Source organism: Nitrococcus mobilis Nb-231, from assembly GCF_000153205.1.
Lineage (GTDB): Bacteria > Pseudomonadota > Gammaproteobacteria > Nitrococcales > Nitrococcaceae > Nitrococcus > Nitrococcus mobilis.
Map to the genome: position 1 here is coordinate 535187 of NZ_CH672427.1, position 57671 is coordinate 592857.

Sequence of the window (57671 nt, forward strand, 5' to 3'; positions counted from 1 at the left end):
GTGCCGGGATTGTTGTAGAGCATGATCGGGATGCCGATGGCATCGCCCACGGCGCGGTAGTGCCCGACGATCTCGTCGGTCTGGAGCTTCCAGTAGGATACCGGCAGCACCATCACGGCGTCTGCGCCGAGTGCTTCGGCGGATCGTGCGCGGCGGACGGTGCCGGCGGTGGTCAGATCGGAGACGCTGACGATGGTCGGCACCCGCTTGTCGACCTGATCGACACTAGACTTGGCCACCTGTTGCCACTCGTCCTCGTTCAGGTAGGCGCCCTCGCCGGTGCTGCCCAGTGGGGCGATGGCGTGCACGCCATCGTCGATCAGCCGATCGATGGAACGCGCCAGTGCGTTGAGGTCGAGGCCATCATCGGTGCCGAAGGGTGTAATCGTGTAGCCGATGATGCCGTGTATTGCGTGTCCGGACATGGGGAATTCCTTAGTTAGATGAAAGATGGGTTTCGCAAGAGCGGGGCTAGCTCAGGCAATCGTGATGCCGTGCCAATGTCCGGCGGGTGTAATAGTTAAAGGCCGCGCCATGGCGTTTCGGTGTGGAGATCCAGTCGTGGGCCTCGCGCCCCAGCTTCTCCGGGATCGGCTTGATTTCGCCGGCCGACATGGCCAGCAGTTGCAGCTTGGCCGCGCGCTCGATCAGCATCGCGAGCACGCAGGCCTCCTCGATCGAGGCGCCGGCAATGAGCTGACCGTGATGCGAGAGCAGAATCGCCTTCTTATCGCCCAAGGCGCCGGAGATGATCTCGCCCTCCTCGTTGCCGACCGGCACACCGGGCCACTCCTTGAGAAACGCGCAGTCCTCGAACAGCGGGCACATATCCATGTGTGAGACCTCCAGCGGTATTTCCAGCATAGATAGCGCCGCGATATGCGGCGGATGCGTGTGGATGATGCAGTTCACGTCTTCGCGGGTCCGGTAGACCCAGCTATGAAAGCGGTTGGCCGGGTTGGGCATGCCCGTGCCTTCCAGCACGTTCAGATCCTCGTCCACCAGCAGCAGGTTGCCGGCGCTGATCTCATCGAAGCCCAAGCCCAGACGCTGGGTGTAATAAGTGCCCGACTGCTCGCCGCGGGAGGTGATCTGTCCGGCCAGACCGGAGTCGTGGCCGCCTTCGAACAGGATGCGGCAGGTCAGGGCCAGTTTTTGAGGGTCGGTCCAAGTGTTGTCGCCCAAGGACGACTTCATCTGCGATTCGGCCCGCTTGACGAGCTCCTCTTTGGATGCGGTCATGCTAATCATGGCGATATACTCCTTGTCGTTAGGCAGCGGCAAAGCGGTTGTGGGTCAACGGCGGTGCGACGTCATCGGCGTGACACTTGTTACTGTATATGACACCATGTGTCATATACAAGCCCTGTACTTGGAAGGCAAGACACGTTCAGATGTCCATGCGTTTAAAGCTGTTACGGAAAAAGCTCGGCTTCACGCTGGAGGCTCTCGCCCAACAGACCGGGCTGACCAAGAGCTATCTATCCAAGGTGGAGCGCGGACTGAATACGCCTTCCATTGCAGTGGCCTTGAAGGTCGCCGAGGCACTCAACGTGCAGGTCGAGGAGTTGTTCTCCGATGGGGACGAGGCAAGCGATGGCTATAGCTTGGTCCGCGCCAATGAGCGCGGGTCGCTGGCTAGCGGCGACGACGGCTTGGCCTATGCCTCCTTGGCCAACCGTATCGGCTCTCGCCGTGTGCTGCCTTTCATTCTTTATCCCAAGTCCGATTTCAACCAATCGGCATTCAAAGAGCACATGGGCGAGGAATTCATCTTCGTACACCGAGGTCGGATTGAAGTGGACTTCGGCTCGGAACGGCTGAGACTAGACTGCGGGGATGCGCTGCATTTCAACGCGCACATGCCGCATCGGATTCGGTCAGTGGGAGTAGACCAAGCCGAACTTCTGGTGGTAGTGGGTAGCGATGAATAGTGTGAATCCAATTCATGAAACTTCCGGGCAGATAAGTCAATTACTTGAGTTCCGCATTCGCTAGAGCCATGCTGTATTGCACACGCTACGGAGCGGGCTAAGCGTGGCCCGCTGATTTTATTGCGAGCTCTCAAACGACAATCGGAGGTCGCCATGAGCAGCACGACAGCGACAAGTAGCAAGGACCTATTCAGGCAGTTGACTGTTCTGAATACCGAACTGTGGAAAGTTTGGCTCGAAGGTCCACCGCGTATGCTGCAGAGCTCTTCCACGCTCGATCAAACTTATCACAGCCAAATCAACGGGTTTCGGCAAGCCATCGAGGAGACGCTGCAACTTGAACAGCGCTGGGTGGGCGAAATTCGGGATCATTGCCCACGCGTGGGACTTGGCGGCGAAATGTCGCGAATGTCGACGGCGCTTATGGAAGCCGGCATCAACACCCGGTCGCGGCTCTGGAAGGTTTGGTTCGACAACGCTGAACGGCTCGATATCGGGCGCCTCGGAAACCTGACTGAATCCATGCAAACGCCGCAACAACTCTTTACCGCCTGGCAGCAGGTCGCCGATGAGCTGCTCGAGGCTCAACGGCAAGTGGACCAGGAGCTCGATAGCGCGAGCAAAGCCGCGCCGAAAACCCCTGCCGAGGCCGCTACCGGCAAACCGCGGCGCGGTTCCAGCAAGCCGGGCTCGCAGGAGGCGGCGGCTTCGTCAGGTGCCTAACGCATTTACCGGATCGGTGGCTGGCACCGGTGCTAGCCGCGGAGATCGAGTCGCAACAAGAGGAAGGAAAAGACGAAAGCCAGCTCTTTGAGCGCCTGATACCGCCCATGAGTGCCGCTATGGCCCACCTCCATATCGGTTTTCAGAAGAAGCAGACCGCCGGTGGCGCGGCGGCGCAGCCGCGCCACCCACTTGGCGGGTTCCCAGTAGGGAACGCGGGGATCGTTCCAGCCGGCGATGACGAGCATATCCGGATAACGCTGCCGGCGTATATTCTCGTACGGCGCATAATCCCGAATGGTCTCGTAGTACCGCCGTTCTGCGGGGTTACCCCACTCATCGTATTCGATCACGGTGAGCGGCAGAGAAGGGTCCGCCATCGTATTGAGAACATCGACGAAGGGCACCTCGGCCACGGCAGCCCGGAATAAATCCGGGCGACTGTTGACGGCCGCGCCGATGAGCAGACCGCCGGCACTGCCACCCATTACGGCGAGGCGTGCGGCACGCGTGTATTGTGTGTCGATCAGCAGCTGCGCACAGGCAATAAAATCCGCAAAGCTGTTGGGTTTGCGCAGCAACTTGCCAGCGTTTTTCCAATGCTCGCCGAGCTCGCCGCCACCGCGGACGTGAGCAATCGCATAGATGAAACCGCGCTCCAGCAGACTGATGCGGCTACTCGAAAACGTCGGCTCGGTGCAGATGCCGTAGCTGCCATAGCCATAGAGAAGGCAGCGGGCCGAGCCATCGAGCGGTGTATCACGATGGCGAACGATCGAGATCGGCACGGGCACGCCATCGGCTGAGCGGGCCCACAGACGCTCGCTGCGATAGTGCGCCGGCTCGTACCCGCACGGGATCTCGCGTTGCTTGAGCAAGTGCAGCCTGGCTTGTGCCATATCGTAGTCATACACCCGCGGGGGCGTGACCAACGAGCTGTACAGCAAGCGCAGGCGGTCGGTTGTGAAGGTTGGGTTGTCACCGAAATCCACGGTGTAGAGTCGTTCGCCGAAGGCAACCGCAGACCAGTCATTGGTTACGAGGTCACAGATCCAAACCCGGGCTACGCCGGCCTCGCGGGTCAGCAGCGCAAGATGGTGCTCGAATACCTCGAAGTCCTCGAGCTTTACGCGGTCGCGATGGCCGACGAACGTTTGCCATGAGGATTCCTCGGCGAAGCGCTCCGCGGGCACTCGCAGGAGCTCGAAGTTGACGGCGGACCGATTGGTCAGGACGAAGAATTCACCGGCCCGGTGCTCAAGCGAGTATTCGACGCCCTCCTCCCGCCGCCAAAAGCGACTCGGACTGGCCTGCGTATCGTCGGCATCCAGCAGATACGCCTCGCTGGTAATGTTACTGACCAAATTGATTAGCAGGTAACGCCGATCCTTGGTCTTATCCACGCTGACGAAGTAGGCGGCATCCTCCTCGCGCAGCACCTCGACATCGTTAGCCGGGGGTTCCCCTAGGCGGTGGCGCATGACGCGCCAGGGACGTTGCGTATCGTCGAGTAGCGTGTAGATCAGCGTCTGGCTGTCGTTGTACCAGGCCACGGCATCGGAAGTCTGTACAATCGCCTCCTCCAGCGTCTGCCCTTCGACTAGATCACGGACACGCAATGTGTAACGTTCGCTGCCGTCGAGGTCTTCCGAGTAGGCCAGGTAGCGATGATCCGGGCTGATCTGCGTGCTGCCCAAGGCAAAATACTCCCGCTCGGCGGCCAGCCGATTGAGGTCCAGGATAACCTCCTCGGCCCCACCCGATGTTGCGGCGTCGTGGCGACGGCAGAGCAACGGATACTCAGCACCGGCGCAGGTTCGCGTGTAATACCGATACGCATCGAGGCGCACCGGTACCGTTTCGTCATCTTCGCGGATCCGGCTTACGAATTCCTCGTAGAGGCGTTCGCCGATTCCACGAGCTGGCTCCATGATGGCGGCCGTATATCGGTTCTCCGCTTCCAGATAGGCAACGACCTGCGGGTCAGCACGGTCGCGCAGCCAGGCGAACTCGTCGGTTCGAGTCTCACCGTGAGCGGTTACAGCGCTCGCCCGCTGCAGGGCGAGTGGCGGCTTGGGCCGTGGCTCGTTTGTGCTCATAATCCCCTATTGATGGTTATTGGACCGGGAGCCCAGCGGTAGGCTCGGCCGCGCTACGGCCGGTCAAGTGTTTTCCCAATTAACGGATGCCATTGCTTACCAGGCTATTCTAGGGAAGAATCTAATATCAGTCCGAAGGAAGGGGCGTTGCGGCTTGACCGTAGCTGCCAAGGGTTGGGGAACCCGAGGTAAAGGGATGAACAGGGAACGTCGTAGATACCAAAGACACTCGGTGTATTGGGATGCCACCCTTTCCGGTGGTGGTTTTACCGCGGAACCGATCACCATACGCGATTTCTGCGCCGGCGGTCTGTTCTTGACCGCGCAGTCCGGCGTATCCGACAGGAAACGATTCTCTGCCGACCACTTGCACGCCGGCGAACGCGTGGCGGTGCGCTTTACTCACCCAGTGGACGGCACGGAACGCGAGGTCACGGGATCGATCGTGCGGGAGAGTTCGGCCGGGCTCGGGCTGGCGTTCAGCGCGCCACAACGGGAGTTGGTTACCGCCTTTCATGCCATCGCCACTGATCAATCGCCGGCGAGCGAGCCGCAAGCCTCGAGCGAGCGTACCATAAGTCGGCTCGCACGCGAGGCTCTGCAGCTCTACCGAGAACAAGCGCAAGGTTTTTTCAGCACGGCCCTCCCCGAGTTCGTCAACCACGCCGGCGACCAGCTTTTCGAGCGGGCCAGCAACGCGTCCAGCAATGACGAGCAGCATGCCTACTACAGCGGCTTTCGTTATCTGCGTGATGCCCGAGCCGATCTGCCGCAGCAGTTCGCCGATGAGCTGATGCGGCGCATGACGGAGCTTACCGACGCGAGATTTACTCGCGCATCGAAGCGGATGCCCGAGGTGGTAGACGAGCTGGCCCTGGTGGACGAGCGCGAATTCGAAGACTGGCTCAATCGCTCCGATGCAATCAACCGTGCCGAGACGCGTTTTGCAATCCCGCTCGTGGCACTCAACCGGCGCTTGTCCTATATCGTAGGCCACCGCTTGGACGAGCTCAGCAATCCACTGGCCCCGGCCGTCGTCTGCGAAATCCTCTCGACTGTACTGGATTTATCCAAATTCGAGCGAAAACCCGCTCGAACGCTCCATGAAGCCTTCAGCCAGACGGTAACGATGCGGCTCGGCACTCTCTACGAGGGGCTGAACGCCCGCTTCCACGAGCGCGGCATTCTGCCCGGCATCGAAAACGAACGCCCGGAAATCCGGGTATCGAGCCCGCCACAAGCGGGCGAGCAAGCGGCAACGCAACCCGAGCTCGATCCCGACTCGCAAGCTTGCACGGAAGCCGCATCGGACAGCGAGACCATGCCCGCGCCGCAAGGTCAGCCGCAGCAGGGGTCAGCCGCGCCGATTATCGGCTCATCACCATCACCACCACCATCAGCATCACCATCACGGACACTGCCGGCCGCGCGCGAGCTCCTCGCGGCGCGCAATCGCCTGCTCCACCGTGGGCCCTCCCGCTTCGCAACCGCGGGAGTGAGCACCATACCGGCGCCTGGCGCGCCAACGTTTGCTGCCAGCGAAGTGCTAGGAGCTGTCGATCACCTCCATGCCAACTCCGAAGAAGCACCGAACGTCACCACAGACGTGAGCCTCATGGAACGGGTGATGGGGCGGTTGCACGCTGATGGTGCTGGGGCGGCTGAAAAGCAACTCGCACCCGAGACGCACGGCACGGTCGAGTTGCTCGACAATTGGTTCGGTTCGCTGCGGGATGATCCGTTGAACACCCGCTTCCTGCGCGACTGGAGTGGGCGCTTGGCGATCCTGGCCTTACGCGCCCAGCTCGAAAAAGGCGGGTTTTTGCAAGAGAATCCCCAGCCAATCCATCATTTGCTCAATCAGTTGGATCGCTCCGGCGTAGCTCTGGCGGTTCTGCGCGGGGCTGAGCAGGATCGCCTGCAGCGCAAGCTCGAGCAGCTGCTGCAACGCGCGCTGAGCGAATCGCGCGAGCAACCGGAGGTCGTGCGCGAAATCGCCGATGAAATCGCCACTTTGGTCGAACGCCCCCTTAGCACACGTGCGGTCAATATGCAGAAAGTGCTCCAGCAGTGCGAGGGCACGCAGAAGTTGGAGCGTGCCAAGCGCTTGGTGAACCAGGAGATCGACAAGCGCGTCGCCGAGCACATGATCCCGAAGCTGCTACTCGGGTTTATCGATCAAGGGTGGCGTAACCTGCTCGTGCTGGTGAACCTGCGCTCGGGGGTCGACAGCGATCAATGGCGGCGCGGGCTCGCCGTTTTGGACCGGCTCATCGCTGGGCTCGGTATCGCGGCCGTGAGAGCGCGGCCGATTGCTGAACCGGAGAAAGTGGCCAGCTACATCGAGCGACAGTTGACCGCCTTTGGCCGTTATACCCCCGAGCTGCAGTCCATTGTCGGCGAGATCCGCGATTACCTGCTCGCGGTCAGGGCACAGGGCCGGGCCCCACGGCCGTTGCCTATGGTCAAGGCCAGGCGATCGAACGCCAATGAACTCGCGCTGACCGCCAAAATTAAACCTTACTGGCTCGGCCAGGCCAAACTGCTCGGTGTGGGTGATTGGGTGTTTTTCGCCGGCAAGGATGGCACTCCCGAACCTTTGCGCCTGCAATGGATCAGCGAAGAGCGGACCCGGTTCGTGTTCGTCAACCGCAGTGGGATCAAGGCCAAAGACATCACCTTGGCAGAGCTGGCGCAATTGTTGGAGGTGGCCTCCGCAGGGCTCACCGAAGATATGGACATGCCGCTGACCGAACGCCAGTGGCAAAAGAAGCTCCAAGATCTGCACGATGAGTTGGTTCGCTTCGCCACCCATGACCCGCTGACCGGTTGTCTCAACCGAAAGGCCCTGCAGAAAGCGTTGGAGCAGTTGCCAAGCGGGCGCGAGGCCCACAATCAGTGGCATGCCCTACTCTACTTCGCTTTGGATGGTTTCAAGGTGATCAACAGCACCCTGGGGCATGAGGGTGGCGATGAGCTGTTGCAGCAGGTCGCCGACCAGCTGCGGGAAAGTATCGCCGGGCGCGGTTGCGTCGCCCGCATGGGCGGTGATGAGTTCGCGGTGTTGGCCGAACATTGTAGCGCGAATGAGGCACGGGTACTCGCCGAGCAACAACGCCTTGCTCTTTACGAGCGGCGCTTTGTCCGTGACGACGAGAGCCTGACCGTTTCAGCGAGCGTCGGGGTCGTACCTTTCACGCTCGAGAGCCGCAGCCCCAAGGGATTGCTCAAGGACGCCGATGAGGCCTGCCTCGCTGCCAAGAATGCCGGCGGCAACCACTTACACATGCTTACCCCAGACGACCGCGAGCTCAAACAGCTGCGCAGCAGTATGGCGCAGGCCGCCCAAGTCGACAAAGCTTTGGAGACGGGCAAGCTGCGGCTGCGCTGTCAACGTATTCAGCCTATAGCCGATGACCCTGCGCTGCGCCCCTTCTACGAAATTCTGATCTCCATCCTCGGGCCGACCGATCACCTCATTCCACCCAAGGATTTCATCCCGGCAGCGGAGCGTTTTGGGCGCATGACCGCCGTAGATCGCTGGGTCATTCGTGAGGTATTGGATTGGTGCGCTCATAATGGCGATGCATTGACCACCCTGGACGGCTTTACCGTCAATCTCTGCGGCCCAACGTTGAATGACGGCGATCTTGCCAACTACCTTCGAAGCCAACTTGATCGCACCGGGGTTTCTGGCGAGTTGCTCTGCTTCGAGGTGACCGAGACCGCCGCGGTGCAAAATCTCGCCCGCGCGGCGGACTTGATCCGGGAAGTCAAGGAGCTCGGGTGCCGCTTTTCCTTGGATGACTTCGGTTCGGGTTTGTCATCGTACTCTTATCTCAAAAACCTGCCCGTAGACTATCTCAAAGTCGATGGCCAGTTCGTCCGCGACATCGATCGAGACGAAGCCGACCACGCCATGGTCCGCTCCATCAACGAGCTGGGGCATTTTCTTGGCAAACGGACGATCGCCGAATTCGTGGAAAACGACAAGGTTCTCTATCAGCTCAAAGACATCGGCCTCGACTTCGCACAAGGCTACGGAGTCGGCCGCCCGATGCCCATCGAGGAGCTTATCGGGCAAATCTAACGAGCAAGCGGCCGCGTATACGCGGGGTCGACTCCAGTCGCTACTGCGTCCCCATAACGATCGGGTGTTCCTGACGGTCGAGGATCAAAAAATCGGAGAGATCGGCCCCGGTGGCGAGTTGACGTGCAATCTCGCGCAGCCGCTCGCGGACCCTTGCCTCCGGCGCATCGTCCATGCAACCGAGCAGCAAGAACTCCCAACGATCGTCCAAATGGTCCGCCTCGGCAACGACCGCATCGAAGCTTAACGCCTGCAGCAGGCGTTGATGCGTCATCATCAGCGGCGTCAGGCTCAGCGTCCGACCGTGCCCATTGTCTTCATGGTGTTCCACATATAAGAAAACCAACAATAACCATTGTGGCGCGGAGCGCGCCAGTCCCGTCTGGATAAAATCCTGAAAATGATCATTCATATTCGGGATGGACTCCATTCGCCCAGGGCACTTCCCTAAGAAGTTGGCCGTCCCTCCGCACAAACGACAATTCAAAGCACGAGTTTGTGATTTACGATTCGTCTCTTATTGCCCACCACGCGAGCATAAAGCCGACCGGGCAGAACCAACAAGCCTTAATCGCCAGATCTCGTTACAGTAAGGTAGTTGGAGCCCGCCGCTAGTTGAGCCGGGGCGAGAGACGCGGTAAGGTTTGACCGCCATTGGTGACCGGCACGGAAGGAGCGTTTCGCGTACGCCGGAGTGAATTGGGAACTGAGGTGTTTGCGTAATGGGCCGTACAGTAGAAGACATTTTGGATGTAACCAACATGCCCCCCGCCGCGACTGCCCGAAAGGACAGCGACGCTCAGCCTGGCTTCCGAGAGCTGTGGCCGCGCGGTGTGCGCCGCCCCATCGTGGGCTTCGCAGCTTGGCGTGGCACGGGCAAAACCACGCTGCTGCGGCGGATCATACCGCGCCTGCGTGAACAGGGGGTGCGCCTGGCCGTCATCAAGCATGCCCACCATGGCTTCGAAATCGATATACCCGGCAAGGACAGCTATGAAATTCGCCATGCCGGCGCCAGTCAGGTATTGGTAACCTCGGCTCGACGCCGGGCGCTGATTATGGAGCGCCCGCGCGAGTATGATCCCTGCCTGGCAGAGGAGATCGAATACTTAGATCAGGACAGTATCGATTTGATCCTGGTCGAGGGCTTCCGCCATGAGCGATTGCCCAAGATAGAGTTACGGCGTCGCCGTGAAGAGCCTGGCGCGCCCTTGGCGCCGGAGGATCCTTGTATCGTGGCTATTGCTACGGACTTTTCCGATCTTCCGGAGCAAGCGCTGCCGGTGTTCGATCTGAACAACATCGAGCCAATCGTGCAGTTCATTCTTAACAAGGTCATGGGGCGCTCGTCTACGTGACAGGCGGCCGGCGTGGAGTCCGTAAAGCGCGTCCACCCGCTTTACCCTGCTGGCTGCGTCGGCCTGGACCGAGGCCAAGCTATGGACAATGGGCGCGTTTCCATCCGTCGTGAGTGCAGCGCTCTGATCGTTGTCGATATGCAGCCGGATTTCATAGAAGGCGGCGCGCTGCCGACCCAAGGTGGTCGTGTGGTAGTGGCGCCGATTGCCGAGCTCATGAGCTCCGGGTATTTTCGCTATTGTGTCGCCACTCAGGACTGGCATCCACCGGAACACATCTCCTTTGCCAGCAGCCATCCGGGACGGGAGCCGTTCGACGTAATCGAGCTTTATGGCCAAGAGCAGGTGCTCTGGCCAGAACACTGCGTACAGGGAAGCGCGGGCGCGGCCTTGCACCCGGAGTTGCCATGGGAGAAAGCGGCGGCAATCGTGCGCAAAGGCGAGGATCCGCTGGTCGATAGCTACAGTGGTTTTCTGAACAATTGGAATGCCGATGGCCGCCGCCCGCCCACCGGACTGGCTGGCTATCTACGGGAGCGGGGCATCACCGATCTATTTCTATGCGGGCTGGCCCGGGATTATTGTGTTAAATGGAGCGCGGAGGATGCCATAGCGGCGGGCTTTACGACCTACGTGCTGTGGGATCTCACCCGACCAGTGGATAGCGGCACCGACGAGCGAGTCCGCACGCACCTGGGAACCAAAGGAGTCGGAATCATACGAAGCGAACAGCTCACTTGCGATCAGCACGGGGCATCATGAGCAACCCGCCAGACGAAATTCTATACCGGTTGGCAGAGGTTGTGCGCGAGCGTTGCATCGAGGAGGCACAAAGCGCCTTTGAGCAAGGTGGAATGAGCGGGCTGTGTGTCGAAGGCCGCTGGGATCTGGCAATGGATCGCCTACGCAGCCTCGATGTGGAATCCATGGTTCGCGCTGCGCTGAATGCCAATCCGCCACGGCCTGCTGGCAGGTAAAGGCAGCACATCCAAGCCAAGCGCCGCGTGGCGCCGAGTCCCTGTTTTTTAATGTTCCCGGGTCGCGTGGAAGCGGATTTCCGGCCAACGCTCGGCGGTGAGCTCAAGATTGACTCGGGAAGGGGCAAGGTAGGCAAGATCTCCGCAGATATCCAGTGCGAGATGGCCTCGATTACGCTCCTTGAATGCCTCCAAACGTTCCGGATCATCACAGCTCACCCAGCGTGCTGTTACGGCATTAGCCGACTCGAATCGGCAGTCGACTCCATATTCATGTTTGAGCCGGAAGGCCACCACGTCGAACTGCAAGATTCCGAGGGCACCGACGACGAGCTCATTGCCTGTAAGAGGTCGGAAAAGCTGAGAAGCGCCTTCCTCACACAGCTGAATGAGCCCCTTCTGCAAAGCTTTCATGCGCATCGGATTCTGCAACAACGCCAAGCGGAATAGCTCGGGGGCAAAATTCGGGATTCCGGTGAATTTGAGTTCCTCGCCTTCGGTAAGCGTGTCGCCGACCTGAATGGTGCCATGGTTGTACAGCCCCACGATATCCCCTGGATACGCCTCCTGCACATGCTCCCGCTCGGAGGCCATGAAGGTAATGGCGTTGGCGATTCGCAACTCCTTGTTGCTGCGCAGATGCCGTAGCTTCATGCTCTTACGATATACGCCCGAACAGACCCGCAGGAAGGCGATTCGGTCACGATGGTTCGGGTCCATATTGGCCTGGATTTTGAATACAAAACCCGTGAGCATCGGTTCCCCACTGTCGACGACCCGAGTGGTCGTCTCCCGCGGTTGCGGCGGCGGTGCATGCTCGACGAAGCTCTCCAGCAACTCGCGGATACCGAGGTTGTTGATGGCAGAACCGAAAAAAACCGGTGTCAGCTCACCGCGCCGATAGGCTTCGACATCGAAGGAATGGCTTGCCTCACGCAGCAACTCCACCTCTTCTCGCAGCTGTTCGGCTTGCAGCCCCAAACGTTTGTCCAGTTCAGGATTGTTCAGCCCTTTGATAATCCCCTCTTCTTTGGTCGGGCTGTGCGGTCCGCCGGCCGAGAGCCGAACTTGGTCGAGCGGTAAATGATATATCCCCCGGAATGACTTACCCATGCCGATCGGCCAGGTAATTGGGGCGCAGCGAATTTTCAGTACCTTTTCCACCTCGTCCATGAGCGATATCGGATCGCGGCCTTCACGGTCGAGTTTGTTCATGAAGGTCATGATTGGAGTGGCGCGTAACCGGCAAACATCCATCAGTTTGATGGTGCGCTCCTCCACTCCCTTGGCGCTATCGATGACCATTAGCGCCGAATCCACTGCCGTGAGGGTACGATAGGTGTCCTCAGAGAAATCCTCGTGACCCGGTGTGTCCAACAAATTAACGATGAACCCCTGGTATGGGAACTGCATCACCGAAGAGGTCACCGAAATGCCGCGCTGTTTTTCCAGTTCTAACCAGTCAGAGGTCGCATAGCGGGCCGCCTTACGGCCCTTGACCGTGCCGGCGAGCTGAATCGCGCCACCGTAAAGCAACAATTTCTCGGTTACGGTGGTTTTGCCGGCATCCGGATGTGAGATAATGGCGAATGTGCGCCGGCGCGCTATTTCGGTGCGAAGCTTACTCATATCGTCCTGTAGGTGTGCTAGGCTACTCGGCCAGTCGGATTTGCAGGCTGCAATTATACAAGAGCTCCGCAGGGGGCAAAGCCTCACCGCTGGTGCCTATTGAAAAATAGGCAAGCTGCGTAGCATACGCTTGCGGCTTTGCTACGTTAATGTTGCTGCCGGCAGGTGGATCATCGCTTCGCAGGTTACGCGCATGGGTCAGCAAGACCGACGCCCGTTTTGGGAGCGCAAGCGGCTCGGGCAGATGAACCGTGACGAGTGGGAAGCCCTCTGTGACGGGTGCGGGCGGTGTTGTCTTCATAAGCTAGAGGATGAAGGCAGCGGCCGCATTTTTTACACCAAAGTCGCTTGTCGGCTCCTCGACACGAATACTTGCCGTTGTAGCCACTACCAGGATCGCCAACAGCAGGTGACCGACTGCCTGACCTTGACGCCGCGGCGCATCCGCCAATTCAAGTGGTTACCCAGCAGTTGCGCCTATCGGCGGCTGGCCGAGGGTCGCGGCCTGGCTTGGTGGCACCCCTTGGTCTCCGGCGACCCTGAGACCGTGCATCGGGCCGGAATCTCGGTCCGGGGGCGAGCGGTGCCGGAATCGAGTGTCGATTTAACCGAACTCGAGGATTATCTGGCTCTAGACGTGGAGGCGGATGCGAACGGCACCGATCACTGAGCTGCGGTGAACTGTGAGAAGGCGCGCAGCTTTAGAATGAACAACTTCAGTGGGAGAGCGGGCGCAAGGGCGCCAGCGGGCACATGACAGGCAAACCGAACTACACTTATCAAGAGTTGCTGGATTGCGGCTACGGGCGGCTGTTCGGCCCCGGGAATCCGCAACTTCCGATCCCTAATATGCTCATGTTCGACCGGATCACCACTATTGATTCGGCTAATGGGCATTTCGAGAAGGGGTATGCCGAAGCCGAGCTCGATGTCCACCCGGAATTATGGTTTTTCGAGTGCCATTTTCCCGGTGACCCGGTGATGCCCGGTTGCCTGGGGCTCGATGCGCTGTGGCAACTATTAGGGTTTTACCTGGGCTGGCTCGGTGGGACAGGCAAGGGTCGTGCCCTTGGTTGTGGCGAAGTCAAGTTCATGGGGCAGATCCTGCCGCATAACGCACTTGTGAGGTATTGCCTCGACATCAAGCGAGTCATCGCCCGCAGCCGGCTGACCATCGGGCTCGCTGACGGGCACGTTATCGCCGATGATCAGATCATATACCGAGCAGCGGAACTGAAGGTGGGGCTTTTTCACGACCCTACCAAAGCCATGTAGTTAGGTCCAACAACCCATGCACGTAGACCTAACGCACCTAGTACAGAGCGAGGATAATCATTGTGCGTCGAGTGGTAATCACCGGTATCGGTATCGTCTCTTGCCTTGGCAATGACAAGGAGACCGTCACGGAGTCGTTGCGTAGCGGCCGCTCCGGGATTCGGTATCGGGAGGATTACGCGGAGCTGGGATTGCGCAGCCGCGTGGCGGGTGTCGTCGAGCTGGATACGAGTGAGCTCATCCCCCGTAAGGCCCGGCGCTTCATGGCGGCTGGCGGCGAATATGCCTACATTGCGATGGATCGCGCTATCGCCGATGCGGCGCTGGATGACACCCAAGTTTCTAATCCCCGCACGGGCTTGATTGCCGGCTCCGGCGTCGGCTCGACTTCGAGCCTCGTCGAAGCCACCGATACATTGCGCGCGCGCGGCGTGCGCAAGATCGGCGCGTTTGCCGTGCCCAAGGTAATGAGCAGCACGGTATCTGCTTTATTGGCTACGCCGTTTGGTATCCGCGGGCTGAATTATTCGATCACCTCCGCGTGCGCCACCAGTGCGCACTGCATCGGCAATGCGATGGAACAAATCCAACTGGGCCGTCAGGACATTATCTTCGCCGGTGGCGCCGACGAGGAACATTGGTCGATGACCATGCTCTTCGATGCCATGGGGGCCTTATCGATGAAGTTTAACGACACCCCCGCAAAAGCCTCACGCCCTTACGACACGACTCGTGATGGTTTTGTCATCGCGGGCGGTGCCGGGATTTTGGTACTCGAAGAGCTCGAACACGCAATAACCCGCGGTGCGCATATTTATGCGGAATTGGTGGGTTATGGGGCGACCTCGGACGGCCACGATATGGTGGCGCCTTCCGGTGAGGGCGCGGTACGGTGTATGCGCGAGGCAATATCGAACATCGACTGTGCAGTGGACTACATCAACGCCCACGGGACCAGCACTCCTGCGGGTGACATCACCGAGCTCAAAGCCATCGCCGAGGTTTTCGCCGAACGCATGCCGCCGGTGAGTTCGACTAAGTCATTGACGGGCCATTCGTTGGGCGCGGCTGGAGTCCAGGAGGTGATCTATTCGCTGCTTATGCTCGAGCAGGACTTCATCGCCGCCTCAGCCAATATCGAGGAACTCGACCCCGAAGCCCAGGGAATGCCGATCGTGCGTGAACGCCAGGATGCAGCCGGTTTGCATACCGTGATGTCCAACAGCTTCGGTTTCGGCGGAACCAACGCCAGCTTGGTTTTCCGGCGCTTCACGGAGTAGCACAAAATGCATCAACGCAACACCCACGGGCCTTTCTTTGAATCGGAATCCTTCTCCGATTGTTCGGTCTGCTGTTTGATCCGCTCGAGTGAGGCAACCCAAGGATCGTCAGAAAACTGCGTGTACTTGATTCGGCGCAGTATCGGCCCCTCGGGCCTCGCCTGACAGCGTTCACAACCAGAATCCGGCCCCAGCCCCTCGGCTGCGGCCGCTATTGCGGAGATTTCATTAGCCCGGGCCGTGCATGCCGCGCAGACCGTTCGGTCCCCACAGGCCTGCTCCTCGTCTTTGGCATGGCTCCAGATCGTAGCCGTTGCGCCAGACCAAAGCTCATCGGTCGGGGTTATTTTTCCCAATGAAGCGGTGCACACCTCACAGCGCCCTTGTGCCGGCATAGCGACCTCGAACGGCACCTCCATCAAATGCTCGCCGTCTATCGTAATGGCTTCAATTACCCAGCCGAGCCAGTCCTTGGCATTGGCCTGCGCATCCATGATTCGGCGTGCCGTTTCGATCGCAATGCGACGCACGGCAGTCATATCAGAGAAAGGCACCACAGCCCCGCTCTCATCGGAGCGCCGCCGCTGCGCCGATTCGTCAATAACTGCTTTGGCATGCCAGAACACCCTTATGCCGGGTGCTCCGGCAATGCACACGTCACAGATCGGGTCACGCTCGTGCTCTATCCCCCCTTCCTCCTCGGCGCAAAGCTCACACTGCAACCGATAACAGCAATCGCCAGCGAAATCGTGCACCCAGCAACGTTCACAATTTTCATGCTCGTCGGGGTCGACCTCGACACCGCAGCTGCCGCATCTCATGGTCATCGTCTGATCGATCATGCCAACCTCTCCAAGCCGGTGGAATCACTCCTCGCGCTGCTTACGGCTAATCGCGCGCCGCTGCTTCAGAGGTAGATGCAGTAAAACCGTCGCCACGGGCACGACAGGGCTTTGCCACCGCTGATGCAGGCAAGGAGGTTTCAGTTCACAGGGGATTGCACGGTTACGCAAGCGTGCTCAGGAGTGTTTCGCCTGCCACTTGTGGTACTCGGGCAGCATCGATTGCCAGAGATTGCCGGTGAAGCGGGCCACCGCCAGTGAGCCGCCGGCCCGCTGAGGGGCGGCAAGAACATATTGCTTGCAAAAACCCTCGATGCTGGTGTCTTCCTGCCCCATCGCCTGGCCGATCTGCGATAAAACGCTGAGCTCGCAGACTTGATCCAGCCGGTATTCTCCGGACCATCCCGCGGGTTTGAGCTGCTCAACGACCCGCGCCATTTCCCGCTCGATGGCCGAAACCCGCTCAGCGTCGAGTACCAGCACCGGCCGGTCCCGGATGACGCAGATCAAGCCATACGCGATATCACCAAACCGGGGCTTATCGGCCAAGGCCTCGGTGGATAGGCCTTTGGCCTGCAGCGCCGCGACATCTAAGTCCCGTCCCGGATTGGCGTAGCTATGAAAAGAACGCCCGGTCGGGTGGTCATCATGCATCTCAACGCAACCGATCTCGACGACCCGGCTCGTAGTCGGGTCATCTCCCACTACGACTGCCTCCAGCGCCAAATAGGTGTTCATATTGTCATGGTCGTGACTCATCTCGCCTCCTTCGTTCCAAAAATTCGTTCCAACCAAGGTACATCACCCAGCTTTGTAGCGTGCCGCCCTATTTCGGGCGCTGGGCGTAGCCACCGAGCCGTATTTATCGACACGGCTGCATAGGGTACACGCTTACCGAGTCGACCGGGTTATCGATGTCGACTACAAAGGCATTGCCGATACCCTTATCCCGGCCTTTCCAAGCCGCGCGTGCTTGCGCTGCTCGGTTGGCCTCGAGACCCAGACGGTCAGAGACACGCAACGCGAGGAAAACAGGCTGTTTCAGTAACGACCAGACTGAGCTTGAAAAGGTGAAAAGATGGTACCCGGACCGGGACTCGAACCCGGATGCCTTGCGGCCAGAGATTTTAAGTCTCTTGCGTCTACCGATTCCGCCATCCGGGCTGTTTCGGCTCAGTCGGCCGAAGCTTTACCGATCCAGGATTCCCTTCCCGATAAACCTACTCCGGCACGATACAGACGATATTCTCTCATCGCCCCTGCTAAGCGCTAAGATGCTTTCACTCCTGACGGGTGCCGCTTTGGGCGAGCCCGTACAGTTAACCATTACACTTGTTTAGATCCATCGTCAGCGCCGTCCATGATTACCCGAGCCGCCGCATGATCGGCGGCTCAATACGGGACCGGCGCGCTACAGTTAGCTACAACGGCCATATATTTTATAATAAATTAAGCTACTGGCTAAAGTCTGTGTATGCCGCGTTTGACCCGTGGGTGCTTAAACTAAGTATGACCTCGGCAAGCCTCTGTGAGTAGAACCAAAATAAGCGAATGAGCGCCCCGCTCGACGAGCCGCCCACCCAAGACCGGGGATAATCCGATCAACCGCAGTATTTCGGATGGTTGCCCTACTTGCTCACGTAGTCGATATTCGGACTGAGTCCACCAACGAAAGGTTATATCTTCATGAATCTGCTTGAAACGCTCGCCGCCGATCCGCGTGTGCCCCGCTGGCTGATGCGGGGTGGTCTCATCGGGGCCGCCGCCGGATTCTATCCGCTCATGTTCGCCGCTTTCGGCCCCCGCGGCTTGCTTTTGGCTGGTATCCCGTTTGCCATCGGCTACGCCGTAGCCGTATTCGGCTTCATCAGCTTGGCCGCCGATGGGCTTTGGGGCGGCAAGGGCATTCGCGAAGGCCTTTTCTATGGTCTGCTCGCTGCAATTGTCGGCTTGATCCCAATCGCCAATGTTTTGATTCCGATCCAACTGGACCGCCGAGGGCGATAACGCTCGGCCTTCCGAACCTAACGATTAAAGAGGGGCTCGCCCCCTCCTCCTGGCCCGGCGCGCGTTCTAACACGCGGGGAATTTCTCCGCTGTGATGTTAGCGTTACACTTCAGTCGATGGTCGCGGGGAGAAGTGCATTGTGTCTCAACGCCCGAGAGGTCTGCTTGTTGCCATTCTAATATTGCTGGGCGGGGCAACGGCGGCGGCTGAAAACGCCAACAATGCCGCCACAGCGGCTGGCGGACTCGCTACGGCCACTTTCGCCGGTGGCTGCTTTTGGTGCATGGAGCCGCCATTCGACAAGCTCGACGGAGTAAAATCCACTATCTCCGGGTATACGGGTGGCAATCAAGCGAACCCAACTTACGAGCAGGTCTCTGCCGGCGGGACGGGTCACGTCGAAGCCGTTCGTATCGTCTATGACCCGACCAAGCTCAGCTACGAGCAACTGCTGAGCGTCTATTGGCACAATATCGATCCTTTGGACGCCGGTGGCGCCTTCTGCGATCGTGGTGACCAATACCACAGCGCGATCTTCTATCACACGGCGGAGCAAAAGCGCCTGGCTGAAACATCCAAGAAACAGCTTGCCGCAAGCGGCCGATTCGATAATCCCATCGTCACCCAAGTCGTGGCGGCCGGAGCATTTTATCCGGCCGAGACGTACCATCAGGACTATTATCAAAAGAACCCGATCCGCTACAAGACGTATCGTTTTCTTTGCGGCCGCGACAAGCGACTGCAAATGTTATGGGGCGATCCAAATCAAGCCGGAGCCGGGTAGGCACAGCGAACCAAATCATGGCGTTGGCATCAGGGCATTAGGGAGGCGACAATTCGATCTCGAACCGGCGCAGGCGCTCGATGCGCCGCTCGGTCAACGGATGGGTTCGAAACCATACAAGCTTCGGCAGCCGGCTCTGCAACCGTGGTCTGAGCTTGGAAACGCCCCGCTCAGCATGCTCCACAGTATAGCGGCATCGCAGAGCATAGATGCCGTAGCCGCCGGGCGCTCGTAGCGGTGTGACTGGCCCAGCACTCGGTACGCAATAGCGCGCGGTGGGCGCACGACTCCTGGTGGAGCGATGAATGACTTGTTGGATGGTGCACGCGATTCGGCGGCCTACCTCGAACCGATAGCCGAGGGGGCAACGCTCTTGCGAGGCTTTGCAGTGCCTGCTGCAGCCACACTGCTGGCGGCGATCGAATCGGTCGTCCAGGCGGCCCCGTTTCGCCACATGGCGACCCCCGGCGGGCGGCGCATGTCCGTGGCGATGACCAACTGCGGCCGTGGCGGCTGGGTCACGGATCACCGCGGCTATCGCTACACCGCGGCCGACCCGCTGACGCAGCGCCCATGGCCGGCGCTGCCCGCTGTGTTTTTCGATCTTGCCGCGCGCGCCGCTTCCACCGTCGGATTTGCCGGTTTTGCGCCCGATGCGTGCCTGATCAATCGTTACCGGCCGGGGGCCCGGCTGACGCTGCACCAAGACCGGGACGAGCGCGATTTCAAAGCACCGATCGTCTCCGTCTCGCTTGGGCTACCGGCCGTGTTCCTGTTCGGCGGCGTGCAGCGTCGCGACCGACCGCGACGCATTCGTATGGAGAGCGGCGACGTTGCCGTATGGGGCGGTCCGGCCCGGCTTGCCTATCATGGCATAGCCCCGCTCGTCGATGGCAACCACCCGCTGACCGGCCGCTGCCGCATTAACCTGACGCTGCGCAAAGCGCTCTGATTGTCATCCCACACCAATTGGGCCGAACCACCCGATGATGTTCGGTCGCCCCGTTGACAGCAAATTGCCGCTGCGGCGCTGTATGCTTTAGCGGATCGATTGCCCGACCGCGCGTAAACGGCACCGAAGTAGCACTCTTGCAAATCCACGTGCTGCCAGTTCACGTGCTCCTCCGGTCCATCAACGTCCCGTGTGCTTGCTTATCTCGCCGCGCTACGGCGAACCAGCGGTACACGCTTGGCAGCACCAGCAGTGTGAGCAGCGTCGAGGTAACCAGCCCTCCGATCACCACCGCCGCGAGCGGACGTTGCACATTGGCGCCAATACCGCCCGCGAGCAGCAGCGGAATCAGCCCCAGGATCGCCGCACTCGCGGTCATCAGCACCGGGCGCAGACGTCGCTCGGCGCCAACGCGCACGGCCTCCCCCATTGCCATGCCCTTTTCGCGTAACTCATTAATATAAGCGACCATGACCACACCGTTCAGCACGGCCACACCGAACACCGCGATAAAACCCACGGCACCGGGAACCGAAAGATAAAGCCCGGAAAGCCACAGCGCAACGATGCCGCCGCTGACAGCAAAAGGTACATTCAGGAAAATCAGCACCGCGTAGCGCAGGCGGCCGAACGCCAAGAACAGCATTAAAAAGATCAGCGACAGGGTGATAGGCACCACGACGTAGAGCGTCTGCATGGCCCGGCGCTGGTTCTCGAACTGCCCGCCGTACTCGACATAGTAGCCTGCCGGTAGCTCCACTTCGGCGGCCACTTGCTGCTGAATAGCCGTCACCACGCTGTCCATATCCCGGCCGCGCACGTTGAGCTGCACAAAAATACGCCGGCTGGCCTTGGCGCGGGAGATCTTCTTCGGACCGATGAACACCTCTACGTCCGCCACTCGGGAGAGCGGAATCAGTGCTCCGCCGGCGGTGCGCAGCGGCAATTCGCGGATCTTCGATATTCGGTCGCGCTCATCCGCCGCCAGGCGCACGAAGATATCAAAACGGCGAATGCCCTCGAACACCTGACCGGCGATCGAGCCGCCGATGCCCGTCTCCACCGCCGCGAGCACAGCGTCCAGGGCGATGCCGTAGCGGGCAAGCTCACGCCGGTCGGGGCGCACCACCACCTGGGGCTTGCCGTCCTGTTGCTGCAGGCGCACGTCCACCGCACCCTCCACCTGTTCAGTGATCTCCTTGATCCGCTCTCCGTAACGGGCAAGCTGCTCGAGGTCGTTACCATAGAGGCTGATCACCACCTCCGCCATGATGCCGGAGAGCAGCTCGTCGGTGCGCAGCGCAATGGGCTGGGAGAAGTTGTTGGCAAGCCCCGGCAGCTCTTCCTTGACCCGCTCGGCCATGGCCGTTTGCAGCGCTTCATAGTCACGTCCGCTGCGCCATTCCTCGAGTGGTTTGAGCGTGACCACCGAAGCGACGACATTGACTGGCTCTGGATCGCCACCCACCTCCCCGCGGCCCACTCGGGCGTAGCTCCCCGTGACTTCGGGGAAGTCGTTGAAAATCTCCTGGAGGTGCCCGGCGTAATCGATGGCTTTGGGCAGATTGGCGCCTGGCGGCAAGGTGGAGCGCACCAGAAAGGTGCCCTCGCGCAGAGTCGGCACGAACTCGATGCCGAGCAAGGGAAACAGGGCCAAGCTGGCGGCAAACAGCATCACCGCCGAGGCAAATACCGTTTTAGGACGCGCCACGACGGCTGTCAGCAGCGGACGGTAGCCGGCCTTAAGCCAGAGCAATAGACGCGGCTCGCCACGAGGAGCGGTTTTCTTTGAAAACACTAGGCTGGACAGCACCGGCACCAGAGTAAGCGCCATGAGCAGTGCTCCGGCCAGCGCAAACGAGATGGTGTAGGCCATGGGCGAGAACATCTTGCCCTCTACGCCCTGGAGAGTGAAAAGCGGCAGGAAGACGATGATAATGATGCCGATGGCGAACACAATGGGTTGCGCCACCTCGCGCGCGGCCTCATCCACCAGACGGAGCATGGACACATCCTCGTCCACGCGCTCCTCCAAGTGGCGGAAGATGTTCTCCACCATCACCACGGCCCCGTCCACCATCATGCCGATGCCGATGGCCAGCCCGCCGAGGCTCATAAGGTTGGCCGACAGCCCCACATAATCCATGGCGATAAACGCCACCAGCACCGCCAGCGGCAGACTGGCGATGACGATCAGGGTCGAGCGCAGATTGCCAAGGAACAGGTACAGCAGCAGGAGCACCAGCAGCGCGCCTTCCAGCAGCGCGCCCTCCACGGTGCCCACGGCCTTCTCTATCAGGTCACCCTGAGAGTAGTATTCCTTGAGGACCATGCCGTCGGGCAAGGCGTCGTTAATGGCCGCGACCTTTTCCTCGAGCGCGCCTAGCAGCTTCTGAGTGTTGGTATAGATGAGTTTGAGCACGTAGCCACCGACGGCCTCCTCACCATTGGCTATCAGGGCGCCGCGGCGGATGGCCGGGCCATAGCGCACCTCCGCCACGTCGCGCAGATAGACGGGAGTGCCCTCTTGCTCGCGAATGAGAATGTTGCGGATATCCTCCAGCCCTGCCTCACCCGGCTGCACCCAGCCATAACCGCGAATAATGTACTCTTCGCCAGCGCGGTTGATGAACGACGCGCCCACGTTGCGGTTATTGGCGGCGATCGCCCGGCGCGCGTCGGCGACGCTGAGATCCCGCGCGATCAAGGCGTTCTGGTCGAGCCGCACCTGGTACTGCCTCTCGTAGCCGCCGATGGAGAGCACGTCCGTCACGCCGGGCACAGTGCGCAGCATGGGTTTGACGATCCAGTCCTGAGCGGTACGCAGATCCATGGGCGAAAAATCGGTGCCCTTCTGGTTTTCCAGGGTGTACAAGAACACCCTTCCCAAACCCGTGGTGATGGGTCCCAGTTGGGGCTTGCCCAGCCCCGCGGGGATTTCTTCCCGAGCCTTGGCCAGGCGTTCCATCACTAGGCGGCGAGCCAAGTAGATATCGGTGCCGTCTTCGAAATAAACATTCACTCGGGAAAGCCCGAAGATGGAGGTGCTCTGCACCCGCTCGAGCCCCGGCAGGCCGTACATGGAAATCTCCACCGGATAGCTGATGAGCGTCTCCACGTCCACCGGCGAGAGTCCAGGGCTAGCCGTGAACACCTGCACCATAGTGGGGGTGACATCGGGGAAGGAGTCGATGGGCACCCGCTGGAACGAGTAGATACCCCCGCCGGCGAGCCCGGCCACCAGCACGAGGGTCAGGAGGCGATTGTTGAGGGCGGCCTGAACCAACCGATCGATCATGCTTCGCCCCCTCAATGACCGTGCGCCGCGCTGCGGCGGCTGGCGGTCATGGCCGATTTCAGATCGAACGCTCCGGCGACCACCACGCGGTCGCCCGGCTGGATCCCCGAGACCACCTCGACGCGGCCGTCGGATTCCTCGCCCAGCACGACGGATACGGCACGGAAGGCGCCGACCTCCTCGCCCGGCACGAACACCGCCGGCCGGCCGTTGACGGTCTGCACGGCATCGATCGGCACCAGGGCGGCTTGTCCAATACCCCGCGTACGGATCGCTGCCGTGCCGAACATCCCGGCGCGCAGCTGCCCATCCGGGTTGTCCAGCACCGCCCGCACCCGCAGGGTCCGCGAATCGGAGTCCAGTGCCCGCGAGATCCAGTCGATGCGGCCCTCGAAGCGTCGCTCCGGCAAGGCGCGTAGTGTTATCCGCGCGCTCTGGCCCACCGCGAGCATTGGGATGTTGCGCTCGTAAGCCTCGATCATGACCCACATTTCACGCGTATCGACTACGTGGATCGGTGTTTCATCCGCTCCGATGGTCTGGCCCGGGGTCAGGCCGCGCTGCTGCACCACGCCGGCTATAGGGCTCGTCAGCATATGTCTTGAAAGCGGCGTTTTACCGCCCGCCGCGATCGCCTGGATGGCCTTGCGCGACAGGCCGTGCAGACGCAGCTCCTCGGTAGCCGCATTAAGCGCCGCCTGCGCCTCGCCATAGCGCGCTTTGGCCTCGAGCAGCGTTGCCTCGCTCGTGATCTTCTGCGCCGCCAACTTCTTCTCGCGGACATAGTTGGCCCGCTCGGTTTCCAAGCGCGCTCGGGTCGTGAGGTAACGGGCCTTGGCCTTGCCCAGCGCTACGCTGTCCATGAGCGCAACGGCCTCACCGACGGCAACTTTTTCACCCAGATCCTTGATGACGCGTATCACCTTAGCCCGCATCCGAGGGCCGATTTTTGCGACCCGATCAGCGTCGAAGGCGATGCTGGCCGGCAGCCGGGTCAGCGCCTCGGCGCGCCCGCGTCCGGCGCGCGCCACACGCAATTGCAGGTGCTGGCGCTGGGCGTCGGTCAGATGCACTTCGCTGTGTGCTTCTGCCGCTGCGGGCTTAGACAGCTGTTGCCGCGGCTCTTGCTGACCCGACCCATCGGTTGCCAAAGCATAAAAACCAGTACTCGGCAAGGCGGTGAGCAGTGCCAATGAAAACAGGGCTCCGATTCTCATCACTTGCTCCCCACGTTGTTCGATTTGGCGCGCTGCGCCATATGGATCAAGCCACCGGTGGCACGCTCCAATGCGGTGCCGGCAGTGATCAGCTCATCGAGGGCATCGAGATAGGTGCGGCGCACGTTGAGCAGGTTGTCCTCGGCCGCGGTAATGGCCGGTGCACCCAGCTTTCCTGCCTGGAAGGCAATGCGGGTCAAGCGCAGATTCTCCTCCGCCGCCCCCAGCATTTGCCCGCTGAGCACCGCGACCCGCGTACGGGCTGCCCGGTAATCGGCGATGGCTTGAAGCACCTCTCGGCGCACTCTGAGCTGCAGTGCATTTTGTGCGATCTGGGCTGCCTGCAGCCGCGCGCCGGCGGCCTGCTGCTCGCCGCGGTAGCGATGCAGCAGCGGCAACGGCATGGACACACCGACCCCGGCGATCTCATCAGTGGATTCTTCCCGCCGGTAGAAGCCCATTACGGTCAGATTGGGAATGAGCTGGCGCTCCGCCAGGCGCAACTCCTTGCGAGCGGAGAACACCGCTTGAGCGGCGGCGGCCAGATCTTGGCGCCGTTGCAGCGAACGTTGCACAAGCACAGCTCGTTTGGGCAGGTGCAGCTCAGTCGGGTGCAACCGACCACTCAGCTCGATCTTCCGCGCCGGATCGATCGCTAAAAGGCTCGCCAATGCCAACCGGGCGCGAACCCGATCGCGGCGGGCTTGGGCCCGCTCGGCCCGGGCCCGTCCGACACCGATGGCGGTGATGTTGACCTCCAGCTCGGTGGCTTCTCCGGCTTTCTGTCGCCGCCGGGCGTAGTTTTGCACGGCCCGGGTCAGCTCGACCAAGCGCTGCGCCGTGCGCAGCGCCTCCTGGGCAAGCAGCGCCCGCAGGAAGGCTCGGCGGGTTCGAGCGGCGATGCTGGTACGCAGGAAGTCGAGCTCGCCTCGGGCAGCTTCGGTACGCGCCGTGGCAGCTCCGAGTTGCAACGTGCGCTTACCGCCGGTCCACAGCTCCTGGGCAACGCGGATGCCGATGTCGACGCTGATATCATCCGGCGCATCCCGTCGGCCGGCGAGCACCCTCAGCATCGGATTACTCGGCACGATCCGTCCCGCATGCACAGCCTCACCGGAGCGCTCGCGTACCCGTGCGGCGGCCGCTTGAATGCCGTAGTTGTACTGCAGCGCCTGAGTAACCGCCTGCGCCAGGGTGAGCGGCTGGGGCAACGAGGCTCGCTTCGGCTCGCTGGCGAAGGCCTGCGACCCGAGTAACAAAGCGGTGGCGAGGCAAACAGCGCTCACTGCCGCCCGTCGATATAGCTTGAGCATGGCTCTGAGTCCTTGAGCGTGCTTGAGAACAAACGCAACCGGCCGGAGAACGGCCGGTCGTCAGCCCAATCGATGCTTAGGACTTAGGCTTTGGGAGGGGTTTCCGGGGGGCTGAGATCGACCTCGGTGGGCGCGACCGGGCGGGTTCCGGTGACCGAGTGGCGGATTAGTAACGGCTGTGATTGCTGCGTCGTCAAGGTACCCAGGAAATGCGCTTGGCAGTGGTCGCAATGATAGAAGGCCGGTTGTGCCGGCTGTTCGGTAGCGCCATGCTGCTCCCCGCGTGAGTCAGCTTTGGCTTTTGTCAAATGAGCGACATCTGCAGAGGTTACGGACAAGCCGTGCAAATCCATTGCCCCTGCGACTCCTGCCCAAGCAATAGCAAACACCAGCACAAACGCCCAGCTCTGTAAGCGATAACGATCCATGGTGAGTGGCAGCCTAGTAGAAAGAAACCCCTGCAGCAAGCGCCGGTATGCCCTTGTCCCGGCGGTCCAAATTATGTTACTGAAAAAAATCCGGTGAGCGCTGGGTTTTGTGGTCGATAATGGATATTCATCTGCGACCGCCTCGGTCGTTCGACTCGCCGGTGGGCTCTCAGCCGTCCCTTCGGAACAGTCGCCGGTTCCAGTCAAGCGGATGAGCCGCCGGCGTCGGTACCCGCGCAATGTCCGGATGCTGGGGGTCGACCAGCACGTTGCAACCGAACGGCACGGTGACCGACGGCACTTCAATAGCGAAGGAACTGCAGTCGACGAGCCACTGATTGCCGAAGGCCCGAGTCTGCGTTTCATCGGAGAGATCGCGCACCGTGTCTGAGGGCAATACCAACACTGGGTCTGGTAGATCAATCGCCACGAGAACGTAATCGGCCGGGATCTCGTCAGCATCCAACTCCAGATGCACCAGCACCTCGAGCACGGCAAGCCCGGGCACCTACATGCTCGCCCAAGGGCTGCCACAGGCGCCGTTGGCGAAGCTCGCAGCGCTCGAGCCGAGTGCGATCGAGGATTACGCCGCGTGGCAGACTACGCTCAAGCGCTTTGGGATCAGCAACGAACGCCATTCCTGGCGTGGCTCTTTCAACGCATTCCTTAGTAAGCACATTGGAAAGATCCCGAAGCCGGTTCCCCTGCCTCCCGCACATCGCACGAGTCGATCTCCGGGGTCGCCGCGTCACTTCGTCCCGTCGCGGGCGATGGGACCGGTAGAGATGCGGTATTAGCCTCCACAGCGACCTCCTCGCGTACCCGCGCGACAATCGGCAGCACCCCCGCCCGAGCGGGATCGCTCGCAGCAGAGAGACTGCCCAACGGCCACTCGATGCCGGTCGCTCCCCTGTCAGCCCGTACCCGCCGGTAAAAACTGCCGTTACCGAGCACATTGGCAACCAAGTACTGCCGGAAGCGGCTATACAGCCGAGAGTCCACCTCTCCGGGTGCCAGCCAAAAGGCATCGAGCGGCTTTGGGCAGGTCAGCCCAGGCATATCGTAGACGGCAGACCCCATCAGCTTCACCGGCGTTTGATGATAAATCGAAGATAGGCCAACGGTGCTGTTAATCGTGACCGTGCCACGCGCGCCGTGTAGCAGCGCAGGCAGATGCCCCTCGTGCAGGTAGCCCACTCGCCCGCGTACCCGATACCGTACCGCCAGACGTGCAATCAGCCTGCCGTAGTCGTGATAGGCGCGGTCCATGGGATGGTGCCTGAAAACCAATTCGGTATCCGCCGGCGCGTGCTTCGCGAACGAGCCGATGACCTCGGCAATGAAATCCTCGATCGAGGCATAGCGGGAATGGTGCGTAATCTGCTTATCGCAGTGCACTTGCAAGGGGACCAGATAGTACTTGCCCTGCTGGCGCTTGCCGAGACGCCGGACAAGCGGATAGTCGGCACACAAATAATAGAGCTTTCGCAGTCCTGAGCGCAGCCAACACAGCCCCTCGCGGAAAGGGGTCAGCGGCCGATGGTGCTCATAATGAGGAAACGCTCGGCGCCGCCACCACCCAGCCAGATAGTAGCGCGTAGCATAGCCGGCGATGCGCCAGAAAACGCCACCCGCGGGCTGCGGGTCAGCCGGCTTCACCGGCCTCTGAGCTGTGTAGTCATCCGGTTCACGTGATAACGCAGAATGGCCGTTGACTCCGCCGGGCTCCAAAGTAACGTAATCCGGACGAATATAGCCCTCCTCGAACACGAATACCGCCACCCCCATCTCCCGCGCGACTTTCGTCGCCCGCAGGTGATAGGACCGACAATCACCGAACAGGAAGATCCGATCGATTTTGTGCCGCGCTAGAAATGCCCGTAAGAATACCGGCCATCCAGCCAGGTCACCGCAATACCGATGGGCGCCGCTCTGCGTGTAGCAGACCTCATCCCCGCCATTGAAGTGGATTTTGAAGACTTCATGCCCTTCCGATTTCAGCTCCTCTGCGAGCAAGCTGAAGAAAGGCCCTACGGGCCCCTGTAGCAGCAGCACCCTGCCCGGCATAATTTACCCCCGCAATCCTACGTCCCAGCTTGTGCAACTGCCGCACCACCCAAGGCTGGCTCAGCCGCCGTGTTCCACTCTTGTTATTCAGAGTCGCCGCCAACCGCTCCAGGGCGACTTCGGGCGTGGTAAACGTCTCGGTAATTGGATCGATGTAACGCGGATAGAGAATCAGCGCTCCAGCAACGAGCTCATCGAGCATCAAACGCCGATGGCTCCGCCGTCTCGCGAGCGGAAACACATCTTCCGTCAACCCCCAGCCCGAATAGAACGGCCGGCCATAGGTGACCACGCGCCTCCCCCGCAGCAGAGCTTCGAAGCCTACCAGCGACGTGAGTGTGTGCACTTCATCTACCGCCGCAAGGCAACTGGCGACCGATACATTCGTTACCAGCTCATCCCAGAGCCGTTCACCCGGGGCCTGCGCCACGCATCCTCTCCGGTTGCCACTGAGTACTTCCGGATGCGGTTTGTAGAGGATGTATGCCTCCGGTCGCGCCGCGCGGACCGCCTCCAGCAAGCACCGGTTGGTCCGTAGTCCCGGGCAGCCGAGCCGCACCGAGGTATCGTCCTCGACCTGCCCGGGCACCAATATCACCGTTTTCCCTTTGTTCAAGGGCAGAGACACACGGCCCTGATCAGAGAAATTGTACTTACTGATCCCGAGCGCAATCAGCCGCTCGCGCAGCGCCCGTGCCCGCCGGCGCAGATCCTCCCCACACTCGGCCGTCGCCAGAATGTGCTCCAGATCGCTCGCACCCGTCGGGTCGTAGTAGAGGCCGCTCCGATCGAGCACCAGCGAAAGCGGCGCGGTCATATCGGACCCCAGCCCGAGCGAGCGGATAAAACCATCCTCCATACGCTCTATTGGCACCCCGGCCTCCTCGGCGAGCGCACGTATGTCATCCCCTTCCCGGTGCCCCCAGACAATAAGCCGACTCCCACGATCAAAACCATGCCCGCGCGCCTGCACCGCCGAGCGCACGAAATGGATTTTATTGCCTGGACTCGCCAGAAAGATGCGGACAAACGACCGCTTCCAGCGCCGAAAGCCGACACAAAACAGCCGCCCGGAATTGCGCGAAAACCAGTGTCTTTGCAGCGCCAAGTGATCGATCACCGTTTCAGCGGCGCAAAGCTCGCCCGTGACGGGGTCCAGATAACGTGGATAGAGCAGATAGGCCGCAGCGAACAACTCCGCGACTGAGCGCGGGCGCCGTGCATGCGGCGTCGGCGCACGGTCGTCGGTCAGCCCCCAGCCGGAATAGCAAGGGACGCCAAAAACCGTCACCGGCTTGCCGGCGACCACGGCCTCCAGCCCGAGCTGCGAAGTTACGGTGTAGACACGGTCGACCCGATCGAGCAGCGAGCGCGCATTCATATCCTGGCGTAGCAGGGTCACCCGCGGATGCTCCGGGACATCGTCCAGGTAGCCGCGGCGCTTGCCGGCGAGCACATCTGGGTGGGTCTTGACCAGAATCTCGGCGTGCGGATTCTCGTGAATCGCCGCCGCGAGCATCCGCGCAAAGGTGGCGGCGTCTGCTTGCCCGCTCGTTACCGACCGATCGCCCGCAGTCTGATCCACGACCAGCACCTGCTTCCGCAGCGAGGTTCGGCCGAGGCGCTCGGGCGCATCCGGCGCGTGGTTGTACTTGGAGAGCTTCGCCTCGGCGATACGGCGCATGCAGTAGGCCGCCCGGTCCAGCAATGCCGGATCCTGCAGCGGATCGGGATGATCTGGCGGCGGCCCGTTGAGAAGCTCAGTGAGGCGCGAGGGTCGCGTCGTGTCGTAGTAGATCCCGAGATCATCGACGATCAGAGACAGGGGCCGCGCGCCTTTCACCGCCAGACCGAGCGAGCGCAGAAATCCGTCTTCCAACCTCAGCAGCGGAAGACCGTGGCTTGCCGCATATCGTTCCGCCCGCACCGCCAATCGCCTGCGCCCCCAGCCGGCAACTGCGTCGAGCGTTGCGGCATCGCCGGCACCGGGATTGAGAATGACAGCCCGGGCTCTCAGCAGAGCCTTAATATGCGGAATACGCCGAATGCCACGCGAGAAAACGCCGACCCGAAGCCCACTTGCATCTTCGCCCCGGCCAAAACCCCTCCGATGGGTACTGCACATTCCTTGCTGAGGCCCTCCCGTGCCCGCGACCAACAGCGCTATCCAGCACCATCCAGCGCCATTGTTACTAGGAATCTCAAATAACCCCACAATTCCGTCATTCCGGCGTAGACCGGAATCCATCTTCCTGTTTCAAAAGGAGAATGGATCCCAGCCCATGCGAAACGCGATCTATCCAGAGCCCTTCGGCAAGGCGAAGACACGGTTTTTCGAGATTCTCTATTGTTAATCTTTAGCGAGTGCCGATGATGATTTTCATCGCGTGACACCCGTTTGCACTAGCTGGAAGATCAGCCAGTCTCTTGGATAATAGGCTAGGAGCGTACCTTGCGGCGGGCAGCAGATCACAATTCAGAATCTTGTGCGGATATATTATCTGCAACCTCCGGCTCATCGTGTATCCGCGCTGGAAACCCTGCCGTTTAGGGCGGGGAGGAAAGCGCGCCTCCGTTTTGTGTTTACATAAGCAGGTGGTAAAACGTAAGCGTGAAACAGCGCTGGACGTTCCGCTGCTATCCGACTTGCGAGCAAGAGCAAACTCTTGTGCGGACGTTCGGATGCGCGCGCTTCGTCTACAACCGATTTCTTGCCGAGCGCACGGCGGCGTTTCGGCGCGGCGAGCGCATGGGGTATAGCCAATCCAGTGCGGCGTTGAGCAAACTCAAGCGCGACCCGGACTACCTTTGGTTGAACGAAGTCTCCAGCGTGCCGACACAGCAGGCGCTGCGGCATTTGCAAGCTGCGTTTTGCAACTTCTTCGATAAGCGTACGGGCTATCCGTCCTTTAGGCGCAAGGACGGCAAGCAATCTGCGGAATACACGCGCTCGGCTTTCAAGTTCGAGATCGGCAATCAGCGGCTTGTACTCGCCAAGTTGGGGCGGATCAAAGTTAAGTGGTCGAGGCGTGTGCCGGTCGATCCGACGACTGTCACGCTGATCCGCAAGCCTTCCGGTCGCTACTTTGTCTCGCTGGTGATTGACGTACAGCCCGCGCCTCTGCCCGTAACCGGCGAGTCGGTCGGCATCGACTTTGGCATCAGCCGTCTTGCTACGCTGTCCAATGGCGAGCGTGTCGCCAACCCGAAGTATTCGTACCGCTATCAGCGGCAACTCAAACGTCAGCAACAAGCGCTGGCGCGCAAGACGAAGGGATCGAACCGTTATAGGCGGCAAAAGCAGCGTGTCGCGCGAGTCCATGACAAGATCGCCAATTCGCGTAGTGATACGGCGAAGAAGCTCGCGTGGTCCTTGGTAACGCGCTTCGATACGATTTACGTTGAAGACTTGAATCTGCGGGGTATGGTCAAAAACCACAGCCTGGCCCGCAGCTTGAGCGACGCCGGCATCGGTCAAGCGATACGGACTATTGAAACCAAGGCCGCGATGCACGGGAAATCCCTGGTCAAGATCGATCGCTGGTTCCCGAGTAGCAAAATGTGCTCGGCGTGCGGTTGTCTGCGCTCCTCGATGCCCTTGTCGATTCGGCGTTGGGCGTGCGACTGTGGCGCAGCCCATGACCGCGACGAAAACGCCGCACGTAATATTTTGGCCGTCGGGCAGGCGGTCACAGGACGTGGAGCGAGTGTAAGCCTGCATTGAACCTCGGTTCCTTGTAGCAACTTGCCGTGAAGCGTCAACCGCCCCTCGGCCCTCCGAGGGAATCCCCGTCCTTTAGGGCGGGGAGGATGTCAAGTTATTTTTCGAGTCTTGCCGGCACCTAGAAGAAACCCCGAGCCACTTCGCCACAGATGCCAAAACCGCACCATGCCATGCCGAACGATCGCCGGCCGCTGATCTTTAATCTCACCCGTCTCGCCTCACGCCAGAGCAGCCGCACGCCGACGGGTGTTGATCGGGTCGATTTGCGCCACGCGAGGTTCGTGCTCGAGCGCTCGAACCGGGTCGCAGTCGCATTCGTTCACCAGCAGAAGGATGTATTAAGCCTAGTGCCGTTTGATGAGGCGCGCCGACTGATCGATAATTTATGGGAGCGCTGGGTCTTGAGCCACCCGCGACCGCCCCTGCCGACGCCGCGGCTGGCAAGGCGCTTCGCACGCTGGACAAACATGAAATTTCGGCGCCGTATCGACACGCTGATTTCGTCAAGCATAAAACAATGGCTACAGGGCAATCCGTCGCCGATCTACCTCAACAGCGGCCAAGTCGGCGTTCACCACCTCCATTTGCATCAACGCCTGATTGACGAGCTCGGGGCACAGCTTGTCTTCTACCTACACGACCTGATTCCCATCGACTATCCAGAATACGCCCGCAGCCTCGCCGGCACTGAGACACATCGGCAACGGATGGTGACGATGGCGAAAACCGGTGCGACTATTTTTACCAACTCCGAGTACACGCAGCGCCGCTTCAAGGACTATTGCACGGAGCAAGGCCTGCCCATACCCGAGGTGCGCGTCCTGCCAATTGGAATCGAAGAGCACTTCATCATGGCGCGCCGGCAGCCCAAGAACCGGATACCAGAAGCGCTCGCGCCGCGCGTTTACCCGCCGTATTTCATTACCGTCGGCACCATCGAACCGCGCAAAAACCACTTGCTGCTGCTGCACATCTGGCGCCAGCTAGCCGCGGAACTCGGCCACGATTGCCCACTCCTCGTCATCGTCGGCCGGCGTGGCTGGGAAAACGAGAACATCCTCGACCTGCTCGACCGCTCACCAGCGATCCGCCAATACGTAGTCGAGCTGACCGACCTGAACGATACCGACCTGATTACCCTGCTGCAGAACGCAAAGGCACTGCTATTACCGAGCTTCGAAGAGGGCTGGGGCATTCCGGTTGCCGAGGCGCTCACCCTGGGTACGCCAGTGCTCTGCTCCGATATTCCGGCACTGCGCGAGTGCTCGCAAGGAGCCGCCATATTACTCGATCCACTTGACAGCGCCGCATGGCGGGAGGCCATCCGCACCATGGCCTCGGCGCACACCACGAACACCGTCACCTACACCCCGCACCGCTGGCCCGAGCACCTTGAAGGCCTGGCGTCCGCCTGCGCTGAGCCAGTCCCCTAGCCGCGTTGCCAGCCCCCTTGTAGGGCGGGTTAGCCCACGGCGTAACCCGCCACGCTCACGCGATAAAAATGGCGGGTTACGCTTGGCTAATCCGCCTTACGGGCTGCTCAAACCGCGCTTCGACAAGCTCAACACAAACGGACGCAAGGGACGAGCGCAACACAAATGGCCGTTCGCCCTGAGCTTGTCGAAGGGCGCCTCCGGATACATCAGCGCTTCCATAGAGGCACCATTCATTCGCTCAGAGCGTCTCCATCAGCCGAATCGCCATACGCACCGCATCCTCATACCGCGGTTCGGTCTTTGTCGCCTGCTCGGGGTAGTCGTCAAAGCACTCGTCGAATAAGGGCCGGTCGCGGTCAGGGAAGGCCGCTTTCCTGAGCCGCTCGTTGGATTCGAGGAAATGCCCGTAGAAGGCCTGCGCCTGCGCGCGCGACACACCCGTCGGCCGGCCTTTACACAGCAGACTGACGCGGTGGGCAATCTTCTGGCGCAACGCATCCGAGCCGCCCTTCGCCGTATGCGGCAGTTGCTTGTTGACCTCCAATAGAAAGTCCACCCCCTCCTGACTCAATGATTCATTCTCGGATTCAGGGATCTCCTTACCAGCGAGCACGATTCCGCCCGCAGCCGCAAAATCCTGGACCAGGTCACCATGGGCCCACTCCGCTCGATCGAAGAGCCGAACAGCAACCGCCCCGGCGCCAAACACCTCCGCCCACTGCCGATAGATTGCCTCGTAATCGAAGTAGTACGGCAGCGGCCCCGCCTTGATCGCATCGAAGACGCCGGGCTTTGGGTTTCCCGATTTCACCTTGGTCGAGTACAGACTCATCGCGACACGGTCCTGCCGCCGCAGATAGAGCACCACTTGAAACTCAACGACCCAGTGCGCCAGAAAATCCTTCAGCGCTGCAATCTCATCAATGTGGCGCAAGCGGCTTTGAAAATGCTCGGAGGAGATAACCAGAATCTCGCGCTCCGCCAATGCCTCGAACTCCCAACCGAGGCTATTGATCAGAGCGGCTCGGTAGCCGGCTTGATCCTCCGCCGAGCGGATATTCAGAAATCGGCCTAAATCCAGCTTCCACGCCGCGCGGCACACCGAGGCGGCAAATCCCCACTGGCTCCCACCGCTTTCGCCACCGCCGCAAGTGGGGTAAAGCACCCCCTCAGCCGCTAGCGCATCACGGTTCGACACCAAAAACCGTTGGATCGTCGACGTCCCGGTCTTCTCCGTGCCGATGTGTAGAATGCAGCGTTTGAAGCGGGCGCGCTTCTTTCGGGCCAAATAGCTGAGCACCGTCTTGGACTTAGTAAGCATCGTAGCCCGCATCGTTACAACAGCCTGCAGCGGTCGACCAAGAACGCGAGCCGGCGATTATCCATCGAGGTCTTCGTGTGTCTTGAAGGCACAAACCAACCGTCGGTACCGATTCGAAAGATCATCCGCGCACCCTCCTGTGCCGCGTTCACCGGCAGGCGAATCTCGAACTCCGCCTTCTCCGGCACCTCCTGAATTCTCGGCGCCTCCCCGGGCGAGATAATCGTAAGCCGCAACGGTCGCTTGGCAGGCGAGGCATGCCGACAGTACAGAATGACAGCGCGGACTGAATGGTCGGACTGCTGAAAACGAACATCCAGACGCGGCCCGGCCCACCCGTCTGGATGCACGTCGACCATCACGTCGCGAGCCGCCAGCGCAAGCCGCCGGTCGGAGCGAACTCGCTCCAATAACACCGCATGCTGATCGGCGGCTACATAGGTTTTTGCAAGCTGTGCCAACCGCCGCAGCTCGGCAGCCAGATCGAGCGGCGCAGCATGGAAAGGATGCGCGGCCAATACTTCCTCGAAGTGCGTGAGCATCCAATGCACCGGCGCCGTACCAAAATGGCGCGCGGTCACCGCCAACCCCTCTAACGCAACCCGCTCACGCAAGCGCCGGGTAATGCACTGCTCATGCAGGCGTGAATAGGCCTGCACCTTGCGAATAAAACCGATCCGCCCTGGAAAGCGCTTGAACAGGCGCAGCCACAGATCGAAGTCAAAGGATGCCTCGAGGCGGGTGTCGAGCCCGCCCAGCTCCTCGAACACTTCGCGGCGAAAGAACGCCGTTGGCTGACAGATAAAGCAGCCATCAACAAATGCGTCAATACCCCCCGCCGGCGGCAGGCTCGGATAATTACCAACCACCTTGCCCACGCCGTTAATATGCCGGCCGTGGCCATACACCATCACCTGGTCAGGGTACTTCTGCAGATACCGAAGCGCACGCCTGATGGCGCCGCGCGCGTAGACGTCATCCGAGTTCAGCCACCCGATGATCTTGCCGCGGGCCAACCCCACCGCGCGGTTGATCGCCTCAGCCGGCCCACCATCCGGAGCCGAGTACCAGCGTAGGCGGCCTGGGAACGCCTGCGTGAGATCCGCAAGAACACCCAAACTACCGTCCGTAGAACCTCCATCCACGACCACCAGTTCGGTACCGTTTCCACTTTGCTTCAATACACTGCACGCAGCTTCTTGAAGATACGCCGCTTGATTGAAAGACGGCATGACCACCGACGAGTGACAACAGTGAGGGAGTGACGAGTGACGAAATACCTGCCACCTGTCACCTGTCACCCCGTCACCTGTCACCTGTCACCTGTCACCTGTCACCTGTCACCTGTCACCTGTCACCTGTCACCTGTCACCTGTCACCTGTCACCTGTCACCTGTCACCTGTCACCTGTCACCTGTCACCTGTCACCTGTCACCTGTCACCTGTCACCTGTCACCTGTCACCTGTCACCTGTCACCTGTCACCCAGAGCCTTCTTCACTCGGACCCTAGCGTAAATTGCCATCGCCATCCGTTGCCAACGTCTCACTTCCCGGTGCTCATGCCGTCGTCCTCGTCGTTTTTGTCCCTGTCTCGCGAGCGCCAGGTGCGCTGCTCGACGGAACCGGCGAGGCCGGAGACTCGTTCCCGCGCACGGGAGCCAGCACCTTGGCTCGGGCGAGGATATTCCGGGCTGCGTTTCCATCCCGATCGTGCGACTCACCACAGTCAGCACAAATCCACGCCCTTACAACGAGCTGCCTTAGCCGCTTGTGGATCATCTTTGTTCGAGTCCCGTCATCCCCAGCGTGCAGGCAGCGCTGACGAGCCGAACATCGAAGGCGGCTAGCTGAAAGTTGTCGGGCGCCTGCCGCCAGACCCTTTCAGCGGCGGCTAGGTGTACGCTGTCGAAGCCGCGCAGTCTAAAACCTTCAGCGAGTTTACCGGCGCGCCGAACCAGTGGCTCGTCGATAAACAGAACTTGTAGCGCATTCCAGTCTGCCTCAAAGCAATCCTTTTGATGAGTCCACTCAGCGTCCGTCAGACGCTGCATACGTACCGCCTGCGCGAAGGCGGCGCACATTTCGGCATAAGTGATGACATGCGTGCAGACTGCGACAGCTGCGTCGACGAGCTGTCGAGTGGCTTTCGAACCTTCTTCTTCCAGATAGAGTTTCAAAAAGGCGGAGGTGTCGAGGTAAACGATCATTCACCGCGTACCCAATTGACGACTTCCTCCGTGGTGCCTGCCGGTACAGACGCCGGCTGGTCGGCCCCTCGGACTTTTTGCCCGTTGCCGGGCCGAATCCCGGGCAAAGCCATCAATCGAGCCAGCGCCTCATCGTCCGTCGGGCGCGTTGCGGGGCGCGGGGGCAACAGCCGCGCGACTGGGCGTCCGCGTGAAGCGATTGTAATCTCCTCTCCGGCCTGCGTCCGCCGCAGGTATTCGGACAAGCGGTTCTTCAATTCCCGAACTGATACTTCCACCGATAGCTCCTGTAGCCACTTATTGAAGCAATGTAGCCACGAACAGCAGGGCAATCAAGAAGTTCGCCTTCCAAGCCACTTCTATCCTCTAGTACCGAGTACCTTGCTCAGTGATACCACATACAATATCATTTTATTATAAGTAGGGCTGTGAAGACGGTCGAACGGATGCGCGCCAATCCAAGAGATTGGCGAATGGAGTCATTGGAGGCGGTAGCGAGTCATTATGGCATTCGGGTCCGCAAGACTGGCGGCAGCCACTTCGTGTTCCTCCATCCGGATTCCGACGTGGCCGTCACCGTTCCATTCAAACGTCCGATTAAGCCCGTATACATTTCCCAGTTTCTCGCCCTGATAGGGGACCTCGGTGAGGAGTGATCTTGACATCCTCCCCGCCCTAAAGGACGGGGATTCCCAAGCCAGAGGCACTTGAGATGGTTCGCACTTCGCAGACAGTTGCCGAAAAGAGCCTAAGCTCAGTGCGGGCTTACACCGTCTCCATGCGCTGTAGCCGTGTGCCCCACGGCCAAAATGTTGCGCGCTGCGTTCTCGTCCCGGTCATGGGAGGCGCCGCATTCGCACGTCCATTGCCGGACGGACAATGGCATCGAGGATTGCAAGCAGCCGCACGCCGAGCACAGCTTGCTGCTCGGAAACCATCGGTCGATCTTGACCACGGTCTTGTCGTGCATTGCCGCTTTGGCTTCGATGGCCCGAATAGCGCTACCGATAGCGGCATCACTCAGGCTGCGGGCAAGGCTGTGGTTTTTGACCATGCCGCGCAGGTTCAGGTCTTCGACTGCGATCGTGTCGAAACGGGTAACAAGGCTCCACGCCAGCTTGTTGATGGTGTCCTTGCGAAAATTGGTAACTTTCTCGTGCAGGCGCGCGAGCTTTCTCTTACAGCGCCACCGTCGGTTGCTGCCTTTTTGCTTACGCGCCAAGTCTTTCTGAATGCGCGCCATGCGGCGTCGATAGCGGTTCAGGTACTTCGGGTTGGCGACGCGATCTCCATTAGAGAGCGTAGCAAGCCGGCTGATGCCGAAATCGACACCGACGGATTCCCCTGTTTGCGGCAACGGCGCGGGCTGCACGTCCACCACGAGCGAGACGAAGTACCGACCCGAGGGCATGCGAATCAGGGTAGCGCTCGTAGGGTTCACCGGAACGTGTTTAGACCACTTCACCTTAAGCCGGCCCAATTTGGCAATTATCAGGCGCTGATTGCCGACCTCGAACTTAAAAGCCGAGCGCGTGTATTCCGCCGTCTGCCGACCCTCTTTCTTTTTGAACGATGGGTAGCCCGCTCGCTTATCGAAAAAGTTGCGGAACGCGGTTTGCAGGTGCCGCAGCGCTTGCTGCGTCGGAACGCTGGAGACTTCATTCAACCAAAGGTAATCGGGGTCACGCTTGAGTCTACTCAGGCCAGCGCTGGACTGGTTGTAGTTCATGCGATCGCCACGCTGGAACGCCGCTGTGCGCTCAGCAAGGAAACGGTTGTACACAAACCGCGCACAGCCGAACGTTCGCGCAAGGATTCGTTCTTGCTCAGACGTTGGATAGCAGCGAAAACTCCAGCGCAATTTCATGCTTACATTTTAATACACTTTCTTGTAAGCAACGGGAGGCGCGCTTTCCTCCCCGGCCTAAACGCCGGGGTTTCCAGCGCGAATATTCGATGAGTAGGCTGTTCGATTATCCATTTGAGATGCGTCCGCTTTCCGAGGAAGAGGGAGGCGGCTGGCTGATTTCGTTCCCCGACCTTCCGGGCTGTGCGTCCGACGGTGAAACACCGGAGGAAGCGATTATCAACGGGCGCGATGCGCTCGAAGCGTGGATTGCGGCCATGAAGGAGTCGGGGCGGGAAATCCCGAAGCCGGACGGGGCGCCGAGCGGTAAATTCATCGTCCGCGTTCCGCGAAGCATTCACGCTCGTTTATCGGCTCGTGCCAGACAGGAAGGCGTGAGTATGAATTCCCTAGTATCCGCGTTCCTAGCTGAAAGCCTGGGGCGCCGGGAAGGACGAGGCGAGCGCTAAATATCCGAGACGCTCAGAGCGGAACCATACGCTTGTGCGGCATCCCATTTGCCGCATCCTCGCCGGACGCCGCGCAAGCTTTGCAGATAGGCGCGACTATTTGAATGCACGCGCTCGTCGGCGAGCAGCTCCGCCTGCGGCCACCAACGGTAATCGCGGTGCTGATCGGTCGGTAACTCGCTCAGATCGGGATCGAGCTTCAGGTGATAGGCAAGCACCACGTAATGCGTATCCAGCCCATCGCCGAATACGCTGTCGTCGTAGAAATGCTCATGCACCCCAAGCGCGGCGGCCGTATCCCGCTGCAACTCGACCCCGAGCTCGACGTTCGTCAACCGTGCGAACGCAGCATTCAAGGACTCATTTTTCAGTATTCGACCGCCCGACACGAACCAGTCACCCTGCGCCGGTCGATTGTTCCGCAGCCCGAGCAGAATCTCGCCGTGCCGATTCTCGACCACCAGATCGATCGACACCAGCGGGGTCGATGCGACAACCGTGCGGAAGATCTCCCCATGAAGTTGCACTGCGCCCCCTGAAGCGGTCATGGTTTTCCACAAACCAGCGATAGGCATCCCGCAACCCGTCCTCCAGCCCAATCGAGGCTTGCCAGCCCAGAGAGCTCAGTCGCGTCACGTCCAACAGCTTGCGCGGCGTGCCATCCAGTTTGGTGGCGTCGAACACCAATCGTCCATTGAAACCGGTCACGCTCGCAACGGTTTCGGCGAGTTCACGGATGGTGCAATCGGTGCCGGTGCCGACGTTAATATGCGAGCGCATCGGCTGCGTGTGGGCCTGATAGACAGCCTCGTCCAGCTCCATTACATGCACGCTGGCCGCCGCCATATCGTCCACATGCAGAAACTCTCGCCGCGGCGTTCCGCTGCCCCAGATCGCGACCTCCTCCGCCTGCACCTGCACAGCCTCGTGAAAGCGGCGCAAAAGTGCCGGAATTACATGGCTGTTCTCGGGGTGAAAGTTGTCGTTCGGACCATAGAGATTCGTCGGCATGACACTGCGGTAATCGCGGCCATACTGTCGGCTATAGCTCTCGCAGAGCTTGATGCCGGCGATCTTGGCAAGCGCATACGGCTCGTTGGTCGGCTCCAGCACGCCGGTAAGCAGTGCCGCCTCCTTCATCGGCTGCTCGGTGAGCTTCGGATAGATGCAGGATGAGCCGAGGAACAGCAGCTTTTGTACGCCGGTGACATGCGCGGCATGAACCACATTGGCCTCGATCATCAGATTCTCGTAGATGAACTCGGCCGGATAGATATTGTTCGCATGGATTCCGCCCACTTTGGCGGCGGCGAGATACATTTGATCGATGGCATGCACGCCGAAGAACCGCTGGACATCGGCCTGCGAGCGCAGATCCACCTCGTCCCGACCCGCCGTGAGAATATTGTTATAGCCAAGCGCCCGTAACCGACGAACGATGGCAGAGCCCACCATCCCGCCATGGCCGGCGACCAGAACGACATCATCAAGCTTGCGGACCATGTTCAGTTCTCCACCGCAATCGGCAATTTAAAACCATGCTCCTTCAGCAGCGCGTGACGCTTTGCTTCGTGCAAATCGGCCGCCACCATCTCCACGCATAGCTCCTGCACAGTGATCTCCGGCTCCCAGCCCAGCTTCTGCTTCGCCTTGGTCGGATCGCCCAACAGCGTTTCTACTTCCGCCGGCCGGAAGTAACGTAGATCCACCCGAACGATCACATCCCCAACCTTCAGCGCCGGTGCATTGTCGCCGACGATACCGGCAACGATGGCCCGCTCATTTACGCCTTCGCCTTCAAACAGTAGCGTGATACCCAGCTCCGCCGCCGCCATACGGATAAAATCCCGTACCGAGTGCTGAATACCGGTGGCAATGACAAAATCGTCCGGCTGCTCCTGCTGCAACATCAGCCACTGGGCATACGCGTAGTCTTTGGCATGCCCCCAATCGCGCTGCGCATCCATATTGCCGATAAAAAGACAGCTCTCCAGCCCCTGGGCGATGTTCGCCAATCCACGCGTAATCTTTCGTGTCACGAACGTCTCGCCGCGCCGAGGTGACTCGTGGTTGAACAAGATCCCGTTGCAGGCATACATCCCGTAGGCCTCACGGTAGTTCACAGTAATCCAGTAGGCGTAGAGCTTGGCAATCGCATAAGGGCTCCGGGGATGAAACGGCGTGGTTTCCGTCTGCGGCGTCTCTTGCGCCAGGCCATACAGCTCTGAGGTTGATGCCTGGTAGAAACGTGTTGACTTATCGAGGCCGAGCAAGCGAATCGCCTCGAGCAAGCGCAGCGTACCAATCGCATCAACGTCAGCCGTGTACTCCGGCGCCTCGAAGCTAACCGCCACGTGACTTTGCGCGCCCAAGTTGTACACCTCGTCCGGCTGCACCTGCTGCAGGATACGGGTGAGATTGGAAGAATCGGCCAGGTCCCCATAGTGCAAGATGAAGCGCTGCTCTTCGACGTGCGGGTCCTGATAGATGTGATCCACCCGCTGAGTATTGAACAGCGAGGTACGGCGCTTGATGCCATGCACCTCATAACCTTTCTCAAGAAGAAGCTCGGCCAGATACGAACCATCCTGCCCAGTGACGCCGGTAACTAACGCCTTTTTTAACATCCAAAGTCCACCCTCGCCTGGAATGAGGCAACTCACCAATGCCACGCGAAGTCGCACGGCGCATCTAAACTTTTTTCAAGCACATGGCATCAAAATCCGAATGATGCTTGGAATTATCGCACGCGAACTGAAGACTGGAGTTATTCTAAGTAGAGCATCGCGTAAGTGAGCCCATAAGATACGAAATTAGGTTTGAATCCCGTCCTTTCTATAAATTCTTTGAATGCTCTGAGCTCGTGATCGCGAAAACCGCGGTACCCAATCAGTTCATCAAAGACAATCCAGGTTCCAGGCCTGATAACGGGCTCAAACACAGTTAAGATTGTTCTTGTTGATGAATAGATATCACAATCTACACGAAGAAGAGAGATAGGCTTGTCGCGATTAGCAGCGAGCCACAGCGGCAGCGTCTCGTCGAACCAGCCCTTATACAATTTCACGTTGGCAGGCATATCAGGAATAATACCCTTCATGTCGCCGAATGTTCCCTTTAATGCATGCGACCAATCAACCGGAAGGCCCTCAAAGGAATCGAAGCCGTGGATTGTCCTGCTTGGGAAAATCTTCGCAAGATTACGGGTACTGCTCCCTTTGTACACTCCGAGATCAAGAATGTGACCATCGAGCCTCATAATGTCTTCGCTTCTGGATGCGATGACTGCCATTTGATTTAGTTCGAACAGCGCGTGAGGCATCGCTTCATCGATGAAGTCATACGTGTTCGCAGCCGCCCTACGATTGCGCTCAGAGAGCATCGCGATAAACCTGTGGTTGCCGGCGAAGAAGCGCTGTAGACTTGCATTCGCTTGCGGACTGCACAGGTCGTTCACGAGAGCGTTCATGTCAATCTTCATCCTAGGCTTCTCTCGATCCCCATTCAGGCGGTGGATCTCCCTGATCACTTCTCTTGTTATAAAAGCTATGAAGCGGCTGACAAGATGTTTCATGGAATTTCTCGATAGGAGGGACATGCCCATCCAGTTAAGCACCATCAGATCGGCCAGGCTCGACTGGAACCAAACTTGTGTGTAAAGGAATGGGACAGGTCCACAGATCATTTGGTCGTGGCCAGAGCGCAAACTGAACCCGGAATTCATGTTACAAGGGCAAAATGGATCAACGCGATCTCAGGTGGAGCCTTGCCCTTTCAGCTAGATTTCTATACATCGTCAGGCCGCGTTCCTTAAACAAACGATCGCACATGATCGCGCAATCGTAGTATTTTCCCGAGGCAAACAACTTGTTCGCAACTGCTATGGAATCCCCCCCATTAATCTTCCTTTCCGATTCCAGTGCTACATTCGGGGCGCCCAGAGTAGGAGGGTAACAAAGAATCGGCGACTTGCCGTGAAGGCGAGCGTCACTTCCCCGGAACAAGCTGTTAAACGCAACTCGTTTGAATATATCTAGATAGCCACCGAACGTGGCATTGTATATCCTTCGGCCGACACACTCGTAGACGAGTTTTGCCAAACGATAATTCATTGCGACTCTATCAAGTTTGGGATCCTTCCATGTTTTCCCCTTGCCAAAGTAGTCCTTGTGGAAGTGATTGGGGTCATCGGTGTCCGAAAGCAGAACATCCCCGGTACGCTTATGGCTCTCGGGAATCCTGTAACTGAAGTCCATGCCGATCAAGTATACCTCCTCGAAACCCATGAAGTAGGCGAGTTGCAGATTGATGTACGTGACGGACTGACCACAATACAACACATCTGTAGCATCCGTAGAAAATCTCGGGACAACGTAGTTCGGCGAGGATTTCTCGTAAAAGCTACGATTCATTCTGAAAAAGAACGTATTCGGCCGCTTCGGGTGCAAGTTCTTATAAATAGTAGGAAAGAATTTGAACGGCGCATTGTATTTTTTGATTTCCTCGATGTTCTCCTTCATCACCGAGCTGTCTTCTACGACGTAGAAGAACGGGACGAATCCAGTTTCGCGAGTCTTGTAATAGAAAGAATTGACTCCGAACGTGTATTCGTCCTTCAGCAAAGAAAGATCGTGCTTATTCAAGGAGGGACCATTGCCGATGATGAAGCAACGCTTGCCCTTGTAGGCATTGTAGAAACTCGCCAACTCGTCACTGTCGGGTGCCGGCGCTGCCTTGTAAATTTCCTTTTCCTTGTACTCACGGAGAGAAATGAAGTCCGGCGGGTAAATGACATTGGAGCCTGAGGCAGCTACGCCCCGCGTTCTTGACCCATTGGCAGGCAGCGGCTTCCCCCGTCTGTACAAATTCAGATCAGCAAACCCATCCGCTCTGGAGCGCATCATCTGCAGCGTTTTTTGCGGCCCCACGTGACTGCAAGCCTTATGTATGAAATCAAACGGCTCGAGCGACGGTTCGTACTTGCAGCCATAATTTTCAACTAGGTGCGCGTAGATCTCCTTGAAGCGGCTCCTGCCTTCGGAATCGCGCGGATGATAGAGGTGGACGTAGGTGACCGGCGCAAGCCTAATTCGGTCATGCGGAAGATGATTGAACAAGGTCACGTCAAGCGCCCTGTCTTCGCAACCGTACCCCACGTACTGCTCAAACCCCTTCAGAGCCAGGTACACGTCCCGGTTGGCAATCAGAATGCCGCCAGCCACGGTGACGGGGTTCTTGATCCTCGCTGCGTCAGTGAGGTGACCTAGCCCGTAGGTCTCGTAGATGTGTGAGGCCTCTGCTTCACTGGTGTAATAGATGTTCTGGTATGGGGAAACCGCGTCGTACTTCGCGTGGCAATCCATGATCTCGCGTACAAAGTTCGCCCCGGTTAGCACGTCGGTGTCCATCAAGGCCACAATTTTCGATTCGGCACAGAAATGCTGCACGGCCACGTTGTATCCCCAACCGCGGTTGTATTCCCCCGGGTTATATATAAACTCATGTCGGACGTGCTTGCCCATCTTCAGCTTTGCTAGATCAAACCTGGAACAAATGTCCTGCTCGACAAGCAGCACATCAAACAAGCCCGAATAGTGGTATTCAAGCCAGTCCAGCACGAACATTAGGTTGCGCTCGCGGATCTCATCGCCAGGACGCAGCCTGAAGCCGATGATTAATGTAGCAAGATACTTATCGGCCTTCACGGCGGCCAGTAGCTTCCGCTGCTTGGCCCCGATGAACCGCTCCAATGGCGCCAACGCGCTGAATGATGTGGCCAGGCCTTTCCCGAATTCCAACAGGCCTGTTATGGCGGCATTCAGTTTTGCGTTGGCATCTGACCAGGAGACATTCGTTGCCGGCACTTCGGCAGCTTGCATATCCAAAGCGCGCATAATTTCCTCGTATATGTAATCGCTTCCTGCCCGCGTCACATGAATGTTGTCACACGTGTATGCTTTCACCTCATCTTTCGACCATTTTCTGAGGTCGATCACTTTCGCCACGCCGGAAAGCGCATCCGTGAACAGGTCCGAATACGCATGGGTCAACGAAATGTTCTCGGGCCGCCCTTTCTTGAAATCGCCCTCCCAGCCCGGAACGAAGCGGTTGGCATTGATGTAGATCAGATTCGGAATACGGAACAACCTACTCAACAAGTCATGAGCCATTTCCAGGTCATACATGTTGCAGGTCTTCTCCCCTGCATACACCGTTTCGAACAGTGCAGCAAAGTGGGCGCGCATTCTTTCCGCACCAAACACGCTATCAAAGATGCGCTTCTTGTTGTTCACGACCTTCTTCGAGTAATCGCGCGTGTTGAGCCCCACCCCATCCAAATTGGATATTTTGCGATTGTCATACAAATCGTTGACGGCGCTGCTAACGGGACGGGGCGACCAATCCACGATACCTGTCCAGAGGATAATGGCGTCATACGATTTAAGCTTTTCAGCGTCAAACATCTCTAGGAAATCGAGCGTGGTCGTCCATTTCATCGGGCACAGGAACATATCCACATCCAAGCGCGCGTCTTGCTGAAGCCGCTCACCGAAAATCAAGTGATCCTGGCCCGTGGGCTTATGCTGGCCACGGCTGTCCGTAAACAGCAATATCTTCTTGCGCTTAAAAGCTCGCACGGAAGCAGACTCCGATGCCTCGCTTGGCCCAAACTTCCCCTTAAAGGGGGGTAGCAGAAATCTGTTTCTTCTCGTCATAATAAAAAACGAATTCACCCCAAGGAAAACTTGGTCTTTCAACGTTTCAAAATCAATTTTATTGAGAGAGGCTCGTTCTCTAAAATGAAACAACGATGGCCGCGATGAATATCGTGAAGCTCTAATGCGCTTTTCACAGCTCCCTCGTCAGCCAGAATCCTCGCACGACACATATAGCGTGCGAGGGTCGTGGAGTTGGGCGCCAATACCGCCATCGAAGCGCACGATGCTACCGTTCGCGAAACCGTCTTCTAGCTGAGTGATCGCGACTGCCAGTCGTGCCAGCCCATCTGTGCTGCCGACGCAACGAGACGGATGGCAATATTTGAGTAATTCGTATCCAGCAGGGTTTCCGTTGAACCCTGCCAGCAACATTGGGGTATCAATCGCTGCGGGCTCAATCGCGTTAACGCGCACACGGCTGCCCAGTTCAATCGCCATTGCACGGGTCATCCCGCTAAGCGCCGCCTTGCTTGTGGCGTAGGCGACAAATTCCGGTTTGGTCAGCCGTGCGTGGATACTGCTTATGTTAAGCACGCAACCCTTGGCCTCTTCGAGTTCAGGTAGCAAAGCCTGTGCCCAGAGGAAAGGGGCCAACAAGTTGACATCGAGGGTGCGGTGCCAAGCGTCGCGGTTCAGGCCCTCGACCTTGCCGAGAATTTGCACGGCGGCGTTGTTGATTAGTGCGTCAAATGGTTGCCCGTCGAGAGTGGTACGGATGGTTGAGAAGATCTCTTCCGCGTAGGTGGGCTCGGCTACTGTGCGGGCCAGGTCGCACTGGATGTAATGCGCGGTCGGAAGGCGTTCCGGTTTGGCTGCCAGGTCCACGCCGATGACTGGATAACCGGCTTCGGCGAAAGCGCGCACCAGAGCCTGTCCAATACCGCCTGCCGCCCCTGTTACGATCACATAACCCATGTCAGTTCTCCAGGAAGCCGAACAGGCGCTCCATGGCCTGTTGGCTGGCGCGGCGCACGGCATCACGAGTGTTCGATCCGTTGTGGGAGCCGAAGATGCATTGCGGCATGCCGCGCAACGGGGAGTCCACCGACAATGGCTCGGCCTCGAACACGTCCAGTGCGGCGGCAGCAACATTGCCCGACTCCAAGGCTGCAATAAGTGCCGGTTCGTCGATGAGTGGGCCACGGGCGACGTTGACCACCTGCACGCCAGGCTTGACCTTGGCTAGAATCTCAGCGCTGAGCATGTGGTGGTTGTGGGTATTGAGGGAACAGCTGAACACGATGAAGTCGGCTTCCTCGATACGTTCTGGCCATGCCGCACGCTCGACGCCGGCGATGCCTCCCTCATCACTGTTGCCTGGGTCATAGGCAATGATAGGCATGTCAAACGCAGTCAGACGTTTGGCTACATTGCGGCCGATGTCGCCGAAGCCGACCAGTGCTACATGCTTACCAGCCAGACTCATGCCGGCGGGTTTTGGCCACTCGCCGTTGCGAATACCGCGGTCGATCAGAAAAAGTTGCCGGGCTAGGCCGATGACATAGCCCACCGCCACGTCGGCGACTTCGCCGCCGAACATGTTGGGCGTGTTAGTAATGGGAATACCTAAGTCCTTGCAGGCAGCAAAGTCGACGTTGTCGACTCCGATGCCCCATTTGACGGCGGCCTTGAGACCACCGGCCTTGCCGGCCTCAAAGACGCGGCGTGTCGCTGGATCGTCGCCGATGATCCAGCCGTCGTACTGAGGAACGAGCTCGATCAACTCTTCAACGGAGAGAGTCTGCGTCACCTTCGCAGACACCAGTTCAAAACCCAGACGGGCGGCCTCTGGAATGAACTCATCAATCATCCCGAGCATGGGCGGGCAGGTAACAAGGATCTTCACGCGGCCACTTCCTTCTCTTGGAGGAACTGCGCGGCAACAACCGCTAGATCCCAGTCTTCCGGTGTGTCGATGTCGATCGACTCGAACTGCGGACTCTCGTACATCATCGGCCGCTCGCCGATACGTGCATTCGTTGCAGCGACACTGGCACGCGTGAAGATGTAAAGGTTAGAGTTTTCCTCGTACCAAGGTTCGAGATCCTGCGTCCGCACGAGGTTGGCCGGGTCGTGGTTCACTGGGCTGCCGTCGGCACGATAAAAGCGGGTTTGCACCTTATCAACCGTGAACAGCGAGTCGGCCGTACCAAGCGACTGCGCCTGGCGAAACGCTGCCACCGCCTTGCGGATAGTATCAGCGCTCATCAGCGGATTCGTGGTGTGCGTCATGAGGTAAAGATCCGCCGGAACGTTCTGCACGTCATCCGCGATAATCTTGTTCATGCTAACCAAATCACCGCAGATCTCAGGACTGCGATCGCGGATCACGACCCGGTCGGACTCCACCAAACCATTTTCTACGAGAATGTGGCGTGCGTCTGTATTGATTAAGACTTGGTCTACCTCCCTCACCTCAAGAAGCGTATCCAAAATCCAACGAAATAAAGGTTTCCCACAAAAATAGCGGAAATTTTTCCCTCTAACGCGCTCGCTATTCGCTTTCATTGGCAGCAGCGCGACGATACGATTGGAAGCAGTCATTAAAATTGACCCGTTCAGAAATGGAAGGATAGAAATAAATTTCCTTCTGTTGACGTGAAAGTATGCGGCGCTCGTGGTTTCCTCGATATGCGCCCCAATACTGCATCACGCGGTACTTCACGATCTCGAGCCACGATGGCACGAATTGACCGTTCCGGAATGCGCTGTGCCAGTCCATCAGGATACTGCTGACGATGTACCGAACAATGTCACGCCTTGAGAGTTGCAGCTCCGGCATTATCGTTTGGAGTGCGATAGACTCCCGCTCGAAACGGGTTCGGACACTACTCCAGCTCTCCTGATGATGGTGGAATACACACGCATCGGCGACGTAGCCAATCTTGTGTCCCGCCTGAACTAGGCGCTTCGCGACATCTATGTCTTCCAGTCCTGTCAACTCTTCGTTGAATGGATACTGAAGCCATGCTCCACGCCCTAGGGCACTGTTGGCATTGTTGCAGTAAAAACCTTCTTGCGGTATAGCCGACACGGGCTGAAAATACTTAGCGAAGATTCGGCGCTCGCTATAGCAACTGCTATCATCGCCCACTTGGCGGCCATAGGCGTATGCAACCTTTCGATCGATAACCGGCTGGCACAGATTCTGTAGCCATTCTGGACCCGTAGGCACGCAGTGGCCGCTAATGAACACCAGAACGTCACCATGTGCCGCTTGGCAGCCAATGTTAAGAGAGCGCCCGAACGAAAATTTTTCCCGTGTAATGTGATAAATACGGCAGCCATGCCTCTGCGCGATCTCTAGGGTGCCATCTGTTGAACCAGAGTCGACTAGTACGACTTCCGATTCGTGCCCGTTCGCTTCCTGCCTCTTTACAGCCTTCAGCAGATCATCGAGGTAGCGAGCCTCATTCAGGGTTCGGATTATTATGCTGATTAACACAAGCAACCCCTAGCTAGAACAGTTCACAGGGTGACGAAAGTACGACACAACTTGCCTGTAATTTGTCGCGAATAAGCGTGATTTCCTCCGGATACGCGGTGTTGGCGGCGAACATATCCCAATGGCAAGGAAAGATTTTCGCTGCCCCAATTTCCTCGGCGAAAAGGAACGCCTCGCGCACCGACATATTTCCAATGATTCCGCGGCGCGCCCGGAAGAAGTTCTGCTCGTTGACGGGCAAGAAGGCGGTCTGGAATTGGCCCAGACCCTTTAAAGTATCGATAAGCTCCTGCACAACGCCGGTGTCGCCTGCAAAATAGGCAAGCTCGCCGGTTTCACCCTTCAATACATAGCCAACGCAAGCGAGACAACCTCGCGAATCGCGCTCAATGCATGGATGAGCGGCAGGCACCGCACAAAGTTCCAGCCCCGGAACCAGCCGTGTCCAATTTTCCTGTGCAAGCTGCAAACGCTCTTCCGGCAAACCCCACTCCCGTAGCCGATTGAGCACGGGAGTCGGTCCGACAAACCAAGCTTGAGACGAAGCCGCCGCAAGTGCTGGCAACGTGTGCGGATCGCAATGATCGATGTGTTCGTGTGTGATCAACACTACGTCTGCGTCCTGTATCTCGTGAGCCTCTACCGGCACGGGCACTTGCCTGACGAGATCGGGCACATCAAGAATGCGAACCGAGTCGGACAGATAAGGATCGATGTAGATCGTATGCGTCGCAGACGAGAGGCGAAATCCCGCCTGCCCGAGGAAATTAACTGAAAAAGAGGTCACGATAGCTGGCCTTTTCAAAAATTGTGCATGCGCCATTTACGGTCGCATCAATAATCCTACGGCCCACACGCTCGTACTCCTGGCGGGCGATGGTATAGGACTCTTCCGATTGAGCTAGGTCCGGATTGTCCCAAGTCTGCCCGTGCCCGAAATAATCCGGGGTGAAGTGGTTGCGGTCGGGCCCGTCTAGCCGTCGAGCTTCATTAGGGGCACCCGTGTACTCGAAACGGTGATCCAGGCCGATCAGGACAACCTCTTTAAATCCCAGGTAGTACGCAACTTGGAGCGCCACGTGAGTAACAGTCCCGCCTTCATGTGCGCCTTGAGCGAGATCGCGGCTGAATCGACGAGGCGGTTCCGTAGTATTGATGTGGTAGGTCAATGCGGATTCAGGCAAAAAGCTCGAACCGCGGTCGCTGATGAACTTAACGCAGTTGAGCGCTCGGATTTGTGATTCTGCCTGCCGTAGGACCTTTTTATTCACGGCGACGTAATAGCGCGGATAGAATCCGAATCGCAGGAAGCCGAGGAATATTTTATTGAGGCCGACAGCGATCTCTCGACGCAGGAAAGACAAATCCATGCTGTTTAGCGAAGGCCCGTTTGCAACCACAACGCAGCGTTCACCGAGATGTCTATTTTTCAAGAACGTGATTCGGGACATACTAACCAGCCTATTTCCGGCGGCGCAGGAGTGCCGCCCGGTTTCTTACGTCTACCAGTTCAAAGTCATTTTCCATAAGATACGGCATAGCCAAAGTACCTTTAGCGCACCAAAGACCATCATCGAGCCACGTGTCATCGATGCATATGACACCGAATGGCGAAAGTTTCCGTGCCACCGACTGCGCACAATCCAAGTGCATGCGATGGCATTCTGTCTCGTCAATTGGCGCACCCAAGAACTTGTTATAGCGGCTTTGTCTCCGCTCGCTATGCTTGCCGTGATCGAAGTCATAGGCGTCCAAGAACACGAAGTCCATGGGGCCGTCATACTCGCGAAGAAAGTTCTCTCCCTTGCACGTTACTGCCTTGTATTGGACCCCAAGTTTCTGGAACAGCTTTGCGGCCTCGCGGGCATTGTGGGGGTCCATGTCTACTGTGATGAAGTGAATTCCCGCTGCCTTGCAATGTTCAGCAAGCTTTCTTGTAGAACCCTGACCCGGAACGTTCTCTCTGGTCGTTCCAATCTCTATCAACACTGCCTGACGCTCTTCCAGTTGCTCCCGCAACCGCGGCATTTGCGACTTCAGGTACGCTAGCAGCAGTTCATGCCCGTGCTCACCTTGGGTCCGAACGCTAACCTGCGACTGTTCATAAGTGCTTTGCAGAGCAGTGCGCTCTTCTAGACTCAGGCGTGCATCCGACAACGACCGCTCCACCAAAAGGTCCAATGCCTCGGTGCGGCACCCCAGCTTGTTGAGCTTGCGCAAGAGCAGCAGGGCATTGTCATCATCGTCATTGCGGACAAAGTCACGTGCTGACATAAGGAAGTGCAACGCCGTAATGTTGTCGTTTCGCGCCAAAAAACGATCCGACAGCAGGCAGAAAAACTCGAATTTTCTCGGCTCTGTCAGCTGTCCCGAATCGAGCTGCTCGTCCACCAAGGCGTGTACATCATCGCCATTGACGCAACAGTCGACCAGTTCATCCATGCCTTGCTCCGGCGTCGAAACGGCGGGCGCTGCTTGGTTGCCGGTCTGCTGGCTAGCGTTGGCGCTTAAAGCTATGGCGCCGATACTCTGCTCGATGACTTTGCCAGCATGCGACAACAGGTCGAGACGGGTGATTTCACGTACTGTTCTGGCCTGACAGGCAAGTTTGGAATCGCCGCTGACACCGCCTACTGAGGAGCGAAAATGATCGAGGGCACGATTTTCTTCACCCGAGAGGGTTGCAGCACGCCCGAGCGTGTTGTACACCCCTGCCACTAATAACTGCGCGATCAGCTTTCTGTCGCAGCCCCAGCCAAAAGCCAATTGGACAAAATGGCGGGCGGCCACGTGGTTCTCCATCTGCTGCCAAGCACAAGCAACCAGTAGCGCAAGTTTGGCTCGATCTGGATGGTTTTTTAGAAGATCGCGGTCAAGCTGTACTAGGTTTTCCCAATCTCCGAACTGCCACTGCATTCGAGCCCGATCCAGCAATGATTCGTCATATGGATCGCTAATTACAGCTTCTGCCGCGGCACTTTCTGCAACAAGTGTTTCCTTCATTTCTGACAAAATATTAGCCGTGCTTTCAAATCCAGGACGCTGCCCTCCAGACGTGGCTACGATGAATTTATTTTTAGTGGATTTCCTTGGCTGTTTCATCGGAGGTTACAGACCAGGCTCTCGGAGAAGTACATCCTTGATCAATTCGATCTGTGCTTCTGCCTTGATTACCTCGCGGTTCAGTCGATCCTGCCGAACTTTTGTCTCTGAATGCTCGGACTCTAGTTGATCGATTCGTGCTTCCTGCTCTTGCTTCAGTTTGTTCACGCGGTCGAGTTCAGCCTTTCTCTCAGCGGCATACGTGTCGTACTCAGACTGGAGGCGGTTCGCCTGTTCCAGTCGCGCCTGTAAATCAGTCACTTGCTCAGCCTGTGCCTCACGCTCCTGCGCCAGTTTCTTAAGCAAACCATTCCGCTCGGCAACAAGCTTAGTCAGGTCATCACGCTCTTGGGTGAGCTGAGAAATCACGCTGCTCCGATCCGAAGCGAGCTTCGCCTCCTTGTCACGCGCCTGGCTTAGCGAGTCGATCTGCGCTTGCTGCTCCGTCACCAGCCTTTCGTGCGCTGTCTTTGCTTCCGTCAGCGCCTTGAGTGCCGCCTGCGACTCCGCCAGCTCCCTAGTTAGCCGCTCACGCTCCTGCCCCAGCCCGTGGACCCGGCTTTCGCGTTCAGCCGCGAGCGCGGTTTGTGCATCTCGCTCGGCGGAGACACGCTTCAGCTCAGCATTTAGTGTCTCCTCAGCGGTAGCGCGGGATTCGAGCTTTGCGCCCAGATCGGCGACCTGACCACGAAGCTGCGTGTTCTCCCGTTGCACGTCGTCTCGCCGCAGTAGCGAAACTGGCCAATCCAGGTCGATATCGAGGGAGCCATCCAGTCGATAGCAGTGCGTATGCAGCCGTTCGATAGCGGTGCCTGCGGTATTACCGCCTTGGTAGCGAGTCGCTCCACAACTGCGGATCGCGACCCATTCGAAAGCATGCAGTTGGTGTTCCGGGAGCTGCGCCAGCAGGGCATCCTCCAGGCCCGGCACATCCAGGAACAGCAGATTCCGCTCGGCGAGGTTTAGAACCGCATGCTCTAACAGCTCTTGCAGCGATGTCGCTTGTACCCGCTCACGACCTATCACCCTGAGACGGGGATACAAGGTGTGGAGCTCACCGGGCGGTAGTACGCCGTTCAGCGCTGGCAGGTTGTACCGGTGCCACATGACGCGGTCCGCCAGAGGAGCAACGACCTGCTCGACCACCTCAACGCCGTCGCGGTCGTAAACGGCCGCTCGCAGCTCCTCCGCAGATTCGGCGTCGCCTTCTACGAGTAGGAGGCGATCGAAGCCGAGCCGTTGATAGTCGTACAGGTCGGCGTCCGCGCCGGCACCGATGTGGATGATGGTGTTGAAACCCGCGCCGGTCAGCTCGGCGATGCGCTTGAAGGGCCGGCCCATAGCCGTGTCGATGTCTTGTTTGGAGAGCATGGCTTGCATAGCGTATTTAACCTACGACACGTCGCAGCACAGGTGTGCGTGAGTCGTGCGCCCGTGAGGCGTTATTGTCGATCTCACGCGCCATCTTGTCGGCCAACAAGGAGACATTGACGTGTCCAAGTCCTGCGGGCGGCACCACCTCCCAGCTTTCGGCCAGCGCCGCCGGTAGCCCGTAAAGAAGCGATGCGACGAACTCGCGGTCGTGCGAGTCGAGCGCTTGCCATTGCGCTCTTTTTTTGGCTCCGGACAGGCCCTTGCCGAACCGAAGCGCGTGCTCCTGCGCCCAGTCGCCCGCGTCGGTAAGGGGCCATATAGACAGTGGCGGAAGCGTGCCGCGCTCGGCTGGCGCGAGGAACACCAGGCTGGCGGGCAGGTCGGCGCGAACCCCACTACCGCCTGAAAGGCACAAGCGAACGCACAGGCTAAAGTAAGCTCGCTGCTGGAACATGGCGTTGCCGAGCCGAAGGGTGATTTCGAGCTTGCCGGCGGCATCGGCGATATGGGCGACCTGGGCACGGTCGTAGCGCAATACCGGCGGCAGCTCGGCGAGCTGCTCGCGCAGCCGCTGGCAGACCAGACCCCAGCGCGCCGCCAGACGCGGCCGCGCATCCGCTGCATTGCGCAGGGTTGTTTGCATGAGCGCCGCGAGGTCGTTAATCAGCAGCCAGTCGCTGGCCGTCATGCGCGCAAACAGCGCTTTTGACGTCTTGTGCTGCGGGTGGAGGAGCATGAAGGCGCGATCCTGCTCCTTGCCGCTCTCGGTCCAGCTCGACAGGGGCGCAACACCTTCCCGCGCGGTGAAAACGACCAGCCCCGGCTCGCCATGGTGCTCGACCAGCCGCACGTCCAGCGCATCGAACCGCCGCGGCCCCTGCGTCACGTCGCGCAAGCTGAAGTTGAGATGGTGGAATGGCGCTTCTTCGCAGACACCCGCTATTTGGATGTCGGCGACCTGCAGCGCCTGCAGTTGCGGCTTGGTCTGGTTCGTCTCCGCACGGCCCTTCAGCTTTTGGTTCTCCAGGAAATAGTGCTCCAGTTCTTCCTGAACCTGGTGCAGCTGCAAGAGGAGGAGCTCGTTCTCCTGCCGAAGCTCGGGATCTGGAGAGGCCGCCTCGGCCTGCGTGCGTAACCGGCCGCGCTCGGCCTCCAGTTCGGCAACTCGCCCTGCGTTGCGCTCGCGCTCGGCGTGCAAGGTCTTCGTGGCCTCCGCCTGGGCGATTTTGAGCTTCGCCAATGCGTCGGCCGATTCCTTCAGCTTAGTTTCCAGCTCCGCGCGCTTGCGCTCCGACTGCTCGCTGTGCGCGCGCAGTCGGTCGCGTTCGATCTTGTGCTCGGCTACAAGCCGCGCAGCACCCTCACGCTCAGCCTTCAAACTCGCCGCGACCTCGGCCTCGGCCGCTTTGGCTTTCGTCACGGCTTCTGCCGAAGCCTTTAACTTGGCCTCAAAGTCTGCACGCTTACGCTCCGTCTCCTGCTGCGCGAGGAATGTCGCTTCCAATTCCTCCTGCACTTGATGCAGCTGCAGCAACAAAAGCTCGTTCTCCTGCTGCGCCTGCTCGCTGTGCTCGCGCAGCCGGTCGCCCTCGATCTTGTGTTCGGTTATGAGCCGCGCAGTACTCTCACGCTCAGCTTTCAAGCTCGCCGCGACTTCGGCTTCGGCCGCTTTGGCTTTCGTCACGGCTTCTGCCGAAGCCTTTAACTTGGCCTCAAAGTCTGCACGCTTACGCTCCGTCTCCTGCTGCGCGAGGAATGTCGCTTCCAATTCCTCCTGCACTTGATGCAGCTGCAGCAACAAAAGCTCGTTCTCCTGCTGCGCCTGCTCACCATGCACACGCAGCCGGTCGCCCTCGATTTTGTGTTCGGTTATGAGCCGCGCAGTACTCTCACGCTCAGCTTTCAAGCTCGCCGCGACTTCGGCTTCGGCCGCTTTGGCTTTCGTCACGGCTTCTGTCGAAGCCTTTAACTTGGCCTCAAGGTCTGCACGCTCACGTTCTGCCTCCTGCTGCGCCTGCTCGCCTTGCTCGCGTAGCCGATCACGCTCGGCCTCGGCGTTAGCCATCCGCATCCTACTCGCCGCGCGCTCTTCCTCCAGCGCCGCTTCTGCGGCGGCCGTCACCCCCTGCGCTTGCTCCAGCTCAGCCGCCAGCCGTTCCGCCTCGCGGCCGAACGTATCGCACTGCCGGTGGACGGCGCGGTACTGGGCCAATGCCGCCAACGGATCCGCCTGCGGGATTCCGGCGATACCGTCGCCGGTAGGTGCATCGGCAGTGAGCGGTATGCAGCTCACCTCCAACTCGGCGCCTATCGCCCGCAGTCGTTTATCGGGGCGAATCCAGCTGCTGGCGAGGGCGACAAATGCGGCGTCGGACTGCAGATCGGGGGCGGACCCCGCTTCGCCCGCGAATGCGATCCCAAAGCGCTCGCCGCATACATCGAGAAGCCGCGCCGGATAGGCCGCCGCTTCGCGTGCATCGACCAGCAGCACACGCCGACGGTAGCGGCGAACCAAACGCAGGATACGTTCTGCCCCTACCCGCCAGGCTTGCAGCAGCGCATCGGAATCGACCGCCTCGTCTGCCGCCAGCCAGTGAGCAAGAGTCCGTTCGGGCGGCTCAAAGAAGATCAAAAACTCAGCCACCGAGCTCAGCTCCGCCCAGACCTCAGCGGGCCAGCAAGCACGCATGTCTATGCCGTCCGAGTCGCCGCCTGCTTGCACCGCGGGGGATCTCGAAAAACCTGGCTCTGCGCCGTCGCCCTGGAGAAACCTGCTCCGGATACCGGATCGGAGGTCGGAGTCTATTTTGTTCTCTTGAAGATGGATTCCGATCTCCGCCGGAATGGCGAGATTTGGGCCGACATTCAGATCGAAGCGAGACATGGCAATGGCTTCAGGGTCCGGCCGGTCGTTCAACGCAGAGATCCCGGGAACGCAGCCATGCCAGGCGGAGAAAGCCGGCGCGGCCGGGAGGACAACCTGCGGGGCCTGTTGGCGCAGGTGCTCTGCGAGCCGGGCCCAGGTACCGAACGGCGTGCCGAGCGTGATGAGCATGCGGTTGTCGCTCATTGCGGATTCAGGGCGCTTTCGGTCAGGCGCAACCGCAGTTCTCCTGAAGCCGAACGCCATTCGCCGAGATGTTTCCCCTTCTGCACCGCGACCCTTAGGGGCCAAAAGCCGGGGCTGGCGCTGCCTGGAAAAGTAACCGGAATTAGCATCGCGACATGCCCTTCAAATTGAGTTGTTGTTTCAGTTCGATAAGCCGTTGCGCATAGCGAGTGCCGACGCCGGCCGGGCTGAAGTCGACCGGGCGGCCGGCGGATTCGCGCGGCCGAGCCACGTGCTCGCGCATCAGCTCGGCCGCATGATCGATGTCTGGATCGGCCCAGGATTGACCCTCGCCGTGGAAGTAATCACCTGAGCACAGAGCACGCATTTTGTGGCGCACCAGCGAGACACCCGCCTCGGCGCAGAAATCGAGGTTGCCGGAGAAGCCGGTGGCGATGACGGGTAGACCGAGCAGCAGGGCCTCGGCGATGCCGCGGCCAAATCCTTCGGCGCGATGCAGGGACACGAAGCAGTCGCAACAGCGGTACAGGGCGAGCACTTCGGGCTTGCGCAGTGTGGTATCGATGAGGTGGATGCGCGGATCGGCTTGGACCACCGTCTTGAGCCGGCGCCAGGCCGGATCTGTCACGCCCTCGATGTGGCTCACCTTGAGCACCAGTCCGACTCGATCGTTGCCTGAGCG

52 protein-coding genes and 1 tRNA gene (2 of these 53 running past the window's edge) are annotated in these 57671 nt (G+C 59.3%); 16 read left to right on the forward strand and 37 right to left on the reverse strand.

All coding sequences use genetic code 11. The annotated features are described in order from the left end of the window. A protein-coding gene (locus NB231_RS02490) for a dihydrodipicolinate synthase family protein (protein ID WP_004999475.1) crosses the window boundary here: on the reverse strand, positions 1 to 425 show its 5' portion. The gene continues 460 nt to the left of window position 1, outside the view; the window shows 425 of its 885 coding nt (coding positions 1-425); it begins with the start codon at positions 423 to 425; its stop codon lies off the left edge, out of view. Between the two features lie 46 nt (positions 426 to 471). Continuing rightward, complete coding sequence (locus NB231_RS02495; RefSeq protein WP_040661630.1) at positions 472 to 1251, reverse strand: aldolase; 780 nt, start codon at positions 1249 to 1251, stop codon at positions 472 to 474. A 143-nt stretch (positions 1252 to 1394) separates the two neighbouring features. Between NB231_RS02495 and NB231_RS02500 the strand changes: the two genes are divergently transcribed. Both NB231_RS02500 and NB231_RS02505 read left to right on the forward strand, forming a co-directional pair. Continuing rightward, positions 1395 to 1934: a helix-turn-helix domain-containing protein gene (locus NB231_RS02500; RefSeq protein ID WP_004999480.1), complete on the forward strand. Its 540-nt coding sequence runs from the start codon at positions 1395 to 1397 to the stop codon at positions 1932 to 1934. 153 nt (positions 1935 to 2087) lie between these two features. Further along, entirely contained in the window at positions 2088 to 2657 is a 570-nt protein-coding gene (locus NB231_RS02505) for a hypothetical protein (protein WP_004999481.1), read from the forward strand. 32 nt (positions 2658 to 2689) lie between these two features. Here NB231_RS02505 and NB231_RS02510 read toward each other — a convergent pair whose 3' ends face one another. Beyond that, the gene (locus NB231_RS02510) at positions 2690 to 4756 is read right to left on the reverse strand and encodes a S9 family peptidase (RefSeq protein WP_004999482.1); all 2067 of its coding nucleotides are present in this window, start codon (positions 4754 to 4756) and stop codon (positions 2690 to 2692) included. A 196-nt stretch (positions 4757 to 4952) separates the two neighbouring features. On the opposite strand from NB231_RS02510, the gene NB231_RS16580 reads away from it, so the two are divergent. Then, complete coding sequence (locus NB231_RS16580) at positions 4953 to 8846, forward strand: DUF1631 family protein (protein WP_084766205.1); 3894 nt, start codon at positions 4953 to 4955, stop codon at positions 8844 to 8846. Between the two features lie 40 nt (positions 8847 to 8886). Here NB231_RS16580 and NB231_RS02520 read toward each other — a convergent pair whose 3' ends face one another. Further along, a complete protein-coding gene (locus NB231_RS02520; RefSeq protein WP_040661633.1) occupies positions 8887 to 9258 on the reverse strand; it encodes a hypothetical protein in 372 nt (123 codons plus the stop codon). A gap of 310 nt (positions 9259 to 9568) precedes the next feature. Here NB231_RS02520 and mobB point away from each other — a divergent pair, with 310 nt between their 5' ends. Genes mobB through NB231_RS02535 form a run of 3 tightly spaced genes read left to right on the forward strand, consistent with a single transcriptional unit; the run spans position 9569 to position 11181 of the window. Next, positions 9569 to 10204 carry a molybdopterin-guanine dinucleotide biosynthesis protein B gene (gene mobB / locus NB231_RS02525; RefSeq protein WP_004999485.1) on the forward strand — a complete coding sequence of 212 codons (636 nt, stop codon included), beginning with the start codon at positions 9569 to 9571 and terminating at the stop codon, positions 10202 to 10204. Positions 10205 to 10216: 12 nt separating this feature from the next. Then, positions 10217 to 10966, forward strand: coding sequence for a nicotinamidase (locus NB231_RS02530; protein WP_332247685.1), 750 nt, complete (start codon positions 10217 to 10219; stop codon positions 10964 to 10966). Further along, positions 10963 to 11181 carry a hypothetical protein gene (locus NB231_RS02535; protein ID WP_004999487.1) on the forward strand — a complete coding sequence of 73 codons (219 nt, stop codon included), beginning with the start codon at positions 10963 to 10965 and terminating at the stop codon, positions 11179 to 11181. Before NB231_RS02530 ends, NB231_RS02535 begins: the two co-directional genes overlap by 4 nt. Before the next feature lie 48 nt (positions 11182 to 11229). On the opposite strand, the gene NB231_RS02540 is transcribed toward NB231_RS02535, so the two are convergent. Further along, the gene (locus NB231_RS02540) at positions 11230 to 12810 is read right to left on the reverse strand and encodes a peptide chain release factor 3 (protein WP_004999489.1); all 1581 of its coding nucleotides are present in this window, start codon (positions 12808 to 12810) and stop codon (positions 11230 to 11232) included. A 193-nt stretch (positions 12811 to 13003) separates the two neighbouring features. Here NB231_RS02540 and NB231_RS02545 point away from each other — a divergent pair, with 193 nt between their 5' ends. From NB231_RS02545 to fabB, 3 genes are all read left to right on the forward strand, one after another. Continuing rightward, positions 13004 to 13480 carry a YcgN family cysteine cluster protein gene (locus NB231_RS02545; RefSeq protein ID WP_004999491.1) on the forward strand — a complete coding sequence of 159 codons (477 nt, stop codon included), beginning with the start codon at positions 13004 to 13006 and terminating at the stop codon, positions 13478 to 13480. Between the two features lie 83 nt (positions 13481 to 13563). Further along, on the forward strand, positions 13564 to 14085 hold the full coding sequence (gene fabA, locus NB231_RS02550) for a bifunctional 3-hydroxydecanoyl-ACP dehydratase/trans-2-decenoyl-ACP isomerase (protein ID WP_004999492.1): 522 nt from the start codon (positions 13564 to 13566) through the stop codon (positions 14083 to 14085). Between the two features lie 62 nt (positions 14086 to 14147). Beyond that, complete coding sequence (gene fabB / locus NB231_RS02555; RefSeq protein WP_004999493.1) at positions 14148 to 15365, forward strand: beta-ketoacyl-ACP synthase I; 1218 nt, start codon at positions 14148 to 14150, stop codon at positions 15363 to 15365. Between the two features lie 11 nt (positions 15366 to 15376). On the opposite strand, the gene NB231_RS02560 is transcribed toward fabB, so the two are convergent. From NB231_RS02560 to NB231_RS02570, 3 genes are all read right to left on the reverse strand, one after another. After that, positions 15377 to 16207 (reverse strand): DUF6894 family protein, encoded by an 831-nt coding sequence (locus NB231_RS02560; RefSeq protein ID WP_004999494.1) that lies wholly within the window; start codon positions 16205 to 16207, stop codon positions 15377 to 15379. A gap of 177 nt (positions 16208 to 16384) precedes the next feature. After that, a complete protein-coding gene (locus tag NB231_RS16585; RefSeq protein ID WP_050756037.1) occupies positions 16385 to 16966 on the reverse strand; it encodes a hypothetical protein in 582 nt (193 codons plus the stop codon). A gap of 320 nt (positions 16967 to 17286) precedes the next feature. Then, positions 17287 to 17371: transfer RNA gene (locus tag NB231_RS02570), tRNA-Leu, on the reverse strand. Positions 17372 to 17893: 522 nt separating this feature from the next. On the opposite strand from NB231_RS02570, the gene NB231_RS02575 reads away from it, so the two are divergent. Both NB231_RS02575 and msrA read left to right on the forward strand, forming a co-directional pair. Next, positions 17894 to 18214, forward strand: a complete 321-nt coding sequence (locus NB231_RS02575; protein ID WP_004999496.1) for a hypothetical protein — start codon at positions 17894 to 17896, stop codon at positions 18212 to 18214. A 182-nt stretch (positions 18215 to 18396) separates the two neighbouring features. Further along, positions 18397 to 18999 carry a peptide-methionine (S)-S-oxide reductase MsrA gene (msrA, locus tag NB231_RS02580; protein WP_004999497.1) on the forward strand — a complete coding sequence of 201 codons (603 nt, stop codon included), beginning with the start codon at positions 18397 to 18399 and terminating at the stop codon, positions 18997 to 18999. 37 nt (positions 19000 to 19036) lie between these two features. Here msrA and NB231_RS18910 read toward each other — a convergent pair whose 3' ends face one another. Beyond that, positions 19037 to 19183, reverse strand: coding sequence for a hypothetical protein (locus NB231_RS18910; RefSeq protein WP_004999500.1), 147 nt, complete (start codon positions 19181 to 19183; stop codon positions 19037 to 19039). Between the two features lie 117 nt (positions 19184 to 19300). Between NB231_RS18910 and alkB the strand changes: the two genes are divergently transcribed. Continuing rightward, on the forward strand, positions 19301 to 19951 hold the full coding sequence (alkB, locus tag NB231_RS02585; RefSeq protein ID WP_004999501.1) for a DNA oxidative demethylase AlkB: 651 nt from the start codon (positions 19301 to 19303) through the stop codon (positions 19949 to 19951). A gap of 160 nt (positions 19952 to 20111) precedes the next feature. On the opposite strand, the gene NB231_RS02590 is transcribed toward alkB, so the two are convergent. The 7 genes from NB231_RS02590 to NB231_RS02620 all read right to left on the reverse strand — a co-directional run bounded on the left by NB231_RS02590 (position 20112) and on the right by NB231_RS02620 (position 30399). Then, entirely contained in the window at positions 20112 to 23249 is a 3138-nt protein-coding gene (locus NB231_RS02590; protein ID WP_004999503.1) for an efflux RND transporter permease subunit, read from the reverse strand. Between the two features lie 11 nt (positions 23250 to 23260). Then, complete coding sequence (locus NB231_RS02595) at positions 23261 to 24466, reverse strand: efflux RND transporter periplasmic adaptor subunit (protein WP_004999504.1); 1206 nt, start codon at positions 24464 to 24466, stop codon at positions 23261 to 23263. Beyond that, positions 24466 to 25779: a TolC family protein gene (locus NB231_RS02600; protein ID WP_004999505.1), complete on the reverse strand. Its 1314-nt coding sequence runs from the start codon at positions 25777 to 25779 to the stop codon at positions 24466 to 24468. The genes NB231_RS02595 and NB231_RS02600 overlap by 1 nt, the downstream gene beginning before the upstream one ends. Positions 25780 to 25862: 83 nt before the next feature. Then, entirely contained in the window at positions 25863 to 26207 is a 345-nt protein-coding gene (locus tag NB231_RS02605; RefSeq protein ID WP_004999506.1) for a DUF2946 family protein, read from the reverse strand. 169 nt (positions 26208 to 26376) lie between these two features. Further along, on the reverse strand, positions 26377 to 26715 hold the full coding sequence (locus NB231_RS02610) for an RES family NAD+ phosphorylase (protein WP_004999507.1): 339 nt from the start codon (positions 26713 to 26715) through the stop codon (positions 26377 to 26379). A 158-nt stretch (positions 26716 to 26873) separates the two neighbouring features. Beyond that, positions 26874 to 28274: a capsule biosynthesis protein gene (locus NB231_RS02615; RefSeq protein ID WP_004999508.1), complete on the reverse strand. Its 1401-nt coding sequence runs from the start codon at positions 28272 to 28274 to the stop codon at positions 26874 to 26876. After that, on the reverse strand, positions 28189 to 30399 hold the full coding sequence (locus NB231_RS02620) for a capsular polysaccharide biosynthesis protein (RefSeq protein ID WP_004999509.1): 2211 nt from the start codon (positions 30397 to 30399) through the stop codon (positions 28189 to 28191). The genes NB231_RS02615 and NB231_RS02620 overlap by 86 nt, the downstream gene beginning before the upstream one ends. 486 nt (positions 30400 to 30885) lie before the next feature. Between NB231_RS02620 and NB231_RS02625 the strand changes: the two genes are divergently transcribed. Together NB231_RS02625 and NB231_RS02630 are read left to right on the forward strand one after the other, a co-directional pair. Further along, a complete protein-coding gene (locus NB231_RS02625) occupies positions 30886 to 31998 on the forward strand; it encodes an RNA-guided endonuclease InsQ/TnpB family protein (protein ID WP_004999510.1) in 1113 nt (370 codons plus the stop codon). Between the two features lie 170 nt (positions 31999 to 32168). Beyond that, entirely contained in the window at positions 32169 to 33431 is a 1263-nt protein-coding gene (locus tag NB231_RS02630) for a glycosyltransferase family 4 protein (protein WP_232210368.1), read from the forward strand. Positions 33432 to 33672: 241 nt separating this feature from the next. Here the strand turns inward: NB231_RS02630 and NB231_RS02635 are convergent, their stop codons facing one another. The 5 genes from NB231_RS02635 to NB231_RS02650 all read right to left on the reverse strand — a co-directional run bounded on the left by NB231_RS02635 (position 33673) and on the right by NB231_RS02650 (position 37241). Then, positions 33673 to 34755, reverse strand: a complete 1083-nt coding sequence (locus tag NB231_RS02635; protein ID WP_004999512.1) for a hypothetical protein — start codon at positions 34753 to 34755, stop codon at positions 33673 to 33675. Between the two features lie 14 nt (positions 34756 to 34769). Continuing rightward, positions 34770 to 35987 carry a glycosyltransferase family 2 protein gene (locus tag NB231_RS16590; RefSeq protein WP_004999516.1) on the reverse strand — a complete coding sequence of 406 codons (1218 nt, stop codon included), beginning with the start codon at positions 35985 to 35987 and terminating at the stop codon, positions 34770 to 34772. Between the two features lie 326 nt (positions 35988 to 36313). Next, positions 36314 to 36535, reverse strand: coding sequence for a zinc ribbon domain-containing protein (locus NB231_RS20215; protein WP_084766208.1), 222 nt, complete (start codon positions 36533 to 36535; stop codon positions 36314 to 36316). After that, on the reverse strand, positions 36532 to 36963 hold the full coding sequence (locus NB231_RS02645; protein WP_004999523.1) for a type II toxin-antitoxin system VapC family toxin: 432 nt from the start codon (positions 36961 to 36963) through the stop codon (positions 36532 to 36534). Before NB231_RS02645 ends, NB231_RS20215 begins: the two co-directional genes overlap by 4 nt. After that, the gene (locus NB231_RS02650) at positions 36960 to 37241 is read right to left on the reverse strand and encodes a type II toxin-antitoxin system Phd/YefM family antitoxin (RefSeq protein ID WP_004999526.1); all 282 of its coding nucleotides are present in this window, start codon (positions 37239 to 37241) and stop codon (positions 36960 to 36962) included. Before NB231_RS02650 ends, NB231_RS02645 begins: the two co-directional genes overlap by 4 nt. A gap of 195 nt (positions 37242 to 37436) precedes the next feature. On the opposite strand from NB231_RS02650, the gene NB231_RS02655 reads away from it, so the two are divergent. Beyond that, positions 37437 to 37619, forward strand: a complete 183-nt coding sequence (locus tag NB231_RS02655) for a type II toxin-antitoxin system HicA family toxin (protein WP_004999529.1) — start codon at positions 37437 to 37439, stop codon at positions 37617 to 37619. A 98-nt stretch (positions 37620 to 37717) separates the two neighbouring features. On the opposite strand, the gene NB231_RS02660 is transcribed toward NB231_RS02655, so the two are convergent. Continuing rightward, the gene (locus tag NB231_RS02660; protein ID WP_004999530.1) at positions 37718 to 38830 is read right to left on the reverse strand and encodes an RNA-guided endonuclease InsQ/TnpB family protein; all 1113 of its coding nucleotides are present in this window, start codon (positions 38828 to 38830) and stop codon (positions 37718 to 37720) included. Between the two features lie 89 nt (positions 38831 to 38919). Between NB231_RS02660 and NB231_RS02665 the strand changes: the two genes are divergently transcribed. Then, complete coding sequence (locus NB231_RS02665; protein WP_004999533.1) at positions 38920 to 39279, forward strand: type II toxin-antitoxin system HicB family antitoxin; 360 nt, start codon at positions 38920 to 38922, stop codon at positions 39277 to 39279. Here the strand turns inward: NB231_RS02665 and NB231_RS02670 are convergent. The 15 genes from NB231_RS02670 to NB231_RS02740 form a co-directional block, all read right to left on the reverse strand. Next, positions 39276 to 39740: a GDP-mannose mannosyl hydrolase gene (locus tag NB231_RS02670; protein WP_004999534.1), complete on the reverse strand. Its 465-nt coding sequence runs from the start codon at positions 39738 to 39740 to the stop codon at positions 39276 to 39278. The two genes, NB231_RS02665 and NB231_RS02670, sit on opposite strands and share 4 nt — an antisense overlap. After that, entirely contained in the window at positions 39676 to 40782 is a 1107-nt protein-coding gene (gene fcl, locus NB231_RS02675) for a GDP-L-fucose synthase (protein WP_004999536.1), read from the reverse strand. The genes NB231_RS02670 and fcl overlap by 65 nt, the downstream gene beginning before the upstream one ends. 2 nt (positions 40783 to 40784) lie before the next feature. Next, entirely contained in the window at positions 40785 to 41906 is a 1122-nt protein-coding gene (gmd, locus tag NB231_RS02680; protein ID WP_004999537.1) for a GDP-mannose 4,6-dehydratase, read from the reverse strand. Positions 41907 to 42046: 140 nt separating this feature from the next. Then, complete coding sequence (locus tag NB231_RS16595; protein ID WP_198007219.1) at positions 42047 to 42853, reverse strand: class I SAM-dependent methyltransferase; 807 nt, start codon at positions 42851 to 42853, stop codon at positions 42047 to 42049. A gap of 169 nt (positions 42854 to 43022) precedes the next feature. Next, positions 43023 to 45890 (reverse strand): 6-hydroxymethylpterin diphosphokinase MptE-like protein, encoded by a 2868-nt coding sequence (locus NB231_RS02690; RefSeq protein WP_232210369.1) that lies wholly within the window; start codon positions 45888 to 45890, stop codon positions 43023 to 43025. A gap of 252 nt (positions 45891 to 46142) precedes the next feature. Further along, positions 46143 to 46913: an SDR family NAD(P)-dependent oxidoreductase gene (locus NB231_RS02695; protein ID WP_004999543.1), complete on the reverse strand. Its 771-nt coding sequence runs from the start codon at positions 46911 to 46913 to the stop codon at positions 46143 to 46145. Between the two features lies 1 nt (position 46914). Further along, positions 46915 to 47844 (reverse strand): phosphoglycerate dehydrogenase, encoded by a 930-nt coding sequence (locus NB231_RS02700; RefSeq protein ID WP_004999546.1) that lies wholly within the window; start codon positions 47842 to 47844, stop codon positions 46915 to 46917. Then, positions 47841 to 48506: an acylneuraminate cytidylyltransferase family protein gene (locus tag NB231_RS02705; RefSeq protein WP_004999549.1), complete on the reverse strand. Its 666-nt coding sequence runs from the start codon at positions 48504 to 48506 to the stop codon at positions 47841 to 47843. The genes NB231_RS02700 and NB231_RS02705 overlap by 4 nt, the downstream gene beginning before the upstream one ends. Beyond that, the gene (locus tag NB231_RS02710; protein WP_004999557.1) at positions 48493 to 49443 is read right to left on the reverse strand and encodes a glycosyltransferase; all 951 of its coding nucleotides are present in this window, start codon (positions 49441 to 49443) and stop codon (positions 48493 to 48495) included. Before NB231_RS02710 ends, NB231_RS02705 begins: the two co-directional genes overlap by 14 nt. Before the next feature lie 13 nt (positions 49444 to 49456). Beyond that, entirely contained in the window at positions 49457 to 50266 is an 810-nt protein-coding gene (locus NB231_RS02715; protein ID WP_084766210.1) for an MBL fold metallo-hydrolase, read from the reverse strand. Further along, complete coding sequence (locus NB231_RS02720; protein ID WP_040661644.1) at positions 50211 to 50894, reverse strand: 6-hydroxymethylpterin diphosphokinase MptE-like protein; 684 nt, start codon at positions 50892 to 50894, stop codon at positions 50211 to 50213. Before NB231_RS02720 ends, NB231_RS02715 begins: the two co-directional genes overlap by 56 nt. A 10-nt stretch (positions 50895 to 50904) precedes the next feature. After that, positions 50905 to 52545, reverse strand: coding sequence for an O-methyltransferase (locus tag NB231_RS02725; RefSeq protein WP_156776876.1), 1641 nt, complete (start codon positions 52543 to 52545; stop codon positions 50905 to 50907). Between the two features lie 6 nt (positions 52546 to 52551). Continuing rightward, positions 52552 to 53925, reverse strand: coding sequence for a hypothetical protein (locus NB231_RS02730; protein WP_004999567.1), 1374 nt, complete (start codon positions 53923 to 53925; stop codon positions 52552 to 52554). 7 nt (positions 53926 to 53932) lie between these two features. Beyond that, positions 53933 to 56989: a coiled-coil domain-containing protein gene (locus NB231_RS02735; protein ID WP_004999569.1), complete on the reverse strand. Its 3057-nt coding sequence runs from the start codon at positions 56987 to 56989 to the stop codon at positions 53933 to 53935. 142 nt (positions 56990 to 57131) lie between these two features. Next, positions 57132 to 57671, reverse strand: the 3' end of a protein-coding gene (locus NB231_RS02740; protein ID WP_040661649.1) for a glycosyltransferase. It continues 1287 nt past the right edge of the window; the window shows 540 of its 1827 coding nt (coding positions 1288-1827); the start codon falls outside the window, past its right edge; it ends in the stop codon at positions 57132 to 57134.

Coding starts and splice junctions, on each gene's coding strand:
- NB231_RS02495 (WP_040661630.1), bottom strand. CDS start 1,251: ATGATTAGCATGACCGCATCCAAAGAGGAGCTCGTCAAGCGGGCCGAA.
- NB231_RS02500 (WP_004999480.1), top strand. CDS start 1,395: ATGTCCATGCGTTTAAAGCTGTTACGGAAAAAGCTCGGCTTCACGCTG.
- NB231_RS02505 (WP_004999481.1), top strand. CDS start 2,088: ATGAGCAGCACGACAGCGACAAGTAGCAAGGACCTATTCAGGCAGTTG.
- NB231_RS02510 (WP_004999482.1), bottom strand. CDS start 4,756: ATGAGCACAAACGAGCCACGGCCCAAGCCGCCACTCGCCCTGCAGCGG.
- NB231_RS16580 (WP_084766205.1), top strand. CDS start 4,953: ATGAACAGGGAACGTCGTAGATACCAAAGACACTCGGTGTATTGGGAT.
- NB231_RS02520 (WP_040661633.1), bottom strand. CDS start 9,258: ATGAATGATCATTTTCAGGATTTTATCCAGACGGGACTGGCGCGCTCC.
- mobB (WP_004999485.1), top strand. CDS start 9,569: ATGGGCCGTACAGTAGAAGACATTTTGGATGTAACCAACATGCCCCCC.
- NB231_RS02535 (WP_004999487.1), top strand. CDS start 10,963: ATGAGCAACCCGCCAGACGAAATTCTATACCGGTTGGCAGAGGTTGTG.
- NB231_RS02540 (WP_004999489.1), bottom strand. CDS start 12,810: ATGAGTAAGCTTCGCACCGAAATAGCGCGCCGGCGCACATTCGCCATT.
- NB231_RS02545 (WP_004999491.1), top strand. CDS start 13,004: ATGGGTCAGCAAGACCGACGCCCGTTTTGGGAGCGCAAGCGGCTCGGG.
- fabA (WP_004999492.1), top strand. CDS start 13,564: ATGACAGGCAAACCGAACTACACTTATCAAGAGTTGCTGGATTGCGGC.
- NB231_RS02560 (WP_004999494.1), bottom strand. CDS start 16,207: ATGATCGATCAGACGATGACCATGAGATGCGGCAGCTGCGGTGTCGAG.
- NB231_RS16585 (WP_050756037.1), bottom strand. CDS start 16,966: ATGAGTCACGACCATGACAATATGAACACCTATTTGGCGCTGGAGGCA.
- NB231_RS02575 (WP_004999496.1), top strand. CDS start 17,894: ATGAATCTGCTTGAAACGCTCGCCGCCGATCCGCGTGTGCCCCGCTGG.
- alkB (WP_004999501.1), top strand. CDS start 19,301: ATGAATGACTTGTTGGATGGTGCACGCGATTCGGCGGCCTACCTCGAA.
- NB231_RS02590 (WP_004999503.1), bottom strand. CDS start 23,249: ATGATCGATCGGTTGGTTCAGGCCGCCCTCAACAATCGCCTCCTGACC.
- NB231_RS02595 (WP_004999504.1), bottom strand. CDS start 24,466: ATGAGAATCGGAGCCCTGTTTTCATTGGCACTGCTCACCGCCTTGCCG.
- NB231_RS02600 (WP_004999505.1), bottom strand. CDS start 25,779: ATGCTCAAGCTATATCGACGGGCGGCAGTGAGCGCTGTTTGCCTCGCC.
- NB231_RS02605 (WP_004999506.1), bottom strand. CDS start 26,207: ATGGATCGTTATCGCTTACAGAGCTGGGCGTTTGTGCTGGTGTTTGCT.
- NB231_RS02615 (WP_004999508.1), bottom strand. CDS start 28,274: ATGCCGGGCAGGGTGCTGCTGCTACAGGGGCCCGTAGGGCCTTTCTTC.
- NB231_RS02620 (WP_004999509.1), bottom strand. CDS start 30,399: ATGTGCAGTACCCATCGGAGGGGTTTTGGCCGGGGCGAAGATGCAAGT.
- NB231_RS02630 (WP_232210368.1), top strand. CDS start 32,169: ATGCCGAACGATCGCCGGCCGCTGATCTTTAATCTCACCCGTCTCGCC.
- NB231_RS02635 (WP_004999512.1), bottom strand. CDS start 34,755: ATGCTTACTAAGTCCAAGACGGTGCTCAGCTATTTGGCCCGAAAGAAG.
- NB231_RS16590 (WP_004999516.1), bottom strand. CDS start 35,987: ATGCCGTCTTTCAATCAAGCGGCGTATCTTCAAGAAGCTGCGTGCAGT.
- NB231_RS20215 (WP_084766208.1), bottom strand. CDS start 36,535: ATGATCCACAAGCGGCTAAGGCAGCTCGTTGTAAGGGCGTGGATTTGT.
- NB231_RS02645 (WP_004999523.1), bottom strand. CDS start 36,963: ATGATCGTTTACCTCGACACCTCCGCCTTTTTGAAACTCTATCTGGAA.
- NB231_RS02655 (WP_004999529.1), top strand. CDS start 37,437: ATGGAGTCATTGGAGGCGGTAGCGAGTCATTATGGCATTCGGGTCCGC.
- NB231_RS02660 (WP_004999530.1), bottom strand. CDS start 38,830: ATGAAATTGCGCTGGAGTTTTCGCTGCTATCCAACGTCTGAGCAAGAA.
- NB231_RS02665 (WP_004999533.1), top strand. CDS start 38,920: ATGAGTAGGCTGTTCGATTATCCATTTGAGATGCGTCCGCTTTCCGAG.
- fcl (WP_004999536.1), bottom strand. CDS start 40,782: ATGGTCCGCAAGCTTGATGATGTCGTTCTGGTCGCCGGCCATGGCGGG.
- gmd (WP_004999537.1), bottom strand. CDS start 41,906: ATGTTAAAAAAGGCGTTAGTTACCGGCGTCACTGGGCAGGATGGTTCG.
- NB231_RS16595 (WP_198007219.1), bottom strand. CDS start 42,853: ATGAAACATCTTGTCAGCCGCTTCATAGCTTTTATAACAAGAGAAGTG.
- NB231_RS02695 (WP_004999543.1), bottom strand. CDS start 46,913: ATGGGTTATGTGATCGTAACAGGGGCGGCAGGCGGTATTGGACAGGCT.
- NB231_RS02705 (WP_004999549.1), bottom strand. CDS start 48,506: ATGAAAGCGAATAGCGAGCGCGTTAGAGGGAAAAATTTCCGCTATTTT.
- NB231_RS02715 (WP_084766210.1), bottom strand. CDS start 50,266: ATGGCGCATGCACAATTTTTGAAAAGGCCAGCTATCGTGACCTCTTTT.
- NB231_RS02720 (WP_040661644.1), bottom strand. CDS start 50,894: ATGTCCCGAATCACGTTCTTGAAAAATAGACATCTCGGTGAACGCTGC.
- NB231_RS02725 (WP_156776876.1), bottom strand. CDS start 52,545: ATGAAACAGCCAAGGAAATCCACTAAAAATAAATTCATCGTAGCCACG.
- NB231_RS02730 (WP_004999567.1), bottom strand. CDS start 53,925: ATGCAAGCCATGCTCTCCAAACAAGACATCGACACGGCTATGGGCCGG.
- NB231_RS02735 (WP_004999569.1), bottom strand. CDS start 56,989: ATGAGCGACAACCGCATGCTCATCACGCTCGGCACGCCGTTCGGTACC.